The following is a 57671-nucleotide window of genomic DNA, read 5'->3' as shown; positions in this document are numbered from 1 at the left end:
TCCCACAGAAATGCAAGCAGAGACGTCCCAGGTGCAGCAGTCCCCAGTTCCCCAGTTCCCGGTTTCCCAGTCCCAGAACCCGCAGCCCGAAGCCGCTCCGGTTCCGCAGCCCCAGCCGCAGCTGACGCAGGCCGAGCTCCTGCTGCGCCTGCGCGAAGCGCTGGAAGAACGCCGCCGCCGCTTCGAGGAGCAGCAGGCCCCGGCAACCGCTGCCGCGGCCGATCCCGTTCCGCAGTTCGTGCAGGCTGTCATCGCGGCCCGCCAGAATGCGGTTCCGGCCGATGCCGCCGTCGTCTTCAAGCCCGCCGTGCCGGCACAGGCTACCGCATTCACGTCCGCCCGGCCGGCCGCGAAGGCGAGCGTGCAGGAGGCGATCAGCCGCTTCGCCCATCTTTCCGACCACGCCTTCTGGGAGACCATGGTTCCCGAGGAGAACGTTTCCATTGCCCCGGCGCGTCCGGCGGTGTCCGTCGTGCGCATGACGTTGCCGACGCCGGCACCCGTTGCCACGATGCCGGCCCGCCCGGTCGAAACGCCGCGCGAGGAGCCGGTTTCCGTCGCCTCCCTCTATCGCGTTGTCGATTGCCGGCCGGCCGTGACGCGCCAGGTGGCCGTCGAGGCCGTTGCCGTTCCCGAAATCAAGGCCGAGCCGGTGATTGCCGAAGCCGCGCCGGCTACCGAGACGGTGGAAGCCATTCCGGCCCTCGTCGAGGCAAGGCCGGTCCCGGTGGCCGTTGCGCCCGCCGCCGTCGTCGAACCCGTCCGCGAAACGCCCTCGTCGGTGCTTTCGCGCGCTAGGCCGTTCCAGGTCACCCTCGCGACGCCGACCGCCGATACCTATGAATACCCGCCGCGCGACCTCCTGCAGGAACCGCCGCGCACCGTCGGCTTCGTGCTGACGCAGGAGCAACTCGAACAGAATGCCGGCCTTCTCGAAAGCGTGCTGGAGGACTTCGGCGTGCGCGGCGAGATCATCCATGTCCGCCCCGGCCCGGTCGTCACGCTCTACGAATTCGAACCGGCCCCGGGCGTCAAGTCCTCGCGCGTCATCGGCCTTGCCGACGACATCGCCCGTTCCATGTCGGCGCTCTCGGCCCGTGTCGCCGTGGTGCCCGGCCGCAACGTCATCGGCATCGAATTGCCGAACGCCACGCGCGAGACCGTCTATTTCCGCGAAATGATCGATTCCGCGGACTTCGCCAAGACCGGCTTCAAGCTGCCGATCTGCCTCGGCAAGACCATCGGCGGCGAACCCGTCATCGCCGAGCTTGCGAAGATGCCGCACCTGCTCGTCGCCGGCACCACCGGCTCGGGCAAGTCCGTCGCCATCAACACGATGATCCTCTCGCTGCTCTACCGGTTCCGCCCGGAAGAATGCCGCCTGATCATGGTCGACCCGAAAATGCTGGAACTGTCGATCTATGACGGCATCCCGCACCTCCTGACCCCCGTCGTCACCGATCCCAAGAAGGCCGTCATGGCGCTGAAATGGGCAGTGCGCGAGATGGAGGACCGTTATCGCAAGATGTCGCGCCTCGGCGTGCGCAATATCGACGGCTACAACAACCGCGTCGCCGCCGCCCGCGACAAGGGCGAGACGATCACGATCAGCGTCCAGACCGGCTTCGACAAGGGAACCGGCGAGGCGATCAACGAGGACCAGGAACTCTCCCTTGAGCCGATGCCCTATATCGTCGTCATCGTCGACGAGATGGCCGACCTGATGATGGTCGCCGGCAAGGAGATCGAAGGCGCGATCCAGCGGCTCGCCCAGATGGCGCGCGCCGCCGGCATCCACCTGATCATGGCGACGCAGCGCCCCTCGGTCGACGTCATTACCGGCACGATCAAGGCGAACTTCCCGACGCGCATTTCCTTCCAGGTGACCTCGAAGATCGACAGCCGCACCATCCTCGGCGAACAGGGGGCCGAACAGCTCCTCGGCCAGGGCGACATGCTGCACATGGCCGGCGGCGGGCGCATTTCCCGCGTCCACGGTCCGTTCGTCTCCGACGAGGAGGTCGAGAAGGTCGTGCTGCACCTGAAGGCCCAGGGCCGTCCGGAATACCTGGAGACGGTCACCGCCGACGAAGAGGAAGAAGAGGACGAGAAGCCGGCTGCCGGCGGCGCGGTCTTCGACAAGGGCGACATCGCGGCCGAGGACGGCGACGACCTCTACGAGAAGGCCGTCAAGGTCGTCATGCGCGACCGCAAGTGCTCGACCTCCTACATCCAGCGCCGTCTTGCCGTCGGCTACAACCGTGCCGCGTCCCTCGTCGAGCGCATGGAGAAGGAAGGCCTCGTCGGTCCCGCCAACCATGTCGGCAAGCGCGAGATCGTCACCGGTGAGCGCAACGGCTTCCAGCAGCCGGAAAGCGGCGACGACGAATAACATTCCGCCATGTGGCGATTGCCCGGCTGCCGGGCAATTGTCCTACTTATTTGAAATGGATGGATTTTCCGGGTCCGGTCCGCTCATGCGGGCCGGATTTTTACCGTGTCCACGAGAAATCTTATTCCGCCATCGCATTTAATCGATTTGGCCCATGACGGGGTCCGCGGGGCCTGTTGCATATGGCGGACGATCTGTGAATAGTGCCGCCCGACCGACGAAATCTGCATCCAAGGAGGACAGGAATGGCATTGATCACCATGCGGCAACTGCTCGATCACGCAGCGGAGAACGACTACGCACTGCCCGCATTCAACGTCAACAACCTGGAATATATCCAGGCGGTCATGCGCGCGGCGGATGCCACGGACTCCCCGGTGATCCTGCAGGCGAGCCGCGGTGCGCGCGCCTATGCGGGCGATGCCTTCCTGCGTCACCTTATCCTCGGCGCCGCCGAGGAATATCCGCATATCCCGGTCTGCCTGCATCTCGACCACGGCGACCAGCCGTCGACCTGCATCTCGGCCATCACCAACGGCTTCACCTCCGTCATGATGGACGGCTCGCTGCTCGCCGACGGCAAGACCGTCGCCAGCTACGAATACAATATCGACGTCACGGCGGAAGTCGTGAAGATCGCCCATGCCGCCGGCGTCTCGGTCGAGGGCGAGCTTGGATGTCTCGGCAACCTTGAAACGGGCGCCGGTGACAAGGAGGACGGCCACGGCTTCGAGGGCAAGCTTTCCCGCGAGGAACTGCTGACCGACCCGGACCAGGCGCTCGACTTCGTTTCGAAGACCGGCGTCGACGCGCTCGCCGTCGCCATCGGCACCAGCCACGGCGCCTACAAGTTCACCCGCGCGCCGGACGGCGACATCCTCTCCATCGAGACGATCGCGAAGATCCACGCGAAGCTGCCGAACACGCATCTCGTCATGCACGGCTCGTCCTCGGTTCCGCAGGACCTGCAGGACCTCTTCACCGCCTATGGCGGCGAGATGAAGCAGACCTGGGGCGTTCCCGTCGCCGAAATCCAGAAGGCGATCCCGCTCGGCGTGCGCAAGGTCAATATCGATACGGACCTGCGCCTCGCCATGACCGGCACGATCCGCAAGAACTTCAAGGAAAAGCCCGACAACTTCGACCCGCGCACCTATCTGAAGCCGGCGACCGCCCGCATGACGGACGTCTGCAAGGAGCGCTTCGAAGCCTTCCGCACCGCCGGCAAGGCTTCCAGCATTCGCGTCAAGCGCCTGCCCGACATGGCGAAGTTCTACGCCGTGAAGTAAGCCGCCTTCGGCCTGTCTTTCCACCCTCCCGGTTCCGGCCGGGAGGGTTTTGTTCTTTGCGCGGCAAACCCGCAGGAACCCATTGCGAGCCGCATTGCCTGCCCGTAAAAGATTGCGGACCGCAAGCGCGAGCGAGGACGACATGAGCGTGGAACAGGCCCTGACGATCGCAGACCTCAAGGAACGGGCGCGCCGCCGCGTGCCGAAGATGTTCTTCGACTATGCCGATTCCGGAGCCTGGACGGAGGGCACCTACCGCGCCAACGAGGACGACTTCCACAAGGTGAAGCTGCGCCAGCGCGTGCTGGTCGACATGAGCAATCGCTCGCTGGCAAGCGAGATGATCGGCGAGAAGGTCTCCATGCCCGTCGCCCTCGCGCCGACCGGCCTGACCGGCATGCAGCATGCCGACGGCGAGATGCTCGCCGCCCAGGCCGCCGAGGAATTCGGCGTTCCCTTCACGCTCTCCACCATGAGCATCTGCTCGATCGAGGACGTGCGCTCCGTCACCACGAAGCCCTTCTGGTTCCAGCTCTACGTGATGCAGGACAAGGATTTCGTCCATAATCTCATCGACCGTGCGAAGGCGGCGGGCTGCTCGGCCCTCGTGCTGACGCTCGACCTCCAGATTCTCGGCCAGCGCCACAAGGATGTACGCAACGGTCTTTCCGCCCCGCCGCGCTTCACGCCGAAGCATCTCTGGCAGATGGCGACGCGGCCCTTCTGGTGCCTCGACATGCTCGGCACGAAGCGCCGCACCTTTGGCAACATCCTCGGTCACGCCAAGGGCGTCACGGACCTTTCCTCGCTTTCCTCCTGGACCACGGAACAGTTCGATCCGCAGCTCTCGTGGAAGGACATCGAATGGATCCGCGAGCGCTGGGGCGGCAAGCTCATCCTCAAGGGTATCCTTGACGAGGAGGATGCCCGCATGTCGCTCGGCAGCGGCGCGGATGCGATTATCGTCTCCAACCATGGCGGCCGCCAGCTCGACGGCGCGGCTTCCTCGATCAGCATGCTGCCGCGCATCGTCGATGCCATCGGCGACAAGATGGAAGTCCATCTCGACGGCGGCATCCGCTCGGGCCAGGATGTCCTCAAGGCCGTCTGCTATGGCGCCAGGGGCACCTATATCGGCCGCCCCTTCCTCTACGGCCTCGGCGCCGGCGGCAAGGCCGGCGTGCGCCGGGCGCTGGAGATCATCCACAAGGAACTCGACGTCACGATGGCCCTCTGTGGCGAACGCGATATCAGGAACCTCTCGCGGGAGAACCTGCTCAGGGAGGTATGAGGCGCCTTACACGCCCTCGAAACCCTGCAGTACGTTCACCGCGTTCACGCCCAGCGCCTCCACCGCATAACCGCCTTCCATCACGAAAAGCGTCGGCAGGCCGAAATCGGCGATGCGGCGGCCGATGGTGGAAAAGTGCTCGCTCTCCAGCCTGAACTGCGAGATCGGGTCTTCCTTGAACGTATCGACGCCGAGCGAGATGACGAGGGCGGTCGGGGCGTAGGCGCGGATTCTTGCATGCGCGTCCTCGAAGGCGGCCAGCCATTCCGGCCAGGCCGTGCCGGCGGGCAGGGGATAGTTGAGGTTATGGCCTTCGCCCTTTCCCGCGCCGTGTTCGCGGGCATAGCCGAGATGGAAGGGAAATTCGAAATCCGGATCGCCATGCAGGCTCGCGAGCAGCACGTCGTCGCGGTCGTAGAAGATTTCCTGCGTGCCGTTGCCGTGATGGTAATCGACATCGAAGATCGCGACGCGGGCATGGCCGTTGTCGAGGAAGCGCTGGGCGGCGATGGCGGCATTGTTGAGGTAGCAGTAGCCGCCGAAGAAATCCCGGCCCGCATGATGGCCGGGCGGGCGGCAGAGCGAAAAGGCGGCCCGCTCGCCGGCAAGCACGGCATCGGCCCCGGCGAGCGCCGTATCGGCGGCGCGCTTTGCCGCCTGCCAGGTCGTCTCGGTGATCGAGCCGGCCATGTCGAAGGAATAGTAGGAAAGCCGGGCATCGAGGCCCGACGGCGGCGCATTGATCATCGGCATGGAGCGATGGCGCCAGCTATAGGGCCAGACCTCGCCGTCGCGGCCCGCCGCCCGCCATTCGACGAAGACGTTCTGCAGGAAATCGAGATAGTCCGGCGTATGGATGCGCTCGATGGCCGCCCGGTCGTAGGCGGCTGGTTCCAGAACCGGGCCGAGCCCGACTTCCCTGACGCGCCGAAGCACGATTTCGGCGCGCTCCGGCTTTTCGAAGGTTTCCACGATGCGGCCGAAGGAAAGCTCCATGCCGCTGTGATGCAGGTGGTGGTCGGCGGTATAGAAGGTTTTCATGGTCAGACGACCTCGCCGTAGAGCGCGCGTTCGAGCGCGGTGATCTCCGCCGCGAAGCGGCGGTATTCGGCGCGCTTGAGGGCGAGGAAGACGTGGTGCAACCGCTCGCCGAGCGCCTCCTTGAGGAAGGCCGAGCGGGTGGCCGCCTCAATGGCGCTGCGCCAGTCGGGCGACAGTTCGTCGCCTCCCGCTTCTGCATAGGCGGTGGTTTCGGGGCCGGGATCGGCCTTTGCGAGGATGCCCCTGCGCATCCCGGCGAGCACCGTCGCGCCGACGAGATAGGGATTGGAGTCGATGCCTGCGGCGCGCTGTTCGAGATGGCGGCCGGCGGGCGCGCCTGCGGGAATGCGGACGGCGACGCTGCGGTTGTTGGTGCCCCAGGTCGGCGTCGTCGGCGCATAGCTCTGGGCGGAGAAACGTCGCCAGGAGTTGAGATGCGGCGCGAAGACGAGCATGGATTCGTGCATCGTCTCCAGAAGCCCCGCGACGGCCTGCTTCAGGAGGGGCGAAAGCGCCTCGTTCCGGTCGGCGAAGAGGTTGCCGCCGGCCGCATCCGCAAGGCTCGCATGGACGTGCATGCCCGATCCGGCGCGGCCGGCAAAGGGCTTGGCCATGAAGCAGGCCATCATGCCGTGGCGCACGGCAAGGCCGCGCAGGAGACGCTTCAGCATGGCGAGGTCATCGGCGGCGCGCAGCGCACTGCCATGGCGCAGCGTCAGCTCGAACTGGCCCTGCGCATATTCCGAGATCATGGTCTCGACGGGCAGGCCCTGCGCTTCCGCGCCGCGATAGACCGCATCGATGAAGGGTTCCAGACGGTCGAGCTCGGTGACGCCATAGACCTGGATGCCCTCCGGCCGCTCCCCGGAAAGCGGCAGGCGGAGCGGCTGGAAATCGCCGTCGGCTGTCCGCTGCCGGTCGAGCAGGTAGAATTCCAGCTCATAGGCAAGCACGGGATGGAAGCCGTCCGCTTCGAGCAGCTTCACCTGGCGGGCGAGCGCATGGCGCGGGTCGGCCGCCATCGGGGCTCCGTCAAGCTCGAAGAGGGCGAGGCGTACTTCGCCGCGCGGCGGGGAGGTCCAGGGCAGGGGGACGAGCGAGCCCGCGACCGGCCAGGCACGCCGGTCCGCATCGCCGTCCGACCAGACGAGGCCGGTTTCCTCCACATCCTCGCCCGTGACGTCGAGGCCGAGGATCGAGCCGGGCAGGTGCCGGCCGGAACGGAAGATCGGCAGCAGCTCGTGCCGCCTTATGATCTTGCCGCGGGCAATGCCGTTGAGGTCGATCAGCACCAGATCGAAGGCGGTGATCTCCGGATGGGCGGCGAGGAAGGCCTCGGCTTCGGCGATATCCGCGGCTTCCGGCGGGCGGGCAGCGAGGTCGCGGCTCACGCGGCGGCCCTCCGCCCGGCAAGGCGGCCGAGAACGGTCGCGAAGGCCTCGACCAGACCGTCCGCCTGCTGCTCCGAAAGGGCGGGGCTGACGAGCACCATGTTGTGGAACGGCGTCAGCAGGTAGCCGAGATTGAGCATCGCAAGATGCAGCGCGGCCTCGATCGTGTCGGAGGCGGCAGCGCGCGCCTCGGCGGCGTTGCGCACCGGCACGGGCGCGAACACGACCTCCAGCCGCGCACCGACGCGCGAAACCGTCCAGCCGAGGCCGGCATCGGCGATCGCGGCCTTGAAGCCGGCCTCGATGCGGTCTGCGCGGGACTGCATGATGCGGTAGGCATCTTCCGTCATGACATGTTCGAGGCAGGCGCGCAGGCAGGCGAGCTGAAGGGGGCTGCCGGAAAGCGTGGTGCCGATGCCGGAATGGCCGTGGCCGCTCTGCTCGCGGCGGATGACGTGCAGCCTGTCCGAGATCGCCTCGGTCATGCCCCAGACGCTGACGGGAACGCCGCCGCCGATGGGCTTGCCCATGACCATCAGGTCGGGTTCGAGGCCATGCACGCGGCTATAGCCGCCAAGCCCGGTGGAGATGGTGTGCGTCTCGTCGATGAGGAGCAGCGTTCCGGCCTCGCGGGTAAGGCGGCGCAGGGCGTCGTGGAAACCGGGGGCAGGGGGGATCATGCCGCAATTCGTCATGACCGGCTCGGCAAGGACACAGGCGATGTCATGCCCGGCAAGCGCCTTTTCGAGCGCCGCCTCGTCGTTGAAGGGAATGGAGACGGTGAGTTCGCCGAGATCGCGGACCTGGCCGAGGAGGTTGCGGCGCGAAACGGTCCGGCCGTCGACGAGGTCGACCAGCGTCTCGTCCACGGCGCCGTGATAGCAGCCGTCGAAGACCAGCAGCTTTGCCCGGCCGGTCACGGCGCGCGCGACACGGATCGCAAAGCGGTTGGCGTCGCTGGCGGTGGCGCCGAGCTGCCAGCGCGGCAGGCCGAAGCGCTCCACCAGCAGCCGGCCGACGATCTGCGCATCCGAGGAGGGCAGCATGGTCGTCAGACCGCGCGTTCCGGCATTCTTCAGCGCTTCCAGCACCGGGGCGGGGCCGTGGCCGAACATGGCGCCGGTATCGCCGAGGCAGACGTCGACGATGCGGTTTCCGTCGATATCCACGAGCTCGGCGCCGCTTGCCCGGTCGACGACGACGGGGAAGGGGGCCGGCCAGTCGAGCATCCAGTGCTGCGGCACGCCGTCGAAGAAGCCCGATGCCGCCTCGTCATGCGCCGCCGCCGAGCGCGGCCGCCTTGCGCGAAAGACCTCTTCCTCCGCCTCGATGAACGCGCGGGCGCGCGCCTCCAGGTTCGCCCTCTCCATCCCGTTCTCCCGCAGGTATTGCTGAAATGTGATCACATATTGGTTGATGTGATTCCAAGTGTCAAACGGCAAGATGGTTACAGCGAACCGACGATGCGCAGCCAATCGTGCACCGAGGCGGCCGCCTGCTTGTCCAGCGAACCGCGGGCAAGGGGGCTCTTGCCGTCCATCTCCCGCACCGCGCTCGGGCTCATGCCGAACTGGTTGCGGAAGGCACGGGAAAAGGCGGAGATATCGGCAAAGCCGCAGGCATAGGCGACTTCGCCGACGGTGCGCTTGCCGTCATTGGCCAGCATGTCGAAGGCGGCGCGCAGGCGGCGGGCGCGGATATAGTCCGTGACGCCGCCGATCGGCGCGAACAGCCGGTAGAGCGATGCCCGCGAGAGCGCGAACGCCCGGCAAAGGTGATCGGGGCCGAGGTCGGCGAGAGCGATATTCTGCTCGATATAGCGGCGGATCTCCATGATGACCGCGCCGCGCACGGTGGGCGACGGCTGCCTGCGCGCCGCGATCTGCGGCCCGACGAGATTGGCAACGAGGTTCGCCGTCGCCGTGACGAATGCCGGCGCTTCCGCCTCGTCGATGTCCGGCAGGCTCTCGAAGAGAGTGCGCAGATGGCTTGCGATCAGGCGTGCCGTGCTGGTCGCGCCCTTCAGGAGAAGGCCATGCAACGCATCGTTCTGCGCTTCCCTTGCGAACAGCAGGTGGCGCGGCAGAGTGAGGGTGAGGTTGCGGCAATGCCGCGTGACGGAATGCATCGGCCGCGAGAGGTCGAAGATGGATATGTCGCCGGCCTCGACCGGCACGGTTTCGCCGTTCGTCGTGCGCAGATCACCCCCGTCGAGCGTCAGTTGCACGTGGATGAGGTCGAGGCCGCTGCGGGCGATGCGGGCGGGATCGCGCGAGAACGTATAGGTCGTGCCCCGCAGGTCCGCGGCGAAAAGCAGGGCAGGGCCCAGGAAATAGGTCGAAAGGCTCGCCCGGAAATCGGCGATCCGCTCCGGCGTCTCCACCGTCGTGCGGAACACCGGGGCGAGCGTTTCGGCGAAAAGATGGCTCTTGCGGCGGCAGTCCGCACCGGCTTCCGCGACCACGGAGTAGGAGGGCAGTTTGTCGGCAGGGCTCATTGCGCCTCACGATTCATGGACGTCGTTGCCTGATCAAGCGAATGCGATGGAGGAAGGTTCCCCGGATGATCCCATGCCGGTCCACAGAGTTGGCACGGTGTCTCATTCTTTTGGCCCCCCGTCTCATAATGCTTAGCGCGGCTGGTATGACAATTGACAGTCCGTGTCCGCTGAAACCCCATGGAACATAATGGGTCAATTCGGACCCCGGTGGCGCGACAAGAACGAGAATGGGCGCATCGTTCCTGAACGGGATTATTGAGGTGGACCAGATTTCCTTCGACGACGGCGCCGTGGCCTTCCGGGTGCCGCCCCACGAATTCCTGCGTGCGCCGGCCTTCGCGGCGGCGAGGGACCGGCTGATCGCCGGCAAGCTGGCCGTCTACGAGGGCAACCATCTCTTCAACCGGCTCATCCTGGAGGAGGGGCGGTTCCTCTGTTATCTCGCCGCCCTTTCCCTTCATGCCGCGCAGGATATGGAACGGCCGTCCACCTGGCTCACGCTCGGCCGTCTCCAGCGCGAGGTGACGGAGCTGGGCGTCGCCAGCCGCAACCGCGTCGAGGCGCAGGTTTCCTGCCTGCGCAAATACGGCTTCCTCACACAACAGCCGCATGCCTCGGACCGGAGGGTTCGCCTGCTCATACCGGGCACGGCGCTCACGGAGCGCGATACGGCCATTCTCGGCCATCTGGTCGAAGGGCTCCGCACGCTCGGCCTGTCGCCGACGGAAGGTTGCGAGAGCCCGCTTTCAGGCGAGCTGCATCGCGCCATGCGACGGGCGACCTTGCCGCATCTGTCCGGTCTCAGCCGCCTCATTCGCCGCCACCTGCCGCTTGCGCCCTTCTTCGAGCACGACTGCGGCTACATGATTCTCCTGCTTCTGCTGCGCGGCGCGCGGCATAGTGCCGATGGCACGCTCCCGACGGGGTATCAGCGGCTTGCGACGCAGACCGGCGTCTCGCGAACGCATGTCCGCCGGGTCGTGGAGGCGGCGCGCAATGCCGGCCTCCTGACAACCGCCGCCCGCGGCGGTCACGACATCAGGCTCACACCGGCGATGTGGCAGGCCGCCGACCGCTGGTTCGCCGACAATTTCGCCCTGACTGATCTTCTCCTGCGCGAAGCGCTCGCCTAGAGCAATTCCAGCAAAAGTGCACCGCGGTTTTGTGTCCGGAATTGCGTAGAAACAAAAGGATAGAGCGTTTTCGCGATTCGGAGAAAAGCGGAAATGCTCTAGTTGTCGCTCAGGCGGCCGATCCCGCGGCGGCAAGGAGGATCGCAAGGCCGATATGGGTGAGATGGTGCAGGCTCTGGTCCGCGCCGAAGAGCCACCAGAAACCGGCCTGCCGCGGCGTCACCTGCAGGCGCCGCGCGGCGAGGCTCTTCAGCCGGTCGATGACGCCATGAATGAGCGCATCGGCAATTCCGAGCCAGGCGAGGGGCGGGGAGACCATGAGGAAGAGCAGCGCCGTCATAGCGCCATGGACGCCGGCATGGGCCGCAAGCGGCGTCAGCCAGCCGTTCGGCCGCTCCTTGCCCGCCGCCATCCAGTCCGTCTGAAGCAGGAAATCCGCCAGATAATGTTTTGCCAGGAACGCCGCCAGCGCGGCGGCGATCCACAGGGTCGAAATCTGGTCCGGTATCTCGATCATGGCACGCCCGCACCCGATGGCTGGGCAATCCGGCAGGAGCATTCCGTTCCCGCCGGCTTGCACAGATGTTCCGGCAAGCCTTAGCGGCTGCCCGCCTCGACGATGCCTTTGGTCAGGCTGCCCGTCGCCGGATAGAGCGGAATGAGGCAGGCCTGGAGCGCATGATAGATGTCGCCCTTGCCGGCGAACAGGGTGTAGCTCGGAACGAGATCCTCCGTGAGCTCCTCATGCCAGCCGCCGCGATCCTGATCGAGGAAATGGCGGGCGATCCCGTCCCAGATCCTGCGATACCAGGTCTCGTGGAAGTCGCTCGGCAGATGTTCGCAGAGGAAGGCGGCCGCGCCGACGCCCTCGGCCATCGGCCACCAGAGCTTGTTGCGCTTGGCCGGCTCGTCGTTCCAGTCGAGCGTATAGAAGAAGCCGCCCTTTTCCTTATCCCAGCCGAGCGCGACCGACTGGGCGAAGAGCGCCTTGGCGGCATCCGGCATCCAGGCGTGCCTGCGACCGCCGAGGGCGTGGAGCTGGAGCACGAGACGGGCCCATTCCAGCCAGTGGCCGGGCGTGGTGCCTGAGGGGCGGAACATCTCGTTGCCGCGGTAATCCTTGTCCAGCACCCAGTTCTCGTCGAAATGCTCGGGCACGCGGAAACCGTTCTCCCCGGCGCGGCGGCGGATGACGAGATCGGCGATGCTTTCGGCCTTGTCGAGATAGCTCTTCTGGCCGGTCGCCTCGTAGGCGGCCATCAGGGCTTCGGTGAGATGCATGTTGGAATTCTGGCCGCGATAGCCGGGGATGGGCGTCCAGTCCGCCTCGAATTCCTCCGCGATCGCACCGTGGTTGTCCTCCCAGAAGCGCTTTTCCAGCACCTCGGTGACATCCGCGATCATGCGGTCGGCGTCGGGATGGCCCGCGACCTTCGCGCTGGAAGCGGCCAGCAGCACGAAGGCATGGCCATAGCCCTGCTTGGTGGCGTCGAGCAGCCCGGCATTGTCGAGCGACCAGTGATAGCCGCCGCGCTCGTGGTCGCGATGCTTTTCCCAGAGATATTTCATGCCGTGGTCGACGATATCGTCCGAACCGGGACGGCCAAGCAGGCTGCCGATGGCGAAGCAATGCACCATGCGCGCGGTGGAATGGATGCCGCGCACCGGATTGCCGGCATTGATCGGCCGGCCCTCGACGTCGAGTTCATGGAAGCCGCCAAGAGGATTGAAGGCGCGGTTCTGGAAAAAATCGAACAGGCGGTTCGCTTCCCGCCAGAGCCATTGCCGGTGATAGTCGCGTTCGCGCCAAGCCGTGCCGAGATGTCCCGTTGCGCCCATGATGCGTTCTCCTTTTTGATCGGTCCGCATTGTCGTGTTCGATGCCGGGCGCTTGCCGGAGCGCGGAAGAAACGACCGTGGCGTGATTGATCACGCACGGCCCGCAACGCTCGCAATGACGGCTGGCCTCGACAGGTGGGAGGCGTTTTATGGCCTAGAAAGACCCGGGCCGCAACCCGCGAGGCAGTCATGTTGTCCGCCCGGCGGCCTCTCGGAGAAAAGATGAAACGCCCGTTTACAATTGCGGCAAAATTGAGAAAAAATACCCTACCAATCTTATAGGGATACTCTATATTGGAACCCGGAAACGGACAGGATGACAATGTCCGCACCCGAAGGAGACCGCAACGCGGCCTCCCAGGCAAGGGATGATGGCGATGAGCAATGTAAACCTCGGCGGCCGTTCCGCTTCCGGCTCTCTCGGTCCTGCCGGCACTCGGCGGTCCCGTCGCGCCGAACGGCAGACCCTCGTCAATAACATCGTTGTGGCCGGCGCCTTCCTCTTCGTCAGCGCCGTGGTCTTCGGCCTCCTGGGCTGATGCCTTCAAGTTCCATAATACCGATTATGCGATCGGCGGATGGTTTCACCCTCGATGCCGGACGCCTCGTTGTGGCCCCCTGGCCCCTCGAAGATCAGCCGATCTTCTCGACGATCGGCGGGATCTGGATGACGGCGGGGTCGGTCGTGCCGGCGTCGATGATGCCGAAGACGGCTTCGAGCATTTTCGGCACGTCCTGCCGCACCATCTCGATATGGTCGCCGAGCATGGCGACGAAGGGGTCCCAGTCGAAGCAGCCGAGATGCGGCACGCCGTCGGCATAGCGGCCGGACCGGCGGATCCAGCGCATGACGCCTTCCAGCGAGATCGTCGAATTGACGAACATGCCGCGCGGCAGCACGCTGGCGTTTTCGGCCATCTGCCGCATCGCCTTCTCCGCCTTGTCGGGCGCATAGCCGCAGGTCATGACGAGGCTTTCGTCGACCGTCACGCCCGCCTGCGCATGGGCATCGCGGAAACCGCGCACGCGTTCGATCGTATTATGGTCCGTGCCGCGACCGCCAACGAAGAGAAGCGGCGCCTTCTCCCCATATTCCCTTTCGCAATTCGCAAGCACGCGGCGCGTCAGTTCCAGCGCCCCGCCGTAATTGTCGGAGATGACGGAAGGCGCGCGCGAGCCCGGCAGGTCGAGATTGACGGTGCGCACACCGGAGGCGGCGCAGAGGTCGACGATCCGGTCCGGGTCCGTCGCGCCGGTCGCGATCAGGCAATCCACCTGGTAGGAGAGCATGGCGCGCGCCGCCTCGACCTCGAGCGCCGGATCGCGCCTTGTGCAGGTGACGATCGGGAAGAGCCCCCTCTCCCGCGCCAGCGCCTCGAACTGCTCGACGATGGAGCCGAAATAACGGTTGTCGTATTTGGGCACGATCATGCCGATGATCTTGGAACGCTCCCGGCGCAGCACGCTCGCCTGCATGTTGAGCGCATAGCCCTGCTCCTCGGCGAGCTTGGTGATCTTCTCGGCGAGTTTCGCGCTGATGCGCCGCTTCTTCCAGTTGCCGTTCAGGACGGCGCTGACGGCACTTGCGGAGGTGCCCGCCAGCTCCGCGAGATCGTAGATCGTGGTCCTTTTCGGCGGGCTCGTCCGAGTCACATTTCATCTCCGTTTCGCGGGCCACCTTGACACCAATGGGGATTGGTGGCAATTCTTGCTTCATCGATTGAGCAAAGCTGCTCCATCGATGAAGTTGCCTGAACAGCAAGGCTGACCCAAGGGAGGAGTCAGACGGAGCATCGACCAGCCGGACGCTGCGGCATCGCCGCAGCGAACGATGACCTGCGCGCTTATGGTGCGTGGGGCGGTCGGGCGCTGTCGCCCTTGGCGGCTTGAGGTCGCCGGCGCATACGACTGCGAAAAATCAACCGTGGAGGAACCCAATGAAGACGCTTACCTATCTGCTCGCCTCGACCGGCCTTGCCCTGTCGCTCGGCAGCGCCGCCCTTGCCCAGGAAAACGCCACCGTCGCCTTCCTGATGCCCGACCAGGCCTCGACCCGCTATGAGCAGCACGACTATCCGGGCTTCAAGGCGGAGATGGAAAAGCTGTGCGCGAGCTGCACGGTGATCTACCAGAACGCCAATGCCGACGTCGCGCTCCAGCAGCAGCAGTTCAACTCGGTCATCGCGCAGGGCGCCAAGGTCATCGTGCTCGACCCGGTCGATTCCGCGGCGGCCGCCGCCCTCGTCGAGATCGCCCAGTCGCAGGACGTCAAGGTCATCGCCTATGACCGCCCGATCCCGGACAAGCCGGCCGACTACTACGTTTCCTTCGACAACCAGGGCATCGGCAAGGCCATCGCCCAGTCGCTGGTCGACCACCTGAAGGCCAAGGGCGTTCCGGACGGCGCCGGCGTGCTCGAAATCAACGGCTCGCCGACGGATGCGGCCGCAGGCCTCATCCGCGACGGCATCCACGAGGCGCTCGAAGCCTCGCCCTACAAGACGCTTGCCGAATTCGACACGCCGGAATGGGCGCCGCCGAAGGCGCAGGAATGGGCAGCCGGCCAGATCACCCGCTTCGGCGATGAGATCAAGGGCATCGTCGCGGCAAACGACGGCACGGGCGGCGGCGCCATCGCTGCGCTGAAGGCGGCCGGCGTCAAGGAAATGCCGCCAGTGACGGGCAACGACGCGACGATCGCCGCGCTCCAGCTCATCATTTCGGGCGACCAGTACAACACGATCTCCAAGCCCTCGGAGATCGTCGCTGCCGCCGCGGCCAACGTCGCCGTCAAGCTCCTCAAGGGCGAGATGCTGGAAGCCACCCACAAGCTCTACGAAACGCCTTCGCAGCTCTTCGTTCCGGCCGTGGTGACGGCCGAGAACATCAAGGCCGAGATCTTCGACAAGGGGATCAACAAGCCGGACGAAGTCTGCACCGGCGAATATGTTGAAGGTTGCCGCAAACTCGGCATCATCAACTAACGGCATTGATCGTGCCCGGCCGCCTTGCTGGCCGGGCACGTCGACGGTCAAGAGATCAAAGGTTCCAGCGGCCATGACAGCCACGCTACAAGATGCTCCCGCCAAGGGAGAGCCGGTGCTTCGCCTTCGCGGCGTTTCCAAGAATTTCGGGGCCGTGTCCGCACTCACGGATATCGAGCTCGACGTGCAGGCCGGCGAAGTCGTCGCGCTCGTCGGCGACAACGGCGCCGGCAAGTCGACGCTGGTCAAAGTGCTCGCCGGCGTGCACCAGCCCTCTTCCGGCACGGTCGAATTCTGCGGCCAGCAGGTGACGCTCGACAGTCCCGCCAAGGCCCTCGACATGGGCATCGCCACCGTGTTCCAGGATCTGGCGCTCTGCGAGAACCTCGACGTCGTTGCGAACCTTTTTCTCGGCCACGAGATGTCGCCCTGGGCGCTCGACGAAGTGGCGATGGAGGTGCGCGCCTGGACGCTGCTGCGCGAGCTTGCCGCGCGCATCCCGTCCGTCCGCGAGCCCATCGCCTCGCTTTCCGGCGGCCAGCGCCAGACCGTCGCCATTGCCCGCTCGCTGCTGCTCAATCCGAAGCTCATCATGCTGGACGAGCCGACCGCCGCCCTCGGCGTCGCGCAGACGGCCGAGGTGCTGAATCTCATCGAGCGCGTGCGCGACCGCGGCCTCGGCGTCATCATCATCAGCCACAACATGGAGGACGTGCGCGCCGTCGCCGACCGCATCGTCGTGCTGCGCCTCGGGCGCAACAACGGGGTCTTCACGCCCGATTCCTCCAATCAGGAACTCGTTTCCGCCATCACCGGCGCGACCGACAATTCCGTTTCGCGCCGCGCCGATCGCAAGGCCGGACACGTCCAGGAAACCCACGGGGGCGCCGCATGAGCCAGAACCCTTCCAATGCCCAGCCGCTGCTCGACCGCAGTGACGAGCGCGTGCGCCACGACGACAGCCTCGCCGCCATGGCGAAAAGCTTCATCGACCGGGTCCGTTCCGGCGATCTCGGCATGCTGCCGGTCGCCATCGGCCTCGTGGTCATCTCCGCCGTCTTCTCCGCGCTCAACCCGATTTTTCTTGCACCGAACAACCTGGTGAACCTGCTGTTCGACTGCGCCACGGTCGGCGTCATCTCGCTCGGCATCGTCTGCGTGCTGGTGCTCGGCGAGATCGACCTTTCGGTCGGCTCGATGAGCGGGCTTGCCTCCGCCATGGTCGGCGTCCTCTGGGTCAACCAGGGCTGGCCCATCGTCGGGGCGATCCTCGCGGCCCTCGTCGTCGGCGCGGGCGTCGGCCTTCTCTATGCGACGCTCTACAACCGCCTCGGCATGCCGAGCTTCGTCGCCACGCTCGCCGGCCTTCTCGCGCTGCTCGGCATGCAGCTCTACATCCTCGGCCCGACCGGCTCGATCAACCTGCCCTATGCCTCCTCGCTGGTGCGCTTCGGCCAGATCCTGATCATGCCCGACTGGCTGTCCTACACGCTGGCGCTCGCGCCCGGCCTCGTCATGATCGCCCGGGGCCTTCGGACCCGCAGCCAGCGTCTGGCCGCGAACCTTTCGGCCCAGCCGATGCGCGCCCTGATCCTCAAGGCCGTCCTGCTGACGGTCCTTCTGGAAGCAGCCGTCTTCTACCTCAATCTCGGCCGCGGCATTCCGTGGATGTTCGCCCTCTTCGTCGCGCTTGCCATCGTCCTCAACTATGCGCTGACGCGCACCAAGTGGGGCCGCTCCATGTTCGCCGTCGGCGGCAACAAGGAAGCCGCGCGCCGCTCGGGCATCAATGTTCGCCGCATCTATATGAGCGCCTTCGTGCTCTGCTCGACGCTGGCGGCGCTGGGCGGCATCCTTTCGGCCTCGCGCCTCGCCTCCTCCAGCCAGCAGGCCGGTACCGGCGACGTCAACCTCAACGCCATCGCGGCGGCGGTCATCGGCGGCACGAGCCTCTTCGGCGGCCGCGGCAGCGCCTATTCGGCCCTTCTCGGCATCATCGTCATCCAGGCGATCTCGAACGGCCTGACGCTGCTCAACCTTTCGTCCTCGCTGCGCTACATGATCACCGGCGGGGTCCTGGCCATCGCGGTCATCGTCGACTCGCTCGCCCGTCGCTCCCGCGTCAGCCACGGCCGCGCATAACATTATCGGAATGGAGTTTTCAGAAATGGCTGACCTCATGAAGGGCAAGATCGCCGCCATCACGGGTGCCGCTTCCGGCATCGGCCTCGAATGCGCCCGCACCCTGATCGCCGAAGGCGCCAAGGTGGTGCTCGTCGATCGCGCGCAGGATAGGCTGGAACAGCTCTGCAGGGAGCTCGGCCCGAACGCCCTGCCCCTCGTCGTCGACCTCTTGAAGCCGTCCGACGTCTCCGGCATGCTTCCGCGCATCCTCGACATTGCCGGCGGTCTCGACGTCTTCCACGCCAATGCCGGTGCCTATATCGGCGGCCCGGTGGCCGAGGGCGATCCCGATGCCTGGGACCGCATGCTGAACCTCAACATCAACGCCGCCTTCCGCTCGGTCCACGCGGTGCTGCCCTACATGATCGAGAAGAAGACGGGCGACATCCTCTTCACCTCATCGATCGCCGGTGTCGTCCCCGTCGTCTGGGAGCCGATCTATACGGCCTCGAAATTCGCCGTGCAGGCCTTTGTGCATTCGACCCGCCGGCAGGTGGCGCAGCATGGCGTGCGCGTCGGCGCGGTCCTGCCCGGCCCGGTCGTCACGGCGCTGCTCGACGACTGGCCGAAGGAGAAGATGGACGAGGCGCTCGCCAACGGCAGCCTGATGCAGCCGAAGGAAGTGGCCGACGCCGTGCTCTTCATGCTGACGCGCCCGCGCAACGTCACGATCCGCGACCTCGTGATCCTGCCGAACAGCGTGGATCTTTGACGAAAACGGCGGGCGGCACGAGGCCGCTCGCCGGACATATTCCCGAATGCAGGCGGTAGACCCCATGAGCAACACTTCCCCCGCACGCCCCGCAGGCGGCGCACGTTACCTCGTCGGCGTCGATGTTGGAACGGGCAGCGCCAGAGCCGGCCTCTTCGACCTTACCGGCCGCATGCTGGCCTCCGGCAAGCGCGACATCTCGCTCTTCCGGGAGCCGGGCGCGATGGTCGAGCAGTCGAGCACCGAGATCTGGGCCGCCGTCTGCGCATCGGTGCGCGAGGCCGTTGCCAAGGCCGGCGTTTCGCCGGAAGCCTGCGCCGGCATCGGCTTCGATGCGACGTGCTCGCTGGTCGTCCTCGGCAAGGACGGCGCGCCCCTGCCCGTCGGCCCGTCGGAGGATCCGGAACGCGACATCATCGTGTGGATGGACCACCGTGCGGTCGACCAGGTCGAGCGCATCAATGCGACGGGTCACGCGGTTCTGCGCTATGTCGGCGGGCGCATCTCGCCCGAGATGGAGACGCCGAAGCTGCTCTGGCTCAAGGAAAACCGCCCCCACGTCTTCGATGCGGCCTGGCAGTTCTTCGACCTTGCGGATTTCCTGACCTGGCGCGCGACGGGCGATCTTGCCCGCTCCACCTGCACGGTCACCTGCAAATGGACGTATCTGGCGCATGAAAAGCGCTGGGACCCGAGCTATTTCCACGCCATCGGCCTCGGCGTGCTCGCCGAGGAGGATTTCGCCCGTATCGGCCAGACCGTCGTCGAGCCCGGCACGCCGGTCGGCGTGGGGCTCACCCAACGCGCGGCGGCGGAACTCGGCCTTGCGGCCGGCACGCCTGTCGGCGCGGGCATGATCGATGCTCATGCGGGCGGCATCGGCACGGTGGGCGTCGACGGCCCGCCGGAAAACAGCCTCGGCTATGTCTTCGGCACCTCCTCCTGCACCATGACCTCCACACACGAGCCGGTCTTCGTGCCGGGCGTCTGGGGGCCCTATTTCTCGGCCATGGTGCCGGGCATGTGGCTCAACGAGGGCGGCCAGTCGGCGGCGGGCGCGGCCATCGAGCAGCTTCTGTCCTTCCACCCGGCGGCGGGCGAAGCGTCTGCGCTCGCCAAAACACGTGGCCTCTCCCTGCCTGTCCTGCTGGCGGAACTTGCCGCCGAAAAGACGGAAACGCTTTCCGACGTCGCGGGGCTCGCGGACGGGCTGCATGTGGTTCCGGAATTCCTCGGCAACCGCGCGCCCTTCGCCGATCCCCATGCCCGCGCCGCTATCGTCGGCCTCGGGATGGAGCACGGCATCGACAATCTCGTCTCGCTCTACGTCGCCGGTCTGTGCGGCATCGGCTACGGCCTGCGCCAGATCATCGACGCGCAGGCTGCGGCCGGAGCGCCGGTCGAAAAGATCGTCATCAGCGGGGGCGCGGGCCAGCTCGATCTCGTGCGCCAGCTTCTGGCCGATGCGACCGGCAAGCCGCTGCTCGCCACGCGGTCGGAGGAGCCCGTGCTGCTCGGCGCGGCCATTCTCGGCAGCGTCGCCGGCGCGGCATTTCTCGACGTGCGGTCCGCCATGGCGGCCCTTTCGACCACCGACCGCAGCTACCTGCCGGCGACAGGAGAAACCGAGGCCCTTCACGCCAGGCGCTACGATGCCTTCAGGCGCCTGCAGGCATTGGCACGCGAAATCCGCTGATCAGTCGAGCCGCCTGCCCCTTCCGTCGAAGAGATATGGTGGGCTTGTTCCGTCAATAGTGAAAACGCTGGATGGGGCCGGAATAATACCAGTTCAACACCGGCGAAAAATATTGCATAAGGGAAGCCCGTCACGACAGGTGCCCTCATGAGCGATCAGGCGACCCTTCAATTTCTGGCCGGGCTCGTTTCCCTTGCGAGCGGCGAGCCGCTCTATCGCCAACTCGGGCGTGCGCTGAAGACCGCCATCGACGAATCCGTGTTGAAGCGCGGCGCTGTGATCCCCAGCGAGCGGGATCTCAGCACCGGCCTCGGCCTTTCGCGCGTCACGGTACGCAAGGCCATCGACAACCTCGTTTCGGACGGCCTGCTCGACCGTCGGCAGGGGGCGAAGACCGTCGTCTCCTCCCGCCTCGAAAAGTCGCTCGCGACGATGACGAGCTTTTCGGAGGACATGCGCTCGCGCGGGCTGGAGCCCGGCTGCGTCTGGATTTCCCGGGAGATCAGCCGCCCCTCGCCCGCCGAGATGATGGCGCTCGGCATTCCCGGCCACGAGAAGGTCGTGCGGCTCAGGCGCCTGCGCACGGCCGATACCATGCCGATCGCCATCGAGACCGCGACCCTGCCCGCCCGCTTCGTTCCCGATCCGGAGGCCATCGGCGCCTCGCTCTATGAATATCTCGCCGCCCATGGCGCCATGCCCGTGCGCGCCATGCAGCGCATGCAGGCGAAGCCGGCGACGGAGGAGGAACGCCGGCTGCTCGTAACGCCCGAAGGCACCAGCCTTCTGACCATGGAACGCCGCTGCTTCCTTGCCGACGACCAGATCGTCGAGTTCACCCAGACAAAATATCGCGGCGACGTCTACGACTTCGTCATCGAACTGACGCGATAATACCAGTTTAATTCCTGTTGCATTCCGGTTTCATCCTGCTACCGTCGACCCGTCCTGATCGCAAGGACAGGGCGAACGTGCGGCGAAGCCGGGAGGATGCGGGTGCCATTCGATTTCAGTCAGCTCGAAAACGGCCTGATCGTCTCCTGCCAGCCGGTCAAGGGCGGCGCCATGGACAATGCGGCCATGGTGGTGGGCTTCGCGCTCGCCGCGCTCGATGGCGGCGCCATCGCGTTGCGCATCGAATCCGCAGATTATGTGCGGGCCGTCCGCGCCGCGACGGACCGGCCGATCATCGGCCTCGTCAAGCGTGACCTCGACGATTCCCCCGTCCGCATCACCCCCTTCATCGAGGATGTCGAGGCGCTGGCTTCTGCCGGCGCGGATATCATCGCCTATGACGCCACCGACCGGGTGCGCCCCGTCTCCACCCGCGCGCTGATCGAGCGCATCCACGCGGCCGGCAAGGTCGCCATGGCGGACTGCTCCATCCTTGCCGACGCCGAGCGGGCGCTCGCCGAGGGTGCGGAGATCGTCGGCTCGACGCTTGCCGGCTATACCGGCCCGGTCGAGCCCACCGAGCCGGACTTCGCATTGATGCGCGGCATGCGGGCGCTGACGCCCTATGTCATCGCCGAAGGCTGCGTGCGCACGACCGACCATGCGGTGAAGGCCCATGCGGCCGGTGCCTATGCCGTGGTCGTCGGCTCGGCCATCACCCGGCCGGAGCATGTCACCTCCTGGTTCCGCAGCGCGCTCGACGATGCGCAGGCGAGCGGGGCCTGAACCATGGCCGCGCCGGACGCCATCCTCGCAATCGATGTCGGCGGCACGAAGATGCTGGCGGCGCTGGTGCGCGGCACAAGCGTTCTCGACACCCTGCGCCTGCCGACGCCGGCCGATGGCGATCCGGCCCACTGGTTCGCCGCGCTCTTTGCCGCGATCGAAACCTGGCGGGGTCGCTATAGCGCTGTCGGTGTCGCCGTCACCGGCATTGTCGACGATGGCCACTGGTCGGCGCTGAACCGCAAGACGCTTAATATTCCCGACCTCTTTCCCCTGGTCGCGACCATCGCCCGCTTCACGGATGCGCCGGTCTTCGCCGCCAACGATGCACAGGCGGCCGCCTGGGGCGAATATGCCTTCGGCGCTGGCGGGCGCGGGGACATGGTGTTCCTCACCATCTCCACCGGCATCGGCGGTGGCATCGTCACCGGCGGGCGGCTTCTCGGAGGGCTCGGCGGCCATTTCGGCCAGTTCCGCGACCTCGACCATCCCGGCGAGACGCTGGAGGATCGCGTCTCTGGCCGCTGGATCGCCGCACAGGCGGCCACGCACGCGCCGGATGCCACGGCCCGCGAGGTCTTCGCCGCCGCGCATGCGGGAGAAGGCTGGGCGAAGGGCATCGTCGAGGCCTCGGCCCGGCAGGCGGCCAATCTCTGCCGCAACGTGCAACTCGCGCTCGATCCGCGCCGCATCGTCATCGGCGGCAGCATCGGGCTTGCGGAAGGCTATCTTTCGGCGATGGAGCGGGCGCTCGACAGCGTGCCGCCGCGCCTCAAGCCTTCGCTTCATACCGCCGCTCTTGCGGAAAATGCGGGAGTCATCGGCATCGCAGACCTGGCGCAACGTCGCCCGGCAACCATGAGGGAGAACGGACAATGATCTATGCGAAGATGAAACAGGCACTTTATGCCGCCTGCGCGCTCGGCCTGCTGGCAGGCCCCGCGCTGGCCGAGGTCACGGTGCTCGGCTGGCCGGGCGGCCCGGAGGAAGTGGCGCTGCGCGCCGCCGCCGATGCCTATAACGCCAAGTCCGACACGGCGGATGCCGACAAGGTCGAGCTGCTGTTCTTCAACCGCGACGGCTTCTGGGACAAGCTGCAGGCGGACCTTGCCGCCGGCTCGAAGGCCTTCGACGTCAACCTGCTCGCGACCTACTCCATCGGCCGCTATGCGCCCTTCATGGAGCCGATCCAGCTTTCCGACGACGCTAAGGCCGTCTATGGCGACGCGGTCCTCGCCACCATGCAGTACCAGAACCAGCAGTACGGCGTCCCGACCGACCTTTCCGCGCATTTCATGTATTATCGCACGGACCTCATCGACGCGCTGATGAAGGACGATGCGGCCAGGGCGAAATACGGCGAGATCTCCGAAAAGCTGCTCGGCAAGAAGCTCGAGCCGAAGATGCCGGACGAATGGACCTGGGACGACTATGCCGCGACCGCCCTCTACTTCACCCAGGCGGTCAACCCGGATAGCCCGACGCGCTACGGCACCGTGCTCCAGTTGAAGAATCTCCTCTTCAACATCATGGTCTGGCAGTCCGTGCCGCGCGCCTATGGCGGCGACTGGATGGACGAGAGCGGCAAGATCACGGTCAATTCCGACGCCTACCGCAAGGGCCTCGAAATCTACAAGCTGCTCTACGACAACGGCGCGACGCCGCGCGATTCGCTCTCCTACGAATTCGCGGAAGCCAATGCCGCCTTCGCCTCCGGCCAGGTGGCGGCAATGCTGCAATGGAACGCCGCGGCAAGCGACCTCACCAGCAAGGAGAAGTCGCCGACCGTCGCGGAGGTCACCGACACCGTCGCCCCGCCGTCCGGTCCTGCCGGCCGCTTCACCCATATCCACGGCCTCGGCTTCGGCCTCAACAAGAATGCCGAGCACAAGGACGGTGCGGTGAAGTTCCTGAAGTGGCTCTCCTCCAAGGAAGCCGCGCTGGTCTACGCCCGCAACAACGGCGCGCCGGCCCTGACGCCCGAAGTGGTGGCCGAGGTCGCCAAGGAGCGGCCCGACCTCGTCAAGCTCGGCGAATTCGCCGGCAAGTACGGTTACGTCATGACCGGTGGCACCTCCGCCAAGGCGCTCTCGGTCTATGAGCTCCAGGCCAAGGAGTTCACCGGGTATTGGTCAGGCCAGCAGTCGCTCGACGATGCCCTTGCCAACACCGAGAAGGGCATGGCGGAACTGCTGAAGCAGTAGGTTCGGGTGGGAAGACCCCTCCCCAACCCGTCCCCGCGAGGGGGAGGGGCTTAATCCGCCGCTCCGTTAGCATTCGATTTCGAGCGGTGAGCAAGCTTCCTGCTTTCTCCCCCTTGTGGGGGAGATGCCAGCAGGCGGAGGGGGCTTGGCCCGACTATCCAGAAGAGGACACGATGGCGACGACGAGAAGACAGATCGAGGCTCCCGCCTTCCGGATGCTGGCGACGCCGCTCGTCGCCTTTCTCCTCCTGTTCCTCGGCTTCCCGGCCGTCGTCAACCTGATCTATTCCGTCTCCGACGTCACCTTCGAGACGCTGCGCCAGCCGACGCTTTCCGGCTTCGGCAATTTCGTTGCGGTCGCCACGGACGGGGCCTTCTGGCGGGCGACATGGTTCTCCCTGCGCTTCGGCCTGCTGACCGCCGTGCTGGAATGCGCGCTCGGCCTGTTCCTCGCCATCTTCCTTTCCCCGCTCATCGAGAAGCGAAGCTGGCTGCTGGCGATCCTGATGATGCCGCTGATGGTGGCCCCTGCCCTCGTCGGCCTCATGTACCGGCTCGTGCTGCACGAATTCGTCGGCCCGGTACCCTATTATCTCTGGGCCTATTTCGGGGCCAGCATCTCCTTCCTCGGCGTCGATTCCGCCTTCTGGACGCTCGTCGCCATCGAGACGCTGCAATGGACGCCTTTCGCGCTCCTGCTCTTCTACATGGCCTATCAGGCGATCCCCGTGGAGGTGACGGAGGCGGCGACGCTCGACGGCGCCAGCCCCTTCCAGCGCCTGCGCGATATCGAATTGCCGCTGATGATGCCGACCATCGCCGTTGCGCTCCTCATCCGCTTCATCGACGGCTTCCGTGTCTTCGACAATGTCTATGTGCTGACCGGTAGCGGCCCGGGCGGGGCGACCGCCTCGCTGTCGATCTATATCTACGAGGCCTTCTTCAAGCAGGGCGCGATCGGCAAGGCGGTCGCCGCCTCGGTGATCCTCTTCGCCGCATCCTTCGTGGTGCTTTACGGCCTCAACGCCTATGCCGCCCGCCGCAAAGGAAAAGGCCGATGATCCGAGCGCTCCGCTGGGCGGTGTTCGCCCTTGCCGCCTTCGCCCTCAATTTCCCGATCCTCGTGACGCTCGTCACCTCGTTCAAGAGCGCGCGGGAGCTTTCCGCCAATCCCGGCCTCTGGATCAAGGCGCCGACGCTGGAGAACTATGCCACGGTCTTCACCGTCAGCGACCGGCTCAACATCTTCCTCTATCTCTTCAACAGCCTCGCCGTCTCACTGATCGGGACCGGGCTTGCGGTCGTGCTGGCGCTGCCGGCCGCCTATGCCATCGCCCGCGGCAAGCTCGGTGAGCGCACGCTCCTGCCGCTGATCGTCAACCTGCGCGCCGTGCCGCTGATCATCTTCGCCATTCCGCTCTACATGATGTTCCAGTGGCTGGCGCTGCTCGATACGCTCATCGGCCTCGGCCTCATCCTCACCATCGTCAACCTGCCGCTGGTGCTGGTCATCCTCGTCAACGCCATCAACGACGTGCCGGAGGAGCTGGACGAGGCCGCGCTGGTGGACGGGGCGAGCCGCTTCCAGATCCTCGTGACGATCCTTGCGCCCGTCTGCCGCCCGGCCATCGTGACGAGCCTCATTTTCGGCTTCATCACCGCCTGGAACGAATTCCTCTTCGGCCTGATGCTGACGACCTCCAAGGCCGTGCCCATCACCGTCGGCGCGTCCTTCTTCTTCGCCGCGAGCGGCGGCGGCGTGCAATGGGGCGTCGCCTCCGCGGTGATGATCGTCGGTGCCCTGCCCCCGCTCCTGCTCGGCCTCGTCATGTACCGCCAGATCAGCGGCTCGATGACGGCGGGCGCGGTGAAGGGATAGGCCGGTTGTCCACAGCGGACGGCCAACTGTAATACGCACGTCATGTAGGCTTCTTATGCGCAAGGGGTAACGCACCGCTCAAGAGAGGCCCTCCCATGCGTAAACTCCTCCTCGCTCTCGCATCGGCAACGATGCTCGCAGGCGCCGCGAATGCCGCGACCGTCTACCCGCTCGACCGCGCGACCATCCTCGCCGGCTCCCCCTTCGACTTCAAGGTCGAGTTCGATGCCGTCGTGAAGCCGGAAGACGTCAAGATCACCGTCAACGGCCAGGACTACGAAACCGTCTTCGGCAAGAAGGCCGAATTCGTTGCTGAAGAAAAGGACAAGGACGACAAGGTCCTCGGCTCCGCGCTCATCCTGCGCGACCTTTCCGTCGCGGCGGCCGGCGCCTACAAGGTGGAGGTTTCCGTCGGCGATGAGACCAAATCGGTGAACTGGGACGTCTACGAGACCGCCGCCCAGCCGAAGGCGAAGAACATCATCTTCCTCGTCGCCGACGGTCTTTCCGTCGCCCACCGCACGGGCGCGCGAATCATGTCCAAGGGCATGACCGAGGGCAAGGCGAACGGCCGCCTCGCCATGGACGACATCCCGCCGGTCGCCTTCATCGGCACCTCCTCGACCCATTCGATCGCCACCGACAGCGCCAACACCATGTCGGCCTACATGACCGGCCACAAGGCGCGCGTCAACGCGCTCGGCGTCTATGCCGACCGCACGCCCGCAAGCCTCGACGACCCGAAGGTCGAGACCATCGCCGAAGCCCTGCGCCGCACCACGAAGAAGTCCATCGGCATCGTCTCGACGGCCGAGCTGGAGGATGCGACGCCGGCAGCGGTGGTCGCCCACACCCGCAAGCGCGCCGACAAGGCGGAGATCGTCGGCATGATGCTCGACGTCCAGCCGGACGTCATCCTCGGCGGCGGTTCGGCCTACTTCCTTTCCAAGGACGTGCCGGGCTCCAAGCGCAAGGACGACAAGGATTACATCGCCGAGTTCAAGAATGCCGGCTATGCGCTGGCGACCGACAAGACCGAGCTTGCCGCTGCCGCCGGCTCGAACCAGGACAGGCTGCTCGGCCTCTTCCACACCAGCAACATGGACGTGACGCTCGACCGTGAATTCCTCAAGAAGGGCACCGTCGACAAGTTCCCGAACCAGCCGGGCCTCGTCGACATGACCCGGGCCGCGCTCGACAAGCTCTCGAAGAACCCGGAAGGCTTCTTCCTGATGGTGGAAGGCGCCTCGGTCGACAAGATGAGCCATCCGCTCGACTGGGATCGCGCTCTCGTCGAGACCATCGAGTTTGACAAGGCCGTGGCGGTCGCCCGGGAATTCGCCGACAAGAACCCCGATACGCTGATCGTCGTCACCGGCGACCACACGCACGGCGTCGCCATCATCGGCACGGTCGACGACGACAAGCCCGGCACGGAAATGCGTGAGAAGGTCGGCACCTATGACAATGCCGGCTTCCCGAACTACGAGGACAAGGACGGCGACGGCTATCCGGACCGCGTCGACGTCTCGCGCCGCCTGTTCATGGCCGCCAACAACGGCCCGGACCACTACGAGACCTTCCGTCCGAAGCTTGACGGCCCCTTCGTTCCGGCGATCCAGAACGAGAACAAGGAATATGTCGCCAACGAGGCCTATAAGGATGTGCCCGGCGCGGTCTTCGTTCAGGGCAATATCCCGAAGGATGAGGACACCGGCGTCCACGCCGTCGACGATATCGTGCTCCAGGCCACAGGCCCGGGTGCCGAAGGCTTCCGTGGCTACATGGAACAGAGCGATGTCTACCGCGTGCTGGCCGACGCCTTCGCACTCGGCGCGGTGAAGAAGTAGTCAGGCTGTACCGGGGGGAAATCCCCCGTCCCGCTGCCACCCCTTTCCCGCAAGGAGTGGGGTGGCGGCAAAGCGGTTTCACCCCGTCCCTCTCCCCGCGTGGGGAGAAGGTCCGGCAGGCGGATGAGGGGCCGACCATGGAGACGACCATGCGACAGATGTTCAAGCGGCGGCAGGTTCTGGGAGCGCTTGCGGCCTTCTCCGCCCTTCCCCTCGCCCGTCCGGCGCGCGCGGCGGAAAGGCTCGGCTTCGGCGAGCTCTACAAGAGCTTCGGCGTGCTCGGCCTCGAATTCTCCGACAAGGTGAAGCGGCTGAACGGCGCGGATGTCACCGTGAAGGGCTTCATGGCGCCGCCGCTGAAGGCGGAAGCGAACTTCTTCGTCCTCACCGAAATCCCGATGTCGCTCTGCCCCTTCTGCTCTTCCGATGCGGACTGGCCGGACAACATCCTTGTCGTCTATCTCGCGCGCAGGCAGACCTTCGTGCAGTACAATGCCCCGATCGAGGCCCATGGCGTGCTGGAATACGGCGCCTGGATTGACCCGGAAACCGGCTTCGTCAGCCAGCTTCGCCTGCGCGAAGCCGCCTTCGATACGGTCTGACCCATGCTTTCGCTCGACACTGCCGATCTCACCATGCGCTTTTCCGGCCTCGAAACGCCGGTCCTCGCCATCGGCCGCCTTCACGTTCCGGCCGGCGGACAGCTTGCGGTCACCGGGGCGTCCGGCTCGGGCAAGAGCACGCTGGTGAATGCGATCACCGGCCTCGAGCGCGTGACCGGCGGAACGGTCTCCTGGGGCGGAACGGACATCACGCGTCTTCCGACGGGCCGGCGCGATGCGTTCCGCGCAGCGCATATCGGCCTCGTCATGCAGGATTTCCATCTCTTTCCCGGCCTTTCGGCGCTGGAGAATGTCGTGCTGCCGATCCGCCTTTCGCGGCGACTGGAGCCGGCCGAGCGCGAACGGGCGCTCCGGCTCCTCGACACGGTCGGCATCGCGCGACCGCAGCAGGCCATAGAGACCCTGTCGCGCGGCGAGATGCAGCGTGTCGCCGTGGCGCGGGCGCTCTTGGCAAGACCCGGCGTCATCGTCGCCGACGAACCGACCGCCAGTCTCGACGGGCGCACGGGTGAGGCCGTCGCAGACCTCCTCGTCGAGCTTGCCGGGGCGGAAGGGGCGACGCTGATCGCCGTCACCCACGATCCCGCCCTGACGGAGCGGCTCGACCGGCGCATCGGCCTTGCCGGCGGCCGGATCGTCGAGGACAGCGCGGAGGCGCTTGCAGCATGATCCGTTTCATCCTCGCCGACCTTCGCCGCTTCAAGGCGGGCGCCTTTGCCGTCGTGGTGCTGATCGCGCTTTCCGTCGCGCTCAGTGTTACCGTCACGCTGCAGGAGCGCGCCGTGCGGCTCGGCAGCGCGCGGGCGGCGGAAAAATTCGACCTTCTGGTTGGAGCCGCCGGCAGCGAGACCCAGCTTGCCCTTTCGGCCGTCTTCCTTCAGCCCTCGCCCCTGCCGCTGATGTCGGGCGGCGTGCTCGCCAAGCTATCGGACGATCCGCGCGTTGATTTCGCCGCGCCGGTCGGCTTCGGCGATTCGGCGGACGGATATCCGGTGGTCGGCACGACGACGACGCTCGTCTCCGCTCTTTCGCCCACGCTTGCCGAGGGCGCGCTTTTCACCCGCCTCGGCGAGGCCGTGGTCGGCGCGGACGTGCCCAAGCGGCTTGGCGCGGAGATCAAGCCGATGCACGGCGCCGCCGACGAAGGCGGCCATACCCATACGGAAATCGCCTATACCGTGACCGGCCGGATGGCGCCGACGGGCACGGCCTGGGACCGGGCGATCCTCGTGCCGATCCGCGCGGTCTGGCAGTTGCATGGCATGGAGGAAAAGGCCGGCCATGAGGATCACGATCACGAAGGAGATGCCCACGAGGATCATGATCACGACCACGAAGCCCATGTCGATGCGAATGCGGGCCTCGATGAGCATTTCGATGCCGCAACACCGGGAATTCCAGCCGTTCTCGTCAAGCCGAAAACGGTCGCCGACGCCTATCGCCTGCGGCAGGAATATCGCGGCGAGACGACGCTCGCCGTCTTTCCCGCCGAAGTGCTGACGCGGCTTTACGCGACGCTCGGCGATGCACGCAGCCTCCTCCTCGCCATCGCCATCGGCACGCAGGTGATCGTCATCGCGGCAATCCTGCTCGTCACTGTCATGCATGTCGGGGCGCGCCAGCGGCAGATCGGGGCGCTGCGGGCCTTCGGCGCGCCGCGGCGTTCGGTGCTGGCCATCGTCTGGGGCGAACTGTTCGTGCTCTTCCTTGCCGGCTTTGCGCTCGGCATTGCCGTCGGCTATGCCGCCGCCGAGGCGATCTCCGCCTCGCTGGCCGCTACGACCGCCGTCCGCATGCCCGTGGAGTTCGCGCGCGAGGACGTTCCCCTCGCCCTCTGGTTCCTGTTCCTGGCGGTGCTGGTCTCGCTCGTGCCAGCCGTTTCCGCCCTCCGCCTCAGCCCGGCGCGGGCCCTTCGGGCCTGATTGCCATGCAAAGGAAGCACAGCACGAGAATTTGATATCGTTTCGTGTCTGTCTGCCTCAAAATTCCGCTTTTCTTTTAGCAAAAGCGCGCGTAAGGCGCGAATAAGACGACGATGACGACGGCGGCTGCCAACGGCCCCGCCGGACGATTCGAGCGGTCCCGCGCCGGTAAGGGCGCGCCACTGCCGAACGTCACCTCGCCGGACATGGCACAAGCAGGATTTCGAATATGAACGACGCAGGCACCCATTTGCGCGGCCTCAGCCGGGGCGTGATGGACACGACCGAGAGCGGCCCGATGCCGCAGATCCTGTGCGGCCCCGATTCGCCGCGCGCCGGCCAGCCGGAAGAGCGGCTTTCCCGCGTCTTCGAGGGCCTTGCCGCAACCTTTGGGGACGCGCCGGCCGTGCTCGATTCCGGCCGCACCTGGACCTATCGCGAGATGGACGCCGCCGCGAACCGCTTCGCGCGCCTGCTCGCCGGGCGCGGCGTCAAGCCCGGCGACCGGGTGGCCCTGCTGCTCGACCGCTCCGCCGAGACCTATATCGCCATCCTCGCCGTCATGAAGGCGGGCGCGGCCTTCGTGCCGCTCGCCCCGGCCTTCCCCGAGGAGCGCATGTCGCTCATCGTCGAGGATGCGGGCGTCAGCCTCGTCGTCACCATCGCCGGCTATGCCGCGCGCGCCGCAGGACTTTCCGTCCCTCATGTGGTGATCGCCGCCGATTGCCCGGAAGCCGCCCGGCACCCGGGTACGCCGCTCGAACTCGGCTTCTCCGAAGACGACATCTGCTACATCCTCTATACCTCCGGCACGACCGGCCGGCCGAAGGGCGTGGCGGTGCGCCACCAGAGCATCTGCAACTTCGTCCGCGTCGCGGCCGATGCCTATGGCTACCGCCCGGGCGACCGCGTCTACCAGGGCATGACCATCGCCTTCGACTTCTCCACCGAGGAGATCTGGGTGCCGTTCGCCGCCGGCGCGACCGTCGTTCCCGCGCCGGGCCGCATGACGCTGGTCGGCGAGGAACTTGCGGATTTCCTGCGCGCCAACGACATCACCTGCATGGCCTGCTCGCCGACGCTGCTTTCCTCCATCGAGAGCGACGTGCCGAGCTTGCGTGCCATCCTCGTCGGCGGCGAGGCCTGCCCGCACAACCTCGTCACGCGCTGGTCGAAGCCGGGCCGACAGATCCTCAACACCTATGGCCCGACCGAGGCGACCGTGACGGCGACGATGGGCTACCTGACGCCCGAACGCCCCGTGACGATCGGCGCGCCGCTGCCGACCTATTCCATCGTCATCCTCGATGCCGAGGCGCCGCAACTGACGGCGCCGGGCGAGCTTGGTGAAATCGGCATCGCCGGCATCGGCGTCGCGGTCGGCTATCTCAACCGGCCGGACCTGACGGCGCAGAAGTTCATCCCCGATTTCATCGGCCTGCCGAACAATCCCTCGCAGCGCATCTACCGCACCGGCGACCTCGGCCGCATCAATGCGGATGGCGAGATCGAATATCACGGCCGCATCGACACGCAGGTGAAGATCCGCGGCTACCGCATCGAGCTCGGCGAGATCGAGGCCGTGCTGCTCGACCAGCCCGGCATCGCGCAGGCGGCCGTCACGACCTGGGAGATCGAGCCCGGCCGCGTCGAGCTGGTCGGCTACTATGCGCTGAAATCCGGCACGGACACGCTTGCCCGCGCCGACCTCGGCAGGGAACTGCGCCGCCGCCTGCCCGACTACATGGTGCCCTCCTTCCTGGAGGAGCTTCCGGCCCTGCCGATGACCGTGTCCGACAAGGTCGATACGCGCAAACTGCCGAAGCCCATGAGCCTTCGCCTCGGGACCGAGCGTAAGGAAATCCTGCCGTCCACCGACGACGAGCGCTTCCTCACGGAAGCGCTGCGCGACGTGCTGAAGATGGACGACATCTACGCCGAGGATCATTTCTTCGACGATCTCGGTGCCAACTCGCTGCTGATGGCCCGCTTCTGCGCGAAGCTGCGCACGCGCAAGGAGTGGGCGACCACCTCGATGCGCGACATCTACATGCATCCGACGGTGGCCGGCCTCGCGCGGCACCTGCGCGGCCCCGAGGAAGAGGTTGCGGCCGTGGAAGAGCCCTGCCTAACCCACCGCGCTTCGAACCTCGCCTACTGGACCAGCGGCGCGGCGCAGCTCGCCTTCTACGGCCTCTACAGCTATTTCGGCCTGTGGATGCTGAACTACGGCCTCAACTGGGTCTACGACATGCTCGACGATCCGGTTCGGCTCTATCTGCGTTGCGCCATCCTGTCGGCTGCCGTGTTCTTCGGCATGTCCGGCTTTGCCGTCGCCATGAAGTGGCTGCTGGTCGGTCGATGGAAGGCCGAGAGCTTCCCGATCTGGGGGCTTCGCTATTATCGCTTCTGGGTGGTCAAGACGCTGATCCGCACTGCGCCGGTCGTCCTCTTCCGCGGCAGCCCGCTCTATAGCCTCTATCTGCGCCTGCTCGGCGCGCGGCTCGGGCGCAGCACCACCATCGAATGTCGCACGATCCCGGTCTGCACCGATCTCATCTCCATCGGCGAGAGCTCGATCCTGCGCAAGGAATCGATGATTCTCGGCTACCGGGCGCAGGCCGGTTACATCCATACCGGCCCGATCTCCATTGGCCGCGACGCCTTCGTCGGCGTCGGCTGCGCGATCGACATCGACACATCCATTGGCGACCGCGCCCAGCTTGGCCATGCCTCCTCGCTCCAGCGCGGGCAGCATGTTCCCGATGACGCGCACTGGCACGGCTCGCCCGCCGTCCCGACAAATGCGGATTATTGCAAGGTGCCGGTCGTCACGCTCTCCAAGACGCGGCGCATCCTTTACGAGGCCGTGCAGCTCATCACGCTCTTTGCCGTCGTCACGCCATTCCCGCTGTGGTTCCACAGCTACTGGCAGAATGTCAGCGACGACTACCAGGAATCGATCGGCATCGTCGCCATCGGCACGACGGTCACGCTCATCGCCCTCATTGCGGCCCTCGCCTTCGTCGCCCTGGTGCTGCCGCGGCTGTTCAGCCTCGTCCTGAAGCCCGGCCGTACCTATCGGATGTACGGCTTCCATTTCTGGCTCCAGTCCATCGTCGAGGCCGGCACCAATGCACGCCTGCTCAACCTGATCTTCGGCGACAGCTCCGCCGTCGTCCACTATATCCGGGCGCTCGGCTGGAACCTCAACAAGGTGGTGCAGACCGGCTCGAATTTCGGCAGCAACCAACAGCAGGACAATCCGCTGTTCTGCGAGATCGGGACCGGCACCATGGTCTCCGACGGCCTCTACATGATCAACGTGCACAAGTCGGCCTCCGCCTTCCGGCTGGCGCACACGAAGGTCGGCGAGCGCAACTATTTCGGCAACAACATCTTCTATCCGCCCGACGGGCGGACGGGGGAGAACGTCCTTCTCGGCACCAAGGTCATGGTGCCCATCGACGGGCCGCTGCGCGAGAATGTCGGCCTCCTCGGCTCCCCGCCGTTCGAGATCCCGCGCATGGTCAAGCGCGACAAGGAACTGATCCAGGGTGTCAGCGACGAGGACCGCCGCGCCCGCCTGCCGCACAAGAACCGGCATAACCTCGTAACCGCGCTGATGTTCATCGCCGTGCAGTGGACGATGCTGTTCGTGACGCTGGCGATCTGGGACCGGGCGCTCAACTACTATACGGAATGGGCACAGGTGGCGCTCTTCGTCGCCGTCGTCCTGACGGCGGCCGTCACCATTCCCTTCTATATCCTGATGGAATGGGCGAGCCTTCGCTTCCGCAGGCTCCGGCCGCAGATGACCACCATCTACGACGTCGATTTCTGGCGCCACGAGCGGCACTGGAAACTGTCGGATTCGCCCATCGTGCGGCTCTTCGCCGGCACGCCGTTCCGCCCGATGATCCTGCGTGCGCTGGGCGTCAAGGTCGGCAGGCGCGTCTATGACGGCGGGGCCAACCTGACGGAACGCTCGCTGGTGGAGATCGGCGACGACGCCACGCTCAACGAAGGCTGCGTCATCCAGGCCCATTCGCTGGAGGAAGGCGCCTTCAAGTCGGATTATATCCGCATCGGCAACGGCTGCACGCTCAGCCCCTCCGCCTTCGTCCATTACGGCGTGACGATGGGCGAAGGCTCGATCGCCGATGTCGACTGCTTCGTGATGAAGGGCGAGATCCTCGAACCGCACTCGATCTGGCGCGGCAATCCGGCCAAGCTCCACGCCTTCGCCAGACCGGTCCTGGCCGAATGAGCGACAGCGCGGCCGAGACCGCGCTGCTGGCGCAGATGGAGCGGCTGGCCCCGCCGGCGGTGCGGCTCGGCTGCCGGCTTATCCGGGCGGGCGACGAGGCTCTTCTCCTGCCGGAAGAGGCTGCCGCCCTTCCGGCCCGCCGGCTCGCGGCCCGGCGTTCAAGCGGCGCAGCCCGTGCGCTTGCGCGAGGTCTGCTGGCGGTTGAAGGCATGACTTCCGCTGCAATCGGACGCGGTCCTGCGGGGGAGCCGCTCTGGCCGACAGGTTTCACAGGTTCGCTCGCCCATGACGACGAGATGGCCGTCGCCGCCGTCGCCCGCAAGGCCGATATTGCCTCGCTCGGCATCGATGTCGAGCCGGCCGAGCCGCTACCGGACGAGATCGCCGCGCTGGCCGTGATGCCCGGCGATGTCCTTGGGGGCATCGATCCCCGCCTTGCGGCACGCCTTCTCTTCAGCGCGAAGGAGGCGGTCTATAAGGCCACCTATCCGCTGGACGAGGAAATCCTCGGTTATGAGCACATCGGCGTCGATCTTGCGCGCCGCGAGGCCATGACGGCGCGCGGCCGCAGGATGCGGCTCTCCTTCTGCCTCCTGCCCCGCATCGTCGTCCTTGCCGTCGCGGAGGATCAGCCGGCCAGCAGGTGATAGGCGACGTAAAGCACGATGAGGCCGACGGCCACGGCGCCGAGGATGAGCCCGAGGCGCTTTTCCACGAAGGCCTGGATCGGTTCGCCGTAGCGGCGCAGCAGGAAGGCGAGGAGATAGAAGCGAAAACCGCGCGCGACGATCGCCGACAGCACGAAATGCCAGAGCTTGATATGCGCGACGCCTGCAAGGATCGTCACGATCTTGATCGGCGGCAGGTGCGCAAGGCCCGACGTGACGAGGAGAAGGTTGAGCTGCCCCTCGGTGACATGGGATTTCAGCTGCTCGAAGGCCTCCAGCTTGCCGTAGAACTCGAGCACGGGCTTGGCGACCGCCTCATAGGCATAATAGCCGAGCATCCAACCGGCAATGCCGCCGGCCACCGATGCCGCCGTGGCGACGAAGGCATAGCGGTAGGCCCGCTCCGGCCGGGCGAGCGCCATGGGCAGGAAAAGGACATCCGCCGGCACCAGGAAGACCGAGCTTTCGACGAAGGCGATAAGCGCAAGCCAGGCTTCCGCGGCCTTGCGTCCGGCAAGCGAGAGGGTCCAGGCGTAGAGTTTTCGTAACATGGGATTTCGTGTCTGCCGAACAGGATGGGGAATGGCCGGGATGCAGCCTCCGGCTTGGTACATGCTTCGCCCCGTGAACTCAACCCGCGCCCCTGCCCGCATCGCCGCCGCAGGCATTGCAAATCATCGCCCGAGCGCCGAGAAGAACGATAGGCATAAAGGGAGAGGACATGGACAGCGAAGAATTCCGCCAATGGTCGCGAACCGTCGCCGACTGGGGCGCCGACTACCGTGCAGGGCTGCGCGACCGACCCGTGCGGGCGCAGACGAAGCCCGGCGACATCATCCGGCAGATTTCCGATGCCGCCCCGGAAACCGGCGAGACGATGGAGACCATCTTCGCCGATTTCGAGCGCATCATCCCCGATGGCATCACCCATTGGCAGCATCCGCGCTTCTTCGCCTATTTCCCGGCCAATGCCGCGCCGGTCTCGGTGATCGCCGATTACCTCGTCACCGCCGTCGCCGCGCAGTGCATGCTCTGGCAGACTTCGCCGGCGGCGACGGAACTGGAAACGCGCGTCGTCGACTGGCTGCGCAAGGCGCTCGGCCTGCCGGACGGCTTTTCCGGCGTCATCCAGGATTCCGCCTCCACCGCGACGCTCGCCGCCGTGCTGGTGATGCGGGAAAAGGCGCTCGGCTGGAAGGGCAACAGCGAGGGGCTGGCGGCGCACGGCGCCGTTCGCGTCTATGCCTCCGGGCAGGTGCATACCTCCATCGACCGGGCGATCTGGATTGCCGGCATCGGGGAAGCGAACCTCGTGCGCATTCCCACCAAGGGAGCGCTGAACGGCATGGACCCGCAAGCGCTGGATGCCGCGATCAGGGCGGACCTTGCGGCCGGCCACATTCCCGCTGGCGTCATCGCCTGCACGGGAGGAACCTCCATCGGCGCCTGCGATCCCATCGCCGAGGTGGCGGCGGTGGTGAAGGCGCATGGCCTCTACCTCCATGTCGATGCCGCCTGGGCGGGTTCGGCCATGATCTGCCCGGAATTCCGTACCCTCTGGGAGGGCATAGAGGAGGCCGATTCCATTGTCTTCAACCCGCATAAATGGCTCGGCGCCAATTTCGACTGCTCGGTGCAGTTCATCCGCAGCCCCGAGGATCAGGTGCGCACCCTGGCCATCCAGCCGGAATATCTGAAAACCCACGGCCACGACGGCATCGTCAACTATTCCGAATGGTCCGTGCCGCTCGGCCGCCGCTTCCGCGCGCTTAAGCTCTGGTTCCTGATGCGCTATCACGGGCTGGAAGGGCTGCGCGCGATGATCCGTAACCATGTCGAATGGTCGGCGGAGCTTGCCGCACGGCTGGCCGCCGAGGCCGATTTCGAGATCGTCAGCCAGCCGGTCCTGTCGCTCTTCTCCTTCCGTCACAAGGGCGCGGGAGGTGCCGACCGGCACAACATCGCCCTCGTCAACGCCATCAACGACGACGGCCGCATCTATCTCACGCAGACCCGCGTCGACGGGCGCATCGCCATCCGCTTCCAGGCGGGCCAGTTCGAGATGACGCGCGACGATGCCGATACGGCCTTCAAGGTGATAACCGAGGTCGCACGCGCATTGCCGTAGGCGACAGCGTCAGGCGCGCTTCGTCCGTCCTCTCGGCTTCGTCGCCAGCACGTTGCGGATCGCGAAGCTCGAATGGATCCGCGAGACGCCGGGCATTGCCGAGAGGATTTCCTTGTGGATGCGCTCGAATTCGCCGGCATTGGCGACCTCGACGCGCAGCAGGTAATCCGAGCCGCCCGTCATCAGGAAGCATTCGCGGATTTCCGGGTGTTTTCGCACGGCCGCCTCGAAACGGTCGAGGTGGTCCTCCGTCTGGCGTTCCAGCGTGATGTTGATGATGACCGCGATGGTCGATTCCGCATTCGAGGCATCCACCAGCGCGGTATAGCCGCGGATGACGCCCGCCTGTTCCATCAGCTTGATGCGCCTGAGACAGGCCGAGGGAGACAGGCCCACCTCGGCCGCCAGCCGCGCATTGCTCATGCGTGCATCGAGGCGCAGAAGGCGCAGGATGTTGCGGTCTATGGCATCGAGAGCGGTCATTGCATATCATTCCAAACCGTCGTCGTTTCTTTCAAAAATCATAGCCGCACACAACAATCAAGCGCTGTTTCGTCGGCAATTTCACGATCGTTTCACTAGGCTGCGCGTAATGCGGGAGGCTGGACATGGACGGCGTGACGAGAACAGACAGGCAGAGCGAAGCGGCCGGCGCCGGTGGCGCATCGGGCTACCTGACCATCGATCTGGCGGCCCTTGCCCGCAACTATGAACGGCTCTGTGCCGAGGTCGCGCCGGCACGTGCCGCCGCCGTCGTCAAGGCCGATGCCTATGGACTCGGCGCCGCCCGGGTCGCCGAAAGGCTCTATGCCCATGGCTGCCGCGATTTCTTCGTCGCGCAATTCGTCGAGGCCCTCGCCCTGCGTCCGTTGCTTGCCGCCGACGCGACCGTCTTCGTGCTGAACGGCCTGCAGCCCGGCAATGAATTCCCCGCCGCGCGGGACGGTATCGTGCCGGTCATCAACTCGCTGGCGCAGTGGCAGCAATGGGCGGATGCCGCCCGGATGCTCGCCCGCAGGCTGCCGGCGGTCCTGCAATTCGACACCGGCATGTCGCGCCTCGGCGTGCCGCCGGAAGAGCGGGCCGCGCTTGCCGAACTGGTGAAGTCTGAAGGCGGAATCGACATTCTCTTCGTCATGAGCCACCTTGCCTCCGCCGACGATGCGGACAGCGAGCAGAACGGCGACCAGCTTGCCGAGATGGAGCGCGTCGCAGCGGACTTCCCGCAGTTTCCCGTCTGCTTCGCCAATTCCGGCGGTGTCTTCCTCGGCAAGACCTATCACGGCGTGGTCGCCCGTCCCGGCATCGCGCTTTACGGCGGCGCGCCGACGGCAGGACGCGCCAATCCGATGGAGCCCGTCGTGCGTCTCGACATCGCCGTGGTGCAGACGCGCACCGTGCCCGCCGGCACGCGCGTCGGCTACAGCGGCACGCATGTCACGACTGGCCCCACCCGCCTTGCCACCATCGCGGCCGGCTATGCCGACGGCATGCTGCGCAGCCTTTCGGACCGCGGCGCCGTCTTCTGCGATGGCGTACGCCTGCCCATCGTCGGCCGCGTCTCGATGGACAGCATCACCATTGACGTCTCCGCCCTGCCGGAAGGACGCCTCAAGCTCGGCAGCCTCGTGGAAGTGCTGGGCCCGCACCAGACGCTGGAGGACGTGGCGCGCGATTCCGGCACCATTGCCTACGAGATCCTGACCAGTCTCGGCCACCGATACGAGCGGCAATACCGCTAGGGCAGGTTCGCGGAAAACATCCGCCGTTTCCGCGACTGCCTTGAAAACAAAAGACAAAGCTTTTCTTTCCAATGAGGATACCATGAAAGTCATCGTTCTCGGCGCCGGCATCGTCGGCGTCACGTCGGCCTACCAGCTTGCCAAGGCGGGGCATGAGGTCACGGTCGTCGACCGCCAGCCCGGCCCGGCGCTGGAGACCAGTTTCGCCAATGCCGGCGAGGTCTCCTTCGGCTATTGCTCGCCCTGGGCCGCGCCCGGCATTCCGATGAAGGCGCTGAAATGGCTGTTCATGGAGCATGCCCCACTGATCCTTCGCCCCAAGGTCGATGGCGCCATGCTGTCCTGGATGGTGAAGATGCTCCGCAACTGCACCTCCGGCCGCTACGCCATCAACAAGAGCCGCATGCTGCGCCTCGCCGATTACAGCCGCATCTCCATCGCCGCGCTGCGCGAGGAAACGGGCATCGCCTATGACGAGCGCATGCAGGGCACCTTGCAGCTCTTCCGTACCCAGGCGCAGCTCGACGCCTCGGCCAAGGACGTCAAGGCGCTCGCCGCCGACGGCATTCCCTATGAAGTGCTCGATCCCGAGGGCTGCATCCGCGTCGAGCCGGCGCTGAGGCACGTGCGCGAGAAGATCGTGGGCGGCCTGCTGACGCCCAAGGACGAGACCGGCGACTGCTTCAAGTTCTCCAATGCGCTGGCCGCGAAGGCCGAGGCGCTCGGCGTGCGCTTCAACTATGGCAGCATCATCCGCGGGCTCGATGTGGAGGGCGGCCGTGTGCGCGGCGTCATCACCGCGCATGGCAGGCTGGAGGCCGACGCCGTCGTCGTGGCGCTCGGCAGCTTCTCGCCGCTCCTCGTCAAGCCGCACGACATCCACCTGCCGGTCTATCCGGTCAAGGGCTACTCGCTGACGATCCCGATCGTCGATGCCTCGCGCGCGCCGGAATCGACCGTCATGGACGAGACCTTCAAGATCGCCATCACCCGCCTCGGCGACCGCATCCGCGTCGGCGGCATGGCGGAAATCTCTGGCTATACCAACGATCTCGGCGAGCCGCGTCGCCTCACGCTGCAGCACTCCGTCACCGATCTCTTCCCCGGCGGCGACATTTCCAAGGCCAGCTTCTGGTCCGGCCTGCGCCCGATGACGCCGGACGGAACGCCGGTCATCGGTCCGACGAAGATCGCCGGCCTCTTCCTCAATACCGGCCACGGCACGCTCGGCTGGACGATGAGCTCCGGCTCCGCCCGCGTCATCGCCGACCTCGTCTCGGGCAAGAAGCCGGACATCGACGCAACGGACCTCGCGATCGCCCGCTACGCCTGAAATGAAAAAGCGGCCTTTCGGCCGCTCCATGTGAAAAGGGCGGGAACCCGAGTTCCCGCCCTTTCTGTTTGCAGGCTTACTGGGCGATCGGGGCGTAGGCGCCGTTGCTCCAGCGGTTGATGTCGTAGCTGGCGTTCTTCAGGTCGCCCTTCTCGTCGAAGGTGACGGTGCCGACGACGGTGTCGATCGACTGGCCGTTCTTCAGCGCCTCGGCAACCTTCGTCGGATCGTCCGAACCGGCGCGCTCGATGCCCTGCGCAAAGGCCTGGATGACGGCGTAGGAGAAGAGCGTGAAGCCTTCCGGCTTGAAGCCGCCGGACTTGATCTTCTCGACGGCTTCCTTCGCTTCGGGCTTGGCCTGCGGATCGGACGGGAAGACGAAGAGCGTGCCTTCGCCGGCCGGGCCCGCGACTTGCCAGAATTCGGGCGAAGCGATGGAATCGGGCATGATGAGCTGGAACTTGTAGTTCTGCTCGGCCGCCTGGCGCAGCATGAGGCCGGCTTCCGGGTGATAGCCGCCGAAATAGACGACATCGACCTTGGCGTCCTTCAGCTTCGTCACCAGCGCATTGTAGTCCTTCTCGCCCGGATTGATGCCTTCGGCGAGAACTTCCTTGAGGCCCTTCTCGTTCATGGTAGCGCGCACGGCGTCGGCGACGCCCTGGCCGTAGGCCGTCTTGTCATGCAGGACGGCGACGTTCTTGCCGGCATATTGCTGGGCGATCCACGGGCCGATGAAGGCGCCCTGGGCATCGTCGCGGGTGTAGAGACGCATGATGTTGGTCCAGCCCTTGGCGGCGGCATCGTCCGTCATGACCGGGTTGGAGGAAGCGGGGCTCATCATCAGCGTGCCGTTTTCGGCATAGACGGCGGAGGCCGGAATGCTCGAGCCCGAGCAGGCGTGGCCGTCGACGAAGCCGATGCCGGCGGCCGTGATGCGGTTGGCCACGGAGACCGCCTGCTTCGGGTCGCACTGGTCGTCCTCGAACTGCAGCTTGATCTGGCGGCCGAGCACACCGCCCTTGCCGTTGATGGCGTCGGCAGCAGCCTGCGCGCCCTGCTTGAACTGGTCGCCGATCGTGGCGAGCGGCCCGGTCATGGGGCCGGCCACGGCGATGGTCAGGTCATCCGCCCGCGCGGCCGTTGCCATGACGAGGCCGAGGGCCGTGCCGAGGATCAGAATGCTTTTCATATAGTTCAACTCCCCTTTGCGCCCGCACCATTGCGGGTCGTTCTTGTTCGAAACCGGGTTCTCCTCAGCCCCCGCCGGCCCTGCTCGAAAGCAGCGGCTGGCGTTCCATCCATTCCCATAGATAAGCGGCAAGTCCCCGGTCCACGTGGATGCGCAATGTCTGCACATCCCCGTGGAAATAGACACTGCATGTCAGGCCGCAAAACTGCAAGGCCGCACAGGGGCCGCCATTATCGGGATCGACAGCCGTCGCGCGGGCGATGAGGTCACGGACACCCTGCCCGCGCGCTTCGAGGACGCGCAGTGCCGAGCCGACCGCCGTCACGGCATAGCCCTCATCGTGCCATCCGACCGGGCATTCGGATGCCGGAACGCCCACGGCAAGCAGTCGGTCGCGGGCAACGCGCACTGCATATCGTTCGCCGGAGGCGAGCCCGAAGGCGCCGATGTCGGTGCCAAGGCCGTGCCGGGCGAGAAAGCGCTCGATATTGCCGCTGACAAGATGCTGCGGCAGGCCGGTGACGGCACGGATGCCAAGCGACGGTGCGGCGAGCAGCGCTCCCGCCCAGTCGGGTTCCGGCCGCCATTTGCGGGAATTGTCAAGCATGGAGGCGGCCTCCTTCCGGATCGAAGGCGCAGGGCGCGACGATGCGGGCGTGCCGCACCCCCTTCAGATGCTGCAATTCGATGACGTCGCCCATGCGCGAAAGGCCGCGCTCGATGAGGCCGAGCGCGATCGGCCGCTGGAGCGCGGGGCTGAAATAGCTCGACGTGACATAGCCCGTGCTGCGCCGGCTGCCCGACGCCCGCTCGGTACCGTGCGCGCCGGTCGGCAGCGCGCCCTTGCCGTCCACCGCCTCGAGCCCGACGAACTGCCGGCGATCGGCCCGCGCGGCATCCTCGGTGATCAGCGAGCGGCGGCCGATGAACTCGACCTTTTTTCTTTCCAGCGGCGCGGCAAGGCCGAAATCCATCGGCCGGCTCGTTCCGTCCGTATCCTTGCCGATGACGACATAGCCCTTTTCCGCGCGCAGGATCATGAGCGCTTCGAGGCCGAGCAGCGTCGCGCCGTAAGCCTCGCCCTCGCGCCGCAGCCGCGACCAGAGCGCGGCGGCATGGTCGGCCGGAACGGAGATCTCGTAGGACCGTTCGCCGGTGAAGCTGACGCGGGCGATCCGCACCGGGGCTCCTTCGAAAGCGCCGGAGACGACGGCCATATGCGGCAGGGCCGCATCGTCGAGTGCCGCATTCAGGCCGAGCGCGGCGATCAGCGCCGGCGCTTCGCGGCCGGACACCGTCAGCGTTGCCATTTCCGCTGTCGCATTGTGGATGAAGATGCGGCTGCGGTCGAAACGATCCTGCCGCCATTCCTCCAGCAGGGCGTGCACGCCCGCCACATGGGAGGAGGAGCAGGAGACGATGAAACGGTTCTCGTCGAGGCGCACCAGCACGCCGTCGTCATAGATATTGCCTGCCTCGCTGAGGATGAAGCCGTAGCGGCAACGGCCGGGCGCAAGCGTCGAGACGGTGTTGTAATAGATGAAGTCGAGGAAGGGCGCGGCATCCGGGCCGATGACCTCGATCTTGCCGAGGGGAGAGCCGTCGAAGAGCGCAATGCCCTTGCGTGCAGCCATGGCCTCGGCCTGGATGCGGGCTTCTGCGGGGCCTTCGCCATAATAGGCCGGCCGCAGCCAGCCGCCATATTCGCGGAAGACGGCGCCATCCGCCCGATGCTCCCTTTCGAGCGGCAGGCGGCGCAGCGGATTCATGAGCGTGCCGGACCGGGCGCCCGCGAAGGAGGCGAGCGGAACCGGGGTGAAGGGCGGGCGATAGGTCGTCGTGCCGACTTCGGGAATACGGCGGCCGGTGATCTCGGCCATCAGCGCGAGGCCGTTGACATTCGAGGTCTTGCCCTGGTCGGTCGCCATGCCGAGCGTGGTATAGCGCTTGAGGTGCTCGACGGAGACGAAGTTTTCCCGGACGGCCAGTTCCACGTCCTTGGCGGTGACGTCGTTCTGGAGGTCGATCCAGACCCGCTCCTTGGCACCCGGCTTCGGCCATGCGGCGACGATGCCGAAATCGCGGGCCGCCCCCTTCGCAAGCTCTGCCGGAAGGCCGAAATCGCCGGCCGCGGCCCCGACCACCTCGACGCCCTCCACCGGCCGGCCGGGTACGAAGGCGAGAATGTCGTCGCGCCAGTCGAGCTTGCCCTGCGCCTGGCAATAGAGATGCACGGTCGGCGTGAAGCCGCCGGAAGCGAGCACCGCATCCGCCTCCAGCATGCTGCCGTCGGAAAGCCGGACGGCACTGACAGCGCCGCGGCCGCTCGCAGAGACGACGGTGAGCCCCTTCAGCACCCGGATTCCAGCGGACGTCGGGGCATCGGGGCGATAGTCGACGACTGTGACCTCGGCGCCGGCGTCCGCCAGCGATTCCGCCGCCTCATAGGCAAGGCCATTGTTGGTGGCGACGACGATCTTCCGCCCGGCGACGACGCCGAAGCGGCGGAGATAGACGAGCGCGGCCTCCGCCGACATGATGCCCGGCAGATCGTTGTTGCCGAAGGGCAGCGGCCGTTCGATGGCGCCGGTGGCGAGCACGATGGACCCGGCGCGGACCCGCCAGAGCCGGTCCGGCGCACCATCCGCGCCCTTCTGGCTGAGGCCGATGAGGCGGTGGTCGTAGATGCCGAAAGCCGTGGTTCCTGCCAGCACCAGTGCGCCTGCCTCCACGAGTTCCGCCGCGACGTCCGCAGCCCACTCCGCCCCCGGCTTGCCCTCGATGGTCGCCGCGCGATGAAGAAGGCTGCCGCCCACCTGCCGCCCGTCGTCGCAAAGCACGACCCGCCGGCCGGCCCGCAGGGCCTTGCGCGCAGCAAGAAGGCCCGAGGGCCCGGCGCCGACCACCAGCACGTCGCAATGATGGTTGACCTGCTCGGCGAAGGACGGCTCGCGCAAGCCGGCATCCAGCGTCCCGAGGCCGGCCATCTGCCGGATACGCGGCTCGAACAGGTGCCAGTCGGGGAACATGAAGGTCTTGTAGTAGAAGGCTGCCGGGATGAAGCGCGAGAAGGCGTCGAGGAAGGCAAGGCGATCCTTCTCGGCGCTCGGATCGGCATTGACGCTGCGCACGGCAAGGCCATCGACAGCCAGTACCTGCGTCGCCCGCGTGTTCGGCATGGCACCGGCGATGTCGACCAGTGCGTTCGGCTCCTCGACGCCGGCGCCCCAGAGGCCGCGCGGGCGGTGATACTTGAAGCTGCGGCCGAGGACGGAAACACCGCCCGCCAGCAGCGCCGAGGCGACGGTATCGCCCGCAAAACCCTCGACCACCCTGCCGTCGAAGGTGAAGCGCAACGGCCGCGTCCTGTCGATGGCCGTCCCGCCTTCAGTGCGCCAAGCCGTCATCGCCGCCTCCTTCCGTCAGTGCGAAAGACCGCGCAATGCCGTGGTGCACCGTGTCGCGCTCCATGCGGAACACTTCGCCGCAGGTCATGTGCATCCAGATCTCGTTTGCCGCGCCGCGCAGGTTGTTCCGTTCATGAAGATAGGCGGTCCATTCGCCATCCGTGACGTCGCGAAAACCTTCCGGGCGGTGGTTGCCGGCGTCGCCGCCGAAGTGGAATTCGGTCTCGGAGCGTGGCCCGCAGAAGGGGCATGGGAAAAGCTGCATCCGGTCCTCCTAATGCGCGATGCCGGAGCCGGCAGCCTCATCGATCAGCCGTCCGCGGGCGAAGCGGTCGAGATCGAAGGGGCGGCTGACGTCGTGGTGTTTGCCGGTGGCGAGGAGATGCGCGAGCAGCGTGCCGCCCGCGGGGATCGCCTTGAAGCCGCCCGTTCCCCAGCCGCAATTAAGGAAGAGGCCGGGCAGCGGGCTTTCGCCGAGGATCGGCGAGGAGTCCGGCGTGACGTCGACGATGCCGGCCCATTGCCGCATCAACCGCAATTGCCGGAAGCTCGGGAACATTTCCAGCAGCCCCGAGATCACCGTCTCCAGCATCGGCAGGTTGCCGCGCTGGCCGTAGGAGGGAACGCGGTCGAGCCCACCGCCGATGACGAGTTCGCCCTTGTCCGACTGGCTGGCATAGGTGCCGGTGGCCGGCGACAGAACGACCGTGTCGAGCGCCGGCTTGATCGGCTCGGAAACGCAGGCCTGCAGGGCATAGGAGGTGATCGGCAGGCGGAAACCGGCCTTGGCCGCAAGGTGGGACGAATGGCCGGCGACGACCATGCCGACCCGCTCGGCGCGGATCTCGCCGCGGCTCGTCTTCACGCCGCGGCAGCGCCCGCCCTCGATGAGGAATTCCTCGACCTCGCAGGACTGGATGATATCGACGCCCAGCCGGTCGGCGGCGCGCGCATAGCCCCAGGCGACCGCATCGTGCCGCGCCGTGCCGGCCCTGCCCTGCCAGACGCCGCCGAAGACCGGGTAGCGTGCATCGGGCGACATGTCGAGCAGCGGCAGCACGCGTCGCACGTCCTCGATGCCGAAGAGCTCGGCATCCGTGCCGTTGATCTGCATGGCATTGACGGTGCGCGCCGCCATCTCCATCTCCGCCTCGCTGTGGGCGAGCGTGATGATGCCGCGCTGGGAAAGCATGATATTGTAGTTGAGGTCGCGGCCGAGCCCTTCGTAGAGCTTCAGGGCCATTTCATAGAGCGCCGTGCTCTCGGGGAAGAAGTAGTTGGAGCGAACGACCGTCGTGTTGCGCCCCGTATTGCCGCCGCCGAGCCAGCCCTTCTCGATGACCGCGACATTGCGGATATTGTGGACCTTGGCGAGATAATAGGCCGTCGCCAGCCCATGCCCGCCGCCGCCGATGATGAGGATGTCGTAGCGCGGCTTCGGCTGGGGCGAGCGCCACGCCTGCTGCCAGCCTTTCTGGCCGGCAAGCCCTTCCTTGAAGAGCGAAAGCGCCGAGTAATGCCGCGTCATCGCACTCCATCCTTTGCAGGGTAGAGCCGCTTCGCCGAGAAAGCGACGGCCGGATTTTTCCTCATGAATCCCCCTCCCGGCAGGCCCGCGCCTGTCGTTGGATGAATTTCATATCCTCTCTGTACATGAATGTCCATTGGGGCTTGAAAAGCATCCACGTTCTTTCCACGCGAGTGCAAAGGGCTGGGGAAATCGTCTGTACAGAGGTGAACGGAAATCAGCCGTCGGGCAGCAGCCGGCGCATCACGGCAGTGAAATCCGCCACCTCGCCTTCCGTGGCCGGGCGGCCGGTGAAGGTCAGGAGATAGGAGCGGAGGTGGCTGAGGCGCTCGTCGCGACTATCGCCGATGCCGAGCGTGAAATGGCCGACCTGCGTGAAATAGAGGATGCGCGCCCGGGTGAAGGCCTCTTCCTCCGGATAGTCGTAGCGCAGGAACATCCGCTTTATGGCGTCGATCCGCTGATCGTCCGCCTGCTCGACGACCGCGCGCACCGTGGCGTCGATGCGCCCCCAGGCGCGAACGGCGGCATCCAGTGGAGGATCGAAAAGCGCGGGATCGACCCAGCATTCGAAGATATGGCAGACGCCTTCATTGGCTGATGCAGCCGGGCGCAGGGCGCGCTCGATGATCGGGCCGGTATTCTTGCGCAGCCAATGGTCCAGCAGCGCGCGCTGCAGCGCCTGCAGATCCGTGAAGAACCAGTAGAAGCTGGAGCGCGACACGCCGAGCTTCTTCGCCAGGACTTGGATCTTGACGTGCCCGATGCTCTCTTCGACCAGTGCCTCGACGCCAGCCTCGATCCAGGCTTCGCGCGTCATGCGTCCGGCGGCCTGCTTCGTCCCCGAGGGTTTTCCTGCGCTCACCTCGTCTCCTCTGCTTCGTTCCACGGCGCCATCTTGCGCAAAGCCCGGTCGATGGCAAGGCGGGCGGACGTCAACAGCAAATAGCGGGATCGCTTGCGTTCCGTGACTCAGCCGGTGCGCCGGAAGCCTTCGCTGGCGGCAAGCAGGCCGCGCGTGTAGTCCTGCGTCACCCTGCGGGCCGCAAGATCGGCGGCGGTCAGCTCTTCCACGGCGCGGCCGTTCTGCATGACCATCAGCCGGTCGCACATATGGGTGACGACGGCGAGGTCGTGGCTGACCATGACGAAGGTGAGGCTGCGGGCGGCGCGAAGCTGTTCCAGAAGGTTCAGCACCTCGGCCTGCACCGAGGCGTCGAGCGCGGAAGTCGGCTCGTCGAGCAGCAGGATCGAGGGTTCGAGGATCAGCGCGCGGGCGATCGCCACGCGCTGGCGCTGGCCGCCGGAGAGCTGATGCGAATAGCGGAAGCGGAAGCCGGAGCCGAGGCCCACCTCGTCGAGTGCCCGAACGATGCGGTTTTCGGTATCGGTGAAACCGTGGATGGCGAGCGGTTCGAGGAGCAGCCGGTCCACCGTCTGGCGCGGATGCAGCGAGCCGTAAGGATCCTGAAAGACCATCTGGACCTTGCGATAGAAGGCCTTGTCGCGCTTGTTGCCGAGCGGCGCGCCATCCACGGTGATCGTGCCTTGGGAGACCGGCGCAAGGCCGGCCACGGCGCGCAGCAGCGTCGACTTGCCGGAGCCGGATTCGCCGACGAGCCCGTAGGACTCGCCCGGCGCGACCGAGAGGCTGACATCGTCGAGCGCCACGAAATCGTCGTAGACGACGCCGAGGCCGTTTATGGCAAGGGCCGGCGTCATGTCCGCCACTCCGGTTTGCGATCGAGCACCGGCAGCGGGTGCCGGTCGGCGCCGATCTGAGGCATGCAGTTGAGCAGGCCGCGCGTATAGGGATGCTGCGCCTCGGAGAGCTTTTCGGCCGGCAGCTCCTCGACGATGCGGCCGGCATACATGACGATGACGCGGTCGCAGAAGGAGGAGACGAGGCGCAGGTCATGCGAGATGAAGATCAGCCCCATGCCGCGCTCGGCGACCAGCCGGTTGAGGATGGCGAGCACGTCGAGCTGCACCGTCACGTCGAGCGCCGAGGTCGGCTCGTCGGCGATCAGCAGTTCCGGGCCGGCGATGAGCATCATGGCGATCATCGCGCGCTGGCCCATGCCGCCGGAGACCTCGTGCGGATAGAGGTCGAAGACGCGCTCGGGATCACGGATCTGCACGGCGGCAAGCATGTCGAGCGCGCGCTTTTTCGCCTCCGCCCGGCCGACGGGCTCGTGCGCGCGCAGCGTCTCGACGATCTGGCGGCCGATGGTCATGACCGGGTTCAGCGAATATTTCGGGTCCTGCAGGATCATGGCGATGCGCTTGCCGCGCAGCGCCCGCCGCTCGGCCTTCGACGCCTTGAGGAGATCGATGCCGTTGAATTCGAGGCGTTTGGCGTCGATGACGCCGTGCTCGGCGGTGAGGCCCATGATAGCGCGGCCGGTCTGGGACTTGCCGGAACCGCTCTCGCCGACGATGCCGAGCCGCTCGCGGCCAAGGGCGAAGGAGACGCCGCGCACGGCCTCCACGACGCCGGTGCGCGTCGGGAAGGAGACGCGAAGGTCCTCGACGGTCAGAAGCGCGCTCACTGGCCGCTCCCCCGCGGGTCGAGCGCATCGCGCAGGCCGTCGCCGAGCAGGTTGAAGCCGAGGCTGACGACGAGGATGGCGAAGCCCGGCATGGCGGCGACCCACCATTGATCGAGAATGAAGCGGCGGCCGGAGGCGATCATCGCGCCCCATTCGGGCAGCGGCGGCTGTGCGCCGAGGCCGAGGAAGCCGAGGCCGGCGGCGGTGAGGATGATGCCTGCCATGTCGAGCGTCACGCGCACGATGAGCGAGGAGATGCAGAGCGGCATGATATGGCGCAGCACGATGCGCCAGGGCGAAGCCCCCATGAGCTGCACGGCGAGGATATAGTCCGAATTGCGCACCGTCAGCGTCTCGGCCCGCGCGATGCGCGCATAGGGCGGCCAGGAGGTGATGGCGATGGCGATGATGGCGTTGCCGATGCCGGGGCCGAGCGCCGCGACGAAGGCGAGCGCCAGGACGAGCTTCGGGAAGGCGAGGAAGATATCGGTGATGCGCATCAGCACCGCATCCACCCAGCCGCCCGCATAGCCGGCGACCGTGCCGACCAGAAGCCCGAGCGGCGCGGCGATGACCGCCACCAGCAGCACGACCTGCAAGGTGAGGCGCGAACCGTAAATGAGGCGCGAGAGGATGTCGCGGCCCTGATCATCCGTTCCGAGCCAGTGGCCCGGCCCCGGCGTCAGCAGGCGCGCATTGGCGAGATCGCCGACATAGGGCGAATGGGGCGCAAGCAGCGGCGCGAAGACGGCAAGGAAGACGAGGCCGAGGATGATCAGCAGGCCGAGCACGGCAAGCCGGTTGGCGGTGAAGCGCCGCCAGGCGACATAGGCGCGGCCGAGCCTTGCCTGAAGGCGCGATTGCGGCCGGTCGGTCAGGAGCCATTCGCGGCGGGTCATGGCGGCCTCGCTCATCGGGTCCTCGTTCGGGGATCGAGCATGCGATAGAGCACGTCGGAGAGAATATTGATCGCGATGAAGACGGAACCGATGACGATGGTGCCGCCGAGCACCGCGTTCATGTCGGCGTTTTGCAGCGAATTGGTGATGTAAAGGCCGAGGCCCGGCCAGGCGAAGACCGTCTCCGTCAGCACCGAGCCTTCGAGAAGGCCGGCATAGGAGAGCGCGATGACCGTGACGAGCGGCACGGCCGCGTTGCGCAGCGCATGCCCCCAGATGATGCGGGTTTCCGAAAGGCCCTTGGCCCGCGCCGCGACGATATATTCCTGCCCCAGCTCGTTCAGCATGAAGGAGCGCGTCATGCGGCTGATATAGGCCATGGAGAAATAGCCGAGCAGCGAGGCCGGCAGGATGATGTGCGAGACGATGTCGCGGAAGGCCGCCCAGTCGCGGTTGAGGATTGCGTCGATCAGGAAGAAGCCGGTGACGGGCGTGAAGGTATATTCGAACACCACGTCGATGCGGCCGGGGCCGGAAACCCAGCCGAGGCGGGCATAGAAGACGAGGAGCGCGAGAAGCCCGAGCCAGAAGATCGGCACGGAATAGCCGATGAGGCCGACGATGCGCACCACCTGGTCGGCGATGCTGCCGCGCCGGACGGCGGCCAGCACGCCGAGCGGAATGCCGATGACCGCGCCGATGATGGTGCCGACGGAGGCAAGCTCCATCGTCGCCGGGAAGACGCGGCGGATGTCCGTCATCACGGGATTGGTTGTCAGCACGGAGGTGCCGAAGTCGCCCTGGAAGACGCCTTTGATATAGAGCCAGAACTGCTGGTAGTAAGGCAGGTCCAGCCCCATCTCCTGCCGCACGCGCTCGACCACGCGGGCCGGCGCGCGATCGCCGACGATCGCCAGCACCGGATCGATCGGCACGACGCGGCCGATGAAGAAGGTGACGGCGAGCAGGCCGAGATAGGTCGTGGCGACGACCACGAGGAAGCCGGCAACCGATTTGAGCCTCGCATAGGCGCGCCGTTTGGCGCGCCCTGCCGGCTTTACCGTGTCAGACATGCTCAAGGAAATCGTCCTTCCGGCCTATTCCTTGCTGACGGGGGCCAGCGGGTTGGAGTCGAAGCTCGGGCCGAGCGTATAGCCCTTGACCTTGCCGCGCACGCCGGCGACCTCGATCTGCTGGAAGATCATCACGAAGGGGCTGGTGTCCAGCGCCTCCTGCTGGAGCTTCCTGTACATCTCGGCGCGCTTGTCGGAATCGCGCTCCAGAAGGGCGGCCTTGCTCTGCTCCGTCAGCTCCGGAATGTCCCAGGCATTGCGCCAGGCGAGCGTCTTGACGGAGGCGTCGTCGCCATTGTCCGGGTTCGAGGTGAAGGCTTCCGCGTTGGAGTTCGGATCCCAGTAGTCCATGCCCCACTGGCCTATATACATGTCGTGGTTGCGGGCGCGATACTTGGTCAGGGTCTGCTTGCCGTCGCCGGGAATGATCTCGACCTTGACGCCGGCCTGGCCGGCAGTCTGCTGGAAGGACTCGGCAATGCCCGTCACCGGCTGCGTGTTGCGCACGTCGAAGGTGACGGAGAAGCCGTCCTTCAGGCCGGCTTTCTCGAGCAGTTCCTTGGCCTTCGCGACATCGAGCTTGTAGGGGCTCGCATCGAGCGCGCCGAGCACGCCCTTGGCCTGGTAGGTCTGGCGGATCTCGCCGATGCCCTTGATGAGCGTCGAGCCGATCGCGTCGTAGTCGACGAGATACTTGAGGGCCTCGCGCACCTCGGGCTTCGCCAGCTTCTCGTTCTTCTGGTTGAGGCTGATGTAATAGACCGTGCCCTTGGGGGCGCTGGTCGTCGTCAGGTCCGCGTTTTTGGAAACGGCTTCCAGATCGCCCGGCTCCAGGTTGCGGGCGACATCCACGTCGCCGGCTTCCAGCATCAGGCGCTGGGTCGCGCTTTCCTTGACGTGGCGGTAGATGACGCGGGTGAGCGCGGGCTTTTCGCCATAGTAGTTGTCGTTGCGCTCCAGCACGACGATCTCGTTGGCGCGCCAGTCGCGGATCTTGAAGGGACCGGAGCCGGCATAGTTGGTCTTCATCCAGGCATAGCCGAAATCGGTATCGTACTTGTAGTCGTCGCTCGGCTTGGTGGATTCGGCGTGTTCCATCACCAGCTTCTTGTCGAGCACGGCGCCGACGGTCGCGGTGAGGCAGTTCAGCACGAAGCTCGGCGCATAGGGCTTGTCGACGGTGAAGACGAAGGTGCCCTCGTCCACGGCCTTCGCCTTTTCCGCGACGTTGTCGCCGGTCAGGCCGAACTGGGTGAGGATGAAGGCGGGGCTCTTGTCGAGCTTGACGACGCGCTCGAAGGACCAGGCGACATCCTCGGCGGTGAGCGGGTTGCCGGAGGCGAACTTGATGCCCGGCTTCAGCTTGAACGTATAGGTGAGGCCGTCGTCGGAGACGGTCCAGCTTTCGGCGACGCCGCCCTTCACCTTGGTCGTGTCGGCGATGTCGAGGCGCACGAGCATGTCATAGGCATTGCCGATGAACTCGGCCGGCGTCAGCTCGAAGGATTCGGCCGGATCGAGCGTGATCGTGTCGTCGATGGCCCAGGCCTGGACGAGCGTATCGGCCGGCGTCTCGGCAAAGGCGGGCGCCATGCCGCCGGTGGCCAGCAGCAGCGTGAAGGCCGCGCCGGCGAGCAGCGGGCGAATGCGCGAATTGATCTTTTCCCTGTTCATTCCGGTTCCCCATTTTCGATTGTGCTTGAAGGCCGCGGCACGGGATCGATGCGCCGATGCCATTTCCGCAATACAATCATAATACTGATGGGAAAAACAATCCCCCTTCGGCGACTGTCCCGGTTCGCTTCGCGCGGCAATCGAAAGCCAGCCGAAAATGCCGCGCGGAAGGGTTCAGCTTGCCGGAATGTAGGGCATCACTTCAAGCGCGCCGCGATAGATCATGTCGAGCGCGACATAGAGGATGATCGCAAGGCCGATATAGGCGATCCAGCGATGCTTGTTGAGCAGGCGGGCGATGAAGTTGGCCGCGATACCCATCAGCGCGATGGAGAGCGCGAGGCCGACGACGAGGACGCCCGGATGCTCGCGGGCCGCGCCGGCGACGGCAAGGACGTTGTCGAGCGACATGGAGACGTCGGCGACGACGATCTGCGTCGCGGCCTGGAAGAAGGTTTTTCGCGGGGCGCCCTCGGATGTGGCACCGTCCTCGCCCTCCTCGTGCCCGCCGCGCAGTTCGCGCCACATCTTCCAGCAGACCCAGAGCAGAAGCAGGCCGCCGGCGAGCAGCAGGCCGATGATCGCCAGCAGGTGCACGGCGACCGTGGCGAAGATGATGCGAAGGACCGTCGCCGCAAGGATGCCGACGAGGATCGCCTTCTTACGCTGCGTGGGTTCCAGGCCGGCCGCGGCAAGGCCGATGACCACCGCATTGTCGCCCGCCAGCACGAGATCGATCGCAATGACCTGCAAGAGCGCCGTGAGGCCGGCCGCCGTCAGAATTTCCATGCTTTGCCACCTTCGGATCTGCACGTTGGGTGGAGGCCATCCCCCTGCCCGCCGATATCGATCAGTACCCTTTCGGATTTGCGCTTTGCAAGACCGGCGAAAGAAGATCAGGCCACGACGCGGGCGCAGCCACGGATTTCGCCGGGCGAGCGCGATGTTTCCCCTCTTCCATTAGCTTGTTGTTCCTGACTGCCGGCCTAACGGGCAATCCTGATGGCGTCGGTTTCCGGAGATCCGGTCACGATCTCCCAGTCGCGTGAGAAAGCGAGGCGACGGAAATCGTCCTTCCGGAAATGCCGGCGGAATATCCGCAGGAGGCTGGCGGCAAGGCCCTCGCCGGCCGGCATGCCGCAGATATCCAGCAGCGCGTCGAAGGTCGCGCGCTCGTCCTCCGGCATTTCCAGGCGCCAGGCGGCGTTGTGGCGGGCGATATAGATCGCCTCGACCAGCCGCATGGCGGGGATGGCCGCGAACCGCGCGCCCTGCTCCGGGGAAAGTGCAACGCCCGCTCCTTCGCTCGCGATGTCCGCCAGCGTCATGCGCTTTATGGCGGCCCGGGCTTCCGGCGTCCATTCCTTCGCGAAGAAGCGATGGTGGACGATCTCGCGCAGGTGCCGGATGGCGAAGGCGCCGAAATCGCCGGCATCCAGCAGGTCGCCGACATCGAGGCCGCTTTGTTCCGCCTCCCGGCGATAGGCCGAGAGGATTGCCGGATCGAGGGCAAGGCCCGCCACGCGTATGGTTTCGAGCTCGGCTCCGTCGTCGTGAAGCGTCAGCAGGCGGTAGCCGCCGGGATAGCCGGCGGTGGAAGGCACGGCGACATTGACGATGCCATCCTGCTGCGAAACGTTGTCGATATGCAGGTGCCCGCTGAAATGCAGCCGGAGGCCCGCTTTCGCGAGCAGCGCGGCGGTGTCTTTCGAGGGCGTGCGGCGCACGAAGATCGTCCGCCCGAACAGCCGCTGCTCGTCCTCCAGGGTCGCGTCGAACGGGTCGACGGCGGGATAATGGGCAAAGGCGATCAGCCGCTTGCCCAGCCGCTCGGCCCGCCGGGAGACATCGGCGATCCAGTCCAGCAGATAAGGCCGGTGCGCCACCAGCGCGTTGTAGCCGGCATCCGTGCTGTCGTCGAAAGCTTCTTCCGCAAGGTCGAAATCGCCGTCGCGCGGCACGAAGACATTGCCGTCGATGGAGAGCAGCCAGACGGCCTCCACCGGTTCGACCAGATAGGACGCATCGATGAAACGGCGCTCGTGGCGGCCGTCCGGCGAGGACAGGGTGTATTGCCGGTCCGCAAGATCGTCAGACACGCCGAATGGCGTTTCCCAGTGCAGCGCCGCGCCGTCGCGGAAGAAGCCGAGCCCGCGCGGCAGGCTTTCCGCATAGGAGCGGCAGCGCATGGCGGGATTGAACAGCACGCCCTCGCCATCCGGCCGCGATCCCGAGACCAGGAAGGATCCGCCGTCCTCGAGCAGGAAGCTCCGGTCGAGGCTTCGGCCGGAATAGCCGTAGACGTCATGGTTGCCGACGGTGGAGAAGAACCGCATGCCGAAACGGTCGGCATAGGACTGCATCAGCGCAAGCGAGGCCGCGACGCTTTCATCCTGCCCGTCGTCGGAATAGTCACCGACGACGATGACATGGCGAATGCCGCGCGCGGCGATGTCGTCCAGCACCGCGCGAAAGCCCGCCTCGCTTTCGTTGAAGAGGCGCGTCGACTGGACCGTGTCGGCAAGCGTGCGCAGCTCCATCCCGCCGGGCAGGCGGTCGGCCGCGATGCGGTCCCCGCGATAGTTGCCGCGCACATTGTGCAGATGCGGATCCGCGATGATGGCGAACCGTTGATGCATTATCGTTCCTCTCCGGGCCGGGGCAGCCTTCAGTCCAGTTGCGCGAGCTTTGCGAGTGCGGCGCGCGCGCCCGGCCCGGCAGCGACGACGGGAGACCCCTTCGTCAGCCGCTCGCCTTCCGTCGGGAAGGGGTGATACCAGCCGCCTGCCTCCTTGACGAGGCAATAGCCGGCAAGGCAATCCCAGGCATGCATGTAGGGCTCGTAATAGCCGACGAGCCGGCCGGCGGCGACATAGGCCAGCATCAGCGCGCCGGAACCGTTGCGGATGAAATTGCCGCCCGCCTGCAGCAGGCGGCTGACGATATCCGCCACGGCTTCCGGCGTGACATGGCTGTTGGCGCCGATGCCGGTCAGGGCGTTCTCGATGGTGCGGGAAGGATCGAGCGTCAGGACCTTGCCGTTGAGCTTCGCCCCCCTGCCGGCGGCGGCGGCATAGAGCTCGCCATGGCAAGGCGCGCCGATGACGCCGACGACCGGCACGCCCTCGTGCAGCACGGCGACCGAGACGCACCAGTTCGGCATGCCATTGACGAAAGGCGCCGTGCCGTCGATGGGGTCGACGACCCAGGTATAGCCGGATGTGCCCGCCGTCAGGCCGAACTCCTCCCCGAGGAAGCCGTCTTCCGGGAACAGGGCCTCGACCCGGTCGCGGATCAGTTTCTCCACGTTGCGGTCGGCGATGGAGACCACGTCCTGAAGGTCGCGCTTGGTCTCGATCACCAGGGAATCGCGCCGGTTGAAATAATCGAGCGCCATTGCCCCGCCCTCCTGCGCGAGGAGCTTGGCGAGGGCGAAGCGTTTGTCGAGGGCCGTCTCTTGCGACGTCATGCGTTTATTCCTTGCAATGGTGTCAGGTATTGATGAGGGCGATGCCGCGGTTCTTGAACTGCAGCGTGGCATCCGCCGCGGCGGGCAGGATGCGGTCGACGGCGTGGTCGACGATGAAGAGCGTGCCGACATCGGTCTCGACTTCGTATTCGACATGATCGCCGAGATAGGCCGAGTGCAGGATGCGGCCGGAAAGCCCCTCCCCGCGCCCTTCGGTGAGCGTCACCGAGCCCGGCCGCACGGCAAGGTTCGCCGCGCCGGGCCTTGCCCGCCCGGCCGGCACGCGACGCTCGAACCCGCCGACGCGGACTTTCGCCTCGTCGTTCTCGATGCCGATCACCTCGCAGGCGATCACATTGGCCTCGCCCATGAAATCGGCGATGAAGGAGGAGGCGGGCGCCTCGTAGAGCTCGCGCGGGGCGCCGGACTGAGCGATCTCGCCGTCCTTCATGACGATGATTCGGTCGGAGACGGCGAGCGCCTCGTCCTGGTCGTGCGTGACATAGACGGCGGTGAAGCCGAGACGCTGCTGGAGCTCGCGGATATCCGTGCGCACCTTGCGGCGCAGGCGCGCATCGAGGTTCGACAGGGGCTCGTCGAGGAGCAGCACCTGCGGCTCCAGCACCAGCGCGCGAGCGACGGCGACGCGCTGCTGCTGGCCGCCGGAAAGCTCGGCCGGCAGGCGGTGGCCCATGCCGGCAAGGCCGACGAGCGCCAGCCCCTCCTCCGCCCGCTCCCGCGCCTCCCTGCGCGAGAGGCCGGAGGATTCCAGGCCATAGGCGACATTGTCGAGCGAGCTCATGTGCGGGAAGAGCGCATAGGACTGGAACACCATAGAGACGTCGCGCTCGTTGGCCGGCAGCATGGTGACGTCCTTGCCGCCGATGAGGATGCGCCCGGCGGTCGGGTGCTCGAGGCCGGCGAGCATCCTGAGCGTCGTGGTCTTGCCGCAGCCGGAGGGGCCGAGCAGGGTGACGAGCGTGCCGGGCTCGATGGTGAGCGACAGGTCCGGGATCGCGGTGAAGGCGCCGAAGGTCTTCTTCACATTCTCGAAGGTGACGGAACCGGCTTTGGGATTGATCATGCTATTTTCTCCTGACGGGAGGAAGAGGACGGGGTGAGGCCG

48 protein-coding genes and 1 pseudogene (2 of these 49 running past the window's edge) are annotated in these 57671 nt (G+C 66.2%); 24 read left to right on the top strand and 25 right to left on the bottom strand.

All coding sequences use genetic code 11. From position 1 onward, the window contains the following. The 3 genes from DSD28_RS07565 to DSD28_RS07555 form a co-directional block, all read left to right on the top strand. On the top strand, positions 1 to 2392 hold the 3' portion of the coding sequence (locus DSD28_RS07565) for a DNA translocase FtsK (RefSeq protein WP_119255767.1). It extends 365 nt beyond the left edge of the window; 2392 of the gene's 2757 nt are visible here — the last part of the coding sequence; its start codon lies off the left edge, out of view; it ends in the stop codon at positions 2390 to 2392. Between the two features lie 245 nt (positions 2393 to 2637). Next, complete coding sequence (gene fba / locus DSD28_RS07560; protein WP_119255766.1) at positions 2638 to 3681, top strand: class II fructose-bisphosphate aldolase; 1044 nt, start codon at positions 2638 to 2640, stop codon at positions 3679 to 3681. A gap of 148 nt (positions 3682 to 3829) precedes the next feature. Beyond that, positions 3830 to 4972: an alpha-hydroxy acid oxidase gene (locus DSD28_RS07555; protein ID WP_119255944.1), complete on the top strand. Its 1143-nt coding sequence runs from the start codon at positions 3830 to 3832 to the stop codon at positions 4970 to 4972. A gap of 6 nt (positions 4973 to 4978) precedes the next feature. Here DSD28_RS07555 and DSD28_RS07550 read toward each other — a convergent pair whose 3' ends face one another. The 4 genes from DSD28_RS07550 to DSD28_RS07535 form a co-directional block, all read right to left on the bottom strand. Then, positions 4979 to 6013 carry a histone deacetylase family protein gene (locus DSD28_RS07550; protein ID WP_119255765.1) on the bottom strand — a complete coding sequence of 345 codons (1035 nt, stop codon included), beginning with the start codon at positions 6011 to 6013 and terminating at the stop codon, positions 4979 to 4981. A gap of 2 nt (positions 6014 to 6015) precedes the next feature. Next, positions 6016 to 7404: a glutamine synthetase family protein gene (locus tag DSD28_RS07545; RefSeq protein WP_119255764.1), complete on the bottom strand. Its 1389-nt coding sequence runs from the start codon at positions 7402 to 7404 to the stop codon at positions 6016 to 6018. Next, positions 7401 to 8774 carry a transaminase gene (locus DSD28_RS07540; protein ID WP_119255763.1) on the bottom strand — a complete coding sequence of 458 codons (1374 nt, stop codon included), beginning with the start codon at positions 8772 to 8774 and terminating at the stop codon, positions 7401 to 7403. The genes DSD28_RS07545 and DSD28_RS07540 overlap by 4 nt, the downstream gene beginning before the upstream one ends. Positions 8775 to 8851: 77 nt before the next feature. Next, entirely contained in the window at positions 8852 to 9901 is a 1050-nt protein-coding gene (locus DSD28_RS07535) for an AraC family transcriptional regulator (protein WP_119255762.1), read from the bottom strand. Positions 9902 to 10131: 230 nt separating this feature from the next. On the opposite strand from DSD28_RS07535, the gene DSD28_RS25805 reads away from it, so the two are divergent. Continuing rightward, positions 10132 to 11037 (top strand): hypothetical protein, encoded by a 906-nt coding sequence (locus DSD28_RS25805; RefSeq protein WP_162911290.1) that lies wholly within the window; start codon positions 10132 to 10134, stop codon positions 11035 to 11037. Positions 11038 to 11146: 109 nt separating this feature from the next. Here DSD28_RS25805 and DSD28_RS07525 read toward each other — a convergent pair whose 3' ends face one another. Together DSD28_RS07525 and DSD28_RS07520 are read right to left on the bottom strand one after the other, a co-directional pair. Then, the gene (locus DSD28_RS07525; protein WP_119255760.1) at positions 11147 to 11554 is read right to left on the bottom strand and encodes a DUF3307 domain-containing protein; all 408 of its coding nucleotides are present in this window, start codon (positions 11552 to 11554) and stop codon (positions 11147 to 11149) included. A gap of 80 nt (positions 11555 to 11634) precedes the next feature. Next, positions 11635 to 12876, bottom strand: a complete 1242-nt coding sequence (locus DSD28_RS07520; protein WP_119255759.1) for an AGE family epimerase/isomerase — start codon at positions 12874 to 12876, stop codon at positions 11635 to 11637. 377 nt (positions 12877 to 13253) lie between these two features. Between DSD28_RS07520 and DSD28_RS25800 the strand changes: the two genes are divergently transcribed. Further along, positions 13254 to 13415: a hypothetical protein gene (locus tag DSD28_RS25800; RefSeq protein WP_162911289.1), complete on the top strand. Its 162-nt coding sequence runs from the start codon at positions 13254 to 13256 to the stop codon at positions 13413 to 13415. A gap of 94 nt (positions 13416 to 13509) precedes the next feature. Here DSD28_RS25800 and DSD28_RS07515 read toward each other — a convergent pair whose 3' ends face one another. Next, positions 13510 to 14529 carry a LacI family DNA-binding transcriptional regulator gene (locus DSD28_RS07515; RefSeq protein WP_119255758.1) on the bottom strand — a complete coding sequence of 340 codons (1020 nt, stop codon included), beginning with the start codon at positions 14527 to 14529 and terminating at the stop codon, positions 13510 to 13512. Positions 14530 to 14813: 284 nt separating this feature from the next. On the opposite strand from DSD28_RS07515, the gene DSD28_RS07510 reads away from it, so the two are divergent. The 16 genes and pseudogenes from DSD28_RS07510 (at position 14814) to DSD28_RS07430 (ending at position 35527) form a co-directional block, all read left to right on the top strand. Continuing rightward, entirely contained in the window at positions 14814 to 15860 is a 1047-nt protein-coding gene (locus tag DSD28_RS07510) for an ABC transporter substrate-binding protein (RefSeq protein ID WP_119255757.1), read from the top strand. 73 nt (positions 15861 to 15933) lie between these two features. After that, the gene (locus DSD28_RS07505) at positions 15934 to 16755 is read left to right on the top strand and encodes an ATP-binding cassette domain-containing protein (RefSeq protein ID WP_119255756.1); all 822 of its coding nucleotides are present in this window, start codon (positions 15934 to 15936) and stop codon (positions 16753 to 16755) included. Beyond that, positions 16752 to 18002, top strand: coding sequence for a sugar ABC transporter permease (locus tag DSD28_RS07500; protein WP_119255755.1), 1251 nt, complete (start codon positions 16752 to 16754; stop codon positions 18000 to 18002). The genes DSD28_RS07505 and DSD28_RS07500 overlap by 4 nt, the downstream gene beginning before the upstream one ends. Positions 18003 to 18027: 25 nt before the next feature. Then, positions 18028 to 18756 carry an SDR family oxidoreductase gene (locus DSD28_RS07495; protein ID WP_119255754.1) on the top strand — a complete coding sequence of 243 codons (729 nt, stop codon included), beginning with the start codon at positions 18028 to 18030 and terminating at the stop codon, positions 18754 to 18756. A 64-nt stretch (positions 18757 to 18820) separates the two neighbouring features. Further along, positions 18821 to 20452 (top strand): FGGY-family carbohydrate kinase, encoded by a 1632-nt coding sequence (locus tag DSD28_RS07490; RefSeq protein WP_119255753.1) that lies wholly within the window; start codon positions 18821 to 18823, stop codon positions 20450 to 20452. Between the two features lie 147 nt (positions 20453 to 20599). Further along, positions 20600 to 21346 carry a GntR family transcriptional regulator gene (locus DSD28_RS07485; protein ID WP_119255752.1) on the top strand — a complete coding sequence of 249 codons (747 nt, stop codon included), beginning with the start codon at positions 20600 to 20602 and terminating at the stop codon, positions 21344 to 21346. Between the two features lie 96 nt (positions 21347 to 21442). Beyond that, a pseudogene (locus DSD28_RS26160) lies at positions 21443 to 23011 on the top strand (putative N-acetylmannosamine-6-phosphate 2-epimerase). Beyond that, positions 23008 to 24336: an extracellular solute-binding protein gene (locus tag DSD28_RS07470; protein WP_245424772.1), complete on the top strand. Its 1329-nt coding sequence runs from the start codon at positions 23008 to 23010 to the stop codon at positions 24334 to 24336. Before DSD28_RS26160 ends, DSD28_RS07470 begins: the two are co-directional and overlap by 4 nt. Before the next feature lie 173 nt (positions 24337 to 24509). After that, the gene (locus tag DSD28_RS07465; protein ID WP_119255749.1) at positions 24510 to 25397 is read left to right on the top strand and encodes a carbohydrate ABC transporter permease; all 888 of its coding nucleotides are present in this window, start codon (positions 24510 to 24512) and stop codon (positions 25395 to 25397) included. Next, positions 25394 to 26215, top strand: coding sequence for a carbohydrate ABC transporter permease (locus DSD28_RS07460; protein WP_119255748.1), 822 nt, complete (start codon positions 25394 to 25396; stop codon positions 26213 to 26215). Before DSD28_RS07465 ends, DSD28_RS07460 begins: the two co-directional genes overlap by 4 nt. A 95-nt stretch (positions 26216 to 26310) precedes the next feature. After that, positions 26311 to 28065, top strand: coding sequence for an alkaline phosphatase (locus DSD28_RS07455; protein ID WP_119255747.1), 1755 nt, complete (start codon positions 26311 to 26313; stop codon positions 28063 to 28065). Between the two features lie 137 nt (positions 28066 to 28202). Further along, on the top strand, positions 28203 to 28667 hold the full coding sequence (locus tag DSD28_RS07450; RefSeq protein ID WP_119255746.1) for a hypothetical protein: 465 nt from the start codon (positions 28203 to 28205) through the stop codon (positions 28665 to 28667). A 3-nt stretch (positions 28668 to 28670) separates the two neighbouring features. After that, entirely contained in the window at positions 28671 to 29357 is a 687-nt protein-coding gene (locus DSD28_RS07445) for an ABC transporter ATP-binding protein (RefSeq protein WP_119255745.1), read from the top strand. Continuing rightward, positions 29354 to 30610: an ABC transporter permease gene (locus DSD28_RS07440; RefSeq protein WP_119255744.1), complete on the top strand. Its 1257-nt coding sequence runs from the start codon at positions 29354 to 29356 to the stop codon at positions 30608 to 30610. The genes DSD28_RS07445 and DSD28_RS07440 overlap by 4 nt, the downstream gene beginning before the upstream one ends. Positions 30611 to 30884: 274 nt before the next feature. Continuing rightward, entirely contained in the window at positions 30885 to 34880 is a 3996-nt protein-coding gene (locus tag DSD28_RS07435; RefSeq protein WP_432430845.1) for a Pls/PosA family non-ribosomal peptide synthetase, read from the top strand. Then, complete coding sequence (locus tag DSD28_RS07430; protein ID WP_119255742.1) at positions 34877 to 35527, top strand: 4'-phosphopantetheinyl transferase family protein; 651 nt, start codon at positions 34877 to 34879, stop codon at positions 35525 to 35527. Before DSD28_RS07435 ends, DSD28_RS07430 begins: the two co-directional genes overlap by 4 nt. Here the strand turns inward: DSD28_RS07430 and DSD28_RS07425 are convergent. Next, positions 35509 to 36099 carry a YqaA family protein gene (locus tag DSD28_RS07425; RefSeq protein WP_119255741.1) on the bottom strand — a complete coding sequence of 197 codons (591 nt, stop codon included), beginning with the start codon at positions 36097 to 36099 and terminating at the stop codon, positions 35509 to 35511. The two genes, DSD28_RS07430 and DSD28_RS07425, sit on opposite strands and share 19 nt — an antisense overlap. A 170-nt stretch (positions 36100 to 36269) precedes the next feature. Here DSD28_RS07425 and DSD28_RS07420 point away from each other — a divergent pair, with 170 nt between their 5' ends. After that, a complete protein-coding gene (locus DSD28_RS07420; RefSeq protein WP_119255740.1) occupies positions 36270 to 37676 on the top strand; it encodes a pyridoxal phosphate-dependent decarboxylase family protein in 1407 nt (468 codons plus the stop codon). A 9-nt stretch (positions 37677 to 37685) separates the two neighbouring features. Here DSD28_RS07420 and DSD28_RS07415 read toward each other — a convergent pair whose 3' ends face one another. Continuing rightward, positions 37686 to 38159 carry an Lrp/AsnC family transcriptional regulator gene (locus tag DSD28_RS07415; protein WP_119255739.1) on the bottom strand — a complete coding sequence of 158 codons (474 nt, stop codon included), beginning with the start codon at positions 38157 to 38159 and terminating at the stop codon, positions 37686 to 37688. Between the two features lie 125 nt (positions 38160 to 38284). Here DSD28_RS07415 and alr point away from each other — a divergent pair, with 125 nt between their 5' ends. Beyond that, entirely contained in the window at positions 38285 to 39418 is a 1134-nt protein-coding gene (gene alr, locus DSD28_RS07410; protein WP_119255738.1) for an alanine racemase, read from the top strand. 40 nt (positions 39419 to 39458) lie between these two features. After that, complete coding sequence (locus tag DSD28_RS07405) at positions 39459 to 40751, top strand: D-amino acid dehydrogenase (protein WP_348627906.1); 1293 nt, start codon at positions 39459 to 39461, stop codon at positions 40749 to 40751. Between the two features lie 76 nt (positions 40752 to 40827). On the opposite strand, the gene DSD28_RS07400 is transcribed toward DSD28_RS07405, so the two are convergent. The 16 genes from DSD28_RS07400 to DSD28_RS07325 form a co-directional block, all read right to left on the bottom strand. After that, the gene (locus DSD28_RS07400) at positions 40828 to 41943 is read right to left on the bottom strand and encodes a branched-chain amino acid ABC transporter substrate-binding protein (RefSeq protein ID WP_119255942.1); all 1116 of its coding nucleotides are present in this window, start codon (positions 41941 to 41943) and stop codon (positions 40828 to 40830) included. A gap of 64 nt (positions 41944 to 42007) precedes the next feature. Next, positions 42008 to 42550: a hypothetical protein gene (locus tag DSD28_RS07395; protein ID WP_119255736.1), complete on the bottom strand. Its 543-nt coding sequence runs from the start codon at positions 42548 to 42550 to the stop codon at positions 42008 to 42010. Beyond that, positions 42543 to 45350, bottom strand: coding sequence for a 2Fe-2S iron-sulfur cluster-binding protein (locus tag DSD28_RS07390; RefSeq protein ID WP_119255735.1), 2808 nt, complete (start codon positions 45348 to 45350; stop codon positions 42543 to 42545). Before DSD28_RS07390 ends, DSD28_RS07395 begins: the two co-directional genes overlap by 8 nt. Beyond that, positions 45331 to 45615, bottom strand: a complete 285-nt coding sequence (locus DSD28_RS07385) for a sarcosine oxidase subunit delta (protein WP_119255734.1) — start codon at positions 45613 to 45615, stop codon at positions 45331 to 45333. The genes DSD28_RS07390 and DSD28_RS07385 overlap by 20 nt, the downstream gene beginning before the upstream one ends. 9 nt (positions 45616 to 45624) lie before the next feature. Beyond that, positions 45625 to 46878: a sarcosine oxidase subunit beta family protein gene (locus tag DSD28_RS07380; protein ID WP_119255733.1), complete on the bottom strand. Its 1254-nt coding sequence runs from the start codon at positions 46876 to 46878 to the stop codon at positions 45625 to 45627. A 217-nt stretch (positions 46879 to 47095) separates the two neighbouring features. Then, on the bottom strand, positions 47096 to 47743 hold the full coding sequence (locus tag DSD28_RS07375) for a TetR/AcrR family transcriptional regulator (protein ID WP_162911288.1): 648 nt from the start codon (positions 47741 to 47743) through the stop codon (positions 47096 to 47098). 107 nt (positions 47744 to 47850) lie between these two features. Next, positions 47851 to 48600 carry an ABC transporter ATP-binding protein gene (locus DSD28_RS07370; RefSeq protein WP_119255941.1) on the bottom strand — a complete coding sequence of 250 codons (750 nt, stop codon included), beginning with the start codon at positions 48598 to 48600 and terminating at the stop codon, positions 47851 to 47853. Beyond that, positions 48597 to 49430: an ABC transporter ATP-binding protein gene (locus tag DSD28_RS07365; RefSeq protein WP_119255731.1), complete on the bottom strand. Its 834-nt coding sequence runs from the start codon at positions 49428 to 49430 to the stop codon at positions 48597 to 48599. The genes DSD28_RS07370 and DSD28_RS07365 overlap by 4 nt, the downstream gene beginning before the upstream one ends. Next, positions 49427 to 50344, bottom strand: a complete 918-nt coding sequence (gene nikC, locus DSD28_RS07360; RefSeq protein WP_119255730.1) for a nickel transporter permease — start codon at positions 50342 to 50344, stop codon at positions 49427 to 49429. Before nikC ends, DSD28_RS07365 begins: the two co-directional genes overlap by 4 nt. Beyond that, complete coding sequence (locus DSD28_RS07355; protein WP_119255729.1) at positions 50341 to 51402, bottom strand: ABC transporter permease; 1062 nt, start codon at positions 51400 to 51402, stop codon at positions 50341 to 50343. Before DSD28_RS07355 ends, nikC begins: the two co-directional genes overlap by 4 nt. A 24-nt stretch (positions 51403 to 51426) precedes the next feature. After that, positions 51427 to 53076 (bottom strand): ABC transporter substrate-binding protein, encoded by a 1650-nt coding sequence (locus tag DSD28_RS07350; RefSeq protein WP_119255728.1) that lies wholly within the window; start codon positions 53074 to 53076, stop codon positions 51427 to 51429. A gap of 174 nt (positions 53077 to 53250) precedes the next feature. Beyond that, positions 53251 to 53865 (bottom strand): TerC family protein, encoded by a 615-nt coding sequence (locus DSD28_RS07345; protein ID WP_119255727.1) that lies wholly within the window; start codon positions 53863 to 53865, stop codon positions 53251 to 53253. A 197-nt stretch (positions 53866 to 54062) separates the two neighbouring features. Continuing rightward, the gene (locus DSD28_RS07340) at positions 54063 to 55715 is read right to left on the bottom strand and encodes a metallophosphoesterase family protein (RefSeq protein ID WP_119255726.1); all 1653 of its coding nucleotides are present in this window, start codon (positions 55713 to 55715) and stop codon (positions 54063 to 54065) included. A 29-nt stretch (positions 55716 to 55744) separates the two neighbouring features. Further along, positions 55745 to 56545 (bottom strand): inositol monophosphatase family protein, encoded by an 801-nt coding sequence (locus tag DSD28_RS07335; protein WP_119255725.1) that lies wholly within the window; start codon positions 56543 to 56545, stop codon positions 55745 to 55747. A gap of 22 nt (positions 56546 to 56567) precedes the next feature. Continuing rightward, positions 56568 to 57629, bottom strand: coding sequence for an ABC transporter ATP-binding protein (locus DSD28_RS07330; protein WP_119255724.1), 1062 nt, complete (start codon positions 57627 to 57629; stop codon positions 56568 to 56570). Continuing rightward, positions 57626 to 57671: the end of an ABC transporter permease gene (locus DSD28_RS07325; RefSeq protein ID WP_119255723.1), read on the bottom strand. 2189 nt of this gene lie beyond the right edge of the window; the window shows 46 of its 2235 coding nt (coding positions 2190-2235); its start codon lies off the right edge, out of view; the stop codon is at positions 57626 to 57628. Before DSD28_RS07325 ends, DSD28_RS07330 begins: the two co-directional genes overlap by 4 nt.

Origin of the sequence: Shinella zoogloeoides, assembly GCF_003574625.1 — a bacterium.
In the GTDB taxonomy this organism is placed as follows: domain Bacteria; phylum Pseudomonadota; class Alphaproteobacteria; order Rhizobiales; family Rhizobiaceae; genus Shinella; species Shinella zoogloeoides_A.
Note: the sequence above shows the minus strand (reverse complement) of the source record. Positions and strands in the feature narration are given on the sequence as shown.

Coding starts and splice junctions, on each gene's coding strand:
- DSD28_RS07390 (WP_119255735.1), bottom strand. CDS start 45,350: ATGACGGCTTGGCGCACTGAAGGCGGGACGGCCATCGACAGGACGCGG.
- DSD28_RS07340 (WP_119255726.1), bottom strand. CDS start 55,715: ATGCATCAACGGTTCGCCATCATCGCGGATCCGCATCTGCACAATGTG.
- DSD28_RS07425 (WP_119255741.1), bottom strand. CDS start 36,099: ATGTTACGAAAACTCTACGCCTGGACCCTCTCGCTTGCCGGACGCAAG.
- DSD28_RS07335 (WP_119255725.1), bottom strand. CDS start 56,545: ATGACGTCGCAAGAGACGGCCCTCGACAAACGCTTCGCCCTCGCCAAG.
- DSD28_RS07370 (WP_119255941.1), bottom strand. CDS start 48,600: ATGACGCCGGCCCTTGCCATAAACGGCCTCGGCGTCGTCTACGACGAT.
- DSD28_RS25800 (WP_162911289.1), top strand. CDS start 13,254: ATGAGCAATGTAAACCTCGGCGGCCGTTCCGCTTCCGGCTCTCTCGGT.
- DSD28_RS07490 (WP_119255753.1), top strand. CDS start 18,821: ATGAGCAACACTTCCCCCGCACGCCCCGCAGGCGGCGCACGTTACCTC.
- DSD28_RS07380 (WP_119255733.1), bottom strand. CDS start 46,878: ATGACGCGGCATTACTCGGCGCTTTCGCTCTTCAAGGAAGGGCTTGCC.
- DSD28_RS07550 (WP_119255765.1), bottom strand. CDS start 6,013: ATGAAAACCTTCTATACCGCCGACCACCACCTGCATCACAGCGGCATG.
- DSD28_RS07445 (WP_119255745.1), top strand. CDS start 28,671: ATGCTTTCGCTCGACACTGCCGATCTCACCATGCGCTTTTCCGGCCTC.
- DSD28_RS07385 (WP_119255734.1), bottom strand. CDS start 45,615: ATGCAGCTTTTCCCATGCCCCTTCTGCGGGCCACGCTCCGAGACCGAA.
- fba (WP_119255766.1), top strand. CDS start 2,638: ATGGCATTGATCACCATGCGGCAACTGCTCGATCACGCAGCGGAGAAC.
- DSD28_RS07495 (WP_119255754.1), top strand. CDS start 18,028: ATGGCTGACCTCATGAAGGGCAAGATCGCCGCCATCACGGGTGCCGCT.
- nikC (WP_119255730.1), bottom strand. CDS start 50,344: ATGAGCGAGGCCGCCATGACCCGCCGCGAATGGCTCCTGACCGACCGG.
- DSD28_RS07400 (WP_119255942.1), bottom strand. CDS start 41,943: ATGAAAAGCATTCTGATCCTCGGCACGGCCCTCGGCCTCGTCATGGCA.
- DSD28_RS07350 (WP_119255728.1), bottom strand. CDS start 53,076: ATGAACAGGGAAAAGATCAATTCGCGCATTCGCCCGCTGCTCGCCGGC.
- DSD28_RS07440 (WP_119255744.1), top strand. CDS start 29,354: ATGATCCGTTTCATCCTCGCCGACCTTCGCCGCTTCAAGGCGGGCGCC.
- DSD28_RS07505 (WP_119255756.1), top strand. CDS start 15,934: ATGACAGCCACGCTACAAGATGCTCCCGCCAAGGGAGAGCCGGTGCTT.
- DSD28_RS07450 (WP_119255746.1), top strand. CDS start 28,203: ATGGAGACGACCATGCGACAGATGTTCAAGCGGCGGCAGGTTCTGGGA.
- DSD28_RS07485 (WP_119255752.1), top strand. CDS start 20,600: ATGAGCGATCAGGCGACCCTTCAATTTCTGGCCGGGCTCGTTTCCCTT.
- DSD28_RS07435 (WP_432430845.1), top strand. CDS start 30,885: ATGGACACGACCGAGAGCGGCCCGATGCCGCAGATCCTGTGCGGCCCC.
- alr (WP_119255738.1), top strand. CDS start 38,285: ATGGACGGCGTGACGAGAACAGACAGGCAGAGCGAAGCGGCCGGCGCC.
- DSD28_RS07465 (WP_119255749.1), top strand. CDS start 24,510: ATGGCGACGACGAGAAGACAGATCGAGGCTCCCGCCTTCCGGATGCTG.
- DSD28_RS07415 (WP_119255739.1), bottom strand. CDS start 38,159: ATGACCGCTCTCGATGCCATAGACCGCAACATCCTGCGCCTTCTGCGC.
- DSD28_RS25805 (WP_162911290.1), top strand. CDS start 10,132: ATGGGCGCATCGTTCCTGAACGGGATTATTGAGGTGGACCAGATTTCC.
- DSD28_RS07455 (WP_119255747.1), top strand. CDS start 26,311: ATGCGTAAACTCCTCCTCGCTCTCGCATCGGCAACGATGCTCGCAGGC.
- DSD28_RS07500 (WP_119255755.1), top strand. CDS start 16,752: ATGAGCCAGAACCCTTCCAATGCCCAGCCGCTGCTCGACCGCAGTGAC.
- DSD28_RS07525 (WP_119255760.1), bottom strand. CDS start 11,554: ATGATCGAGATACCGGACCAGATTTCGACCCTGTGGATCGCCGCCGCG.
- DSD28_RS07330 (WP_119255724.1), bottom strand. CDS start 57,629: ATGATCAATCCCAAAGCCGGTTCCGTCACCTTCGAGAATGTGAAGAAG.
- DSD28_RS07420 (WP_119255740.1), top strand. CDS start 36,270: ATGGACAGCGAAGAATTCCGCCAATGGTCGCGAACCGTCGCCGACTGG.
- DSD28_RS07430 (WP_119255742.1), top strand. CDS start 34,877: ATGAGCGACAGCGCGGCCGAGACCGCGCTGCTGGCGCAGATGGAGCGG.
- DSD28_RS07395 (WP_119255736.1), bottom strand. CDS start 42,550: ATGCTTGACAATTCCCGCAAATGGCGGCCGGAACCCGACTGGGCGGGA.
- DSD28_RS07510 (WP_119255757.1), top strand. CDS start 14,814: ATGAAGACGCTTACCTATCTGCTCGCCTCGACCGGCCTTGCCCTGTCG.
- DSD28_RS07355 (WP_119255729.1), bottom strand. CDS start 51,402: ATGTCTGACACGGTAAAGCCGGCAGGGCGCGCCAAACGGCGCGCCTAT.
- DSD28_RS07540 (WP_119255763.1), bottom strand. CDS start 8,774: ATGGAGAGGGCGAACCTGGAGGCGCGCGCCCGCGCGTTCATCGAGGCG.
- DSD28_RS07520 (WP_119255759.1), bottom strand. CDS start 12,876: ATGGGCGCAACGGGACATCTCGGCACGGCTTGGCGCGAACGCGACTAT.
- DSD28_RS07470 (WP_245424772.1), top strand. CDS start 23,008: ATGATCTATGCGAAGATGAAACAGGCACTTTATGCCGCCTGCGCGCTC.
- DSD28_RS07460 (WP_119255748.1), top strand. CDS start 25,394: ATGATCCGAGCGCTCCGCTGGGCGGTGTTCGCCCTTGCCGCCTTCGCC.
- DSD28_RS07345 (WP_119255727.1), bottom strand. CDS start 53,865: ATGGAAATTCTGACGGCGGCCGGCCTCACGGCGCTCTTGCAGGTCATT.
- DSD28_RS07535 (WP_119255762.1), bottom strand. CDS start 9,901: ATGAGCCCTGCCGACAAACTGCCCTCCTACTCCGTGGTCGCGGAAGCC.